Origin of the sequence: Bilifractor sp. HCP3S3_D3, from assembly GCF_052063915.1 — a bacterium.
Taxonomy (GTDB): domain Bacteria; phylum Bacillota; class Clostridia; order Lachnospirales; family Lachnospiraceae; genus Bilifractor.
Map to the genome: position 1 here is coordinate 115,343 of NZ_JBQHWP010000007.1, position 50,549 is coordinate 165,891.

38 protein-coding genes, 1 riboswitch and 1 other annotated feature (1 of these 40 cut by a window edge) are annotated in these 50,549 nt (G+C 50.6%); of the genes, 6 read left to right on the forward strand and 32 right to left on the reverse strand.

The features are described from left to right. From ACTNDI_RS06015 to ACTNDI_RS06025, 3 genes are all read right to left on the reverse strand, one after another. Nucleotides 1-422, reverse strand: the 5' portion of a protein-coding gene (locus tag ACTNDI_RS06015; protein WP_441099892.1) for a hypothetical protein. It extends 229 nt beyond the left edge of the window; 422 of the gene's 651 nt are visible here — the first part of the coding sequence; it begins with the start codon at nt 420-422; its stop codon lies beyond the left edge, outside the window. Nucleotides 423-629: 207 nt separating this feature from the next. Next, nucleotides 630-2,318, reverse strand: a complete 1,689-nt coding sequence (locus ACTNDI_RS06020; protein WP_441099893.1) for a glycosyl hydrolase family 18 protein — start codon at nt 2,316-2,318, stop codon at nt 630-632. 448 nt (nt 2,319-2,766) lie between these two features. Then, the gene (locus ACTNDI_RS06025; protein WP_441099895.1) at nt 2,767-3,012 is read right to left on the reverse strand and encodes a hypothetical protein; all 246 of its coding nucleotides are present in this window, start codon (nt 3,010-3,012) and stop codon (nt 2,767-2,769) included. A gap of 929 nt (nt 3,013-3,941) precedes the next feature. Here ACTNDI_RS06025 and ACTNDI_RS06030 point away from each other — a divergent pair. Further along, on the forward strand, nt 3,942-4,748 hold the full coding sequence (locus ACTNDI_RS06030) for an adaptor protein MecA (RefSeq protein ID WP_441099897.1): 807 nt from the start codon (nt 3,942-3,944) through the stop codon (nt 4,746-4,748). Between the two features lie 121 nt (nt 4,749-4,869). Here ACTNDI_RS06030 and ACTNDI_RS06035 read toward each other — a convergent pair whose 3' ends face one another. From ACTNDI_RS06035 to ACTNDI_RS06090, 12 genes are all read right to left on the reverse strand, one after another. Beyond that, a complete protein-coding gene (locus tag ACTNDI_RS06035) occupies nt 4,870-5,127 on the reverse strand; it encodes an HPr family phosphocarrier protein (RefSeq protein WP_441099898.1) in 258 nt (85 codons plus the stop codon). Next, nucleotides 5,120-6,091, reverse strand: a complete 972-nt coding sequence (whiA, locus tag ACTNDI_RS06040; protein ID WP_441099900.1) for a DNA-binding protein WhiA — start codon at nt 6,089-6,091, stop codon at nt 5,120-5,122. The genes ACTNDI_RS06035 and whiA overlap by 8 nt, the downstream gene beginning before the upstream one ends. Nucleotides 6,092-6,095: 4 nt before the next feature. Beyond that, complete coding sequence (gene rapZ, locus ACTNDI_RS06045) at nt 6,096-6,974, reverse strand: RNase adapter RapZ (RefSeq protein ID WP_441099952.1); 879 nt, start codon at nt 6,972-6,974, stop codon at nt 6,096-6,098. Between the two features lie 177 nt (nt 6,975-7,151). Continuing rightward, nucleotides 7,152-8,066, reverse strand: a complete 915-nt coding sequence (murB, locus tag ACTNDI_RS06050; RefSeq protein WP_441099901.1) for a UDP-N-acetylmuramate dehydrogenase — start codon at nt 8,064-8,066, stop codon at nt 7,152-7,154. 19 nt (nt 8,067-8,085) lie between these two features. Beyond that, nucleotides 8,086-9,735, reverse strand: a complete 1,650-nt coding sequence (locus ACTNDI_RS06055; RefSeq protein WP_441099902.1) for a tetratricopeptide repeat protein — start codon at nt 9,733-9,735, stop codon at nt 8,086-8,088. Beyond that, nucleotides 9,736-9,897 (reverse strand): hypothetical protein, encoded by a 162-nt coding sequence (locus tag ACTNDI_RS06060; RefSeq protein ID WP_441099903.1) that lies wholly within the window; start codon nt 9,895-9,897, stop codon nt 9,736-9,738. 73 nt (nt 9,898-9,970) lie between these two features. After that, nucleotides 9,971-11,269 carry a bifunctional folylpolyglutamate synthase/dihydrofolate synthase gene (locus ACTNDI_RS06065; RefSeq protein ID WP_441099905.1) on the reverse strand — a complete coding sequence of 433 codons (1,299 nt, stop codon included), beginning with the start codon at nt 11,267-11,269 and terminating at the stop codon, nt 9,971-9,973. Beyond that, entirely contained in the window at nt 11,266-13,374 is a 2,109-nt protein-coding gene (locus ACTNDI_RS06070) for an LTA synthase family protein (RefSeq protein WP_441099907.1), read from the reverse strand. Before ACTNDI_RS06070 ends, ACTNDI_RS06065 begins: the two co-directional genes overlap by 4 nt. Nucleotides 13,375-13,402: 28 nt before the next feature. Then, the gene (locus ACTNDI_RS06075) at nt 13,403-16,057 is read right to left on the reverse strand and encodes a valine--tRNA ligase (RefSeq protein ID WP_441099909.1); all 2,655 of its coding nucleotides are present in this window, start codon (nt 16,055-16,057) and stop codon (nt 13,403-13,405) included. Nucleotides 16,058-16,117: 60 nt separating this feature from the next. Continuing rightward, nucleotides 16,118-16,373: a binding site (T-box leader), on the reverse strand. 461 nt (nt 16,374-16,834) lie between these two features. After that, a riboswitch (cobalamin riboswitch) is annotated at nt 16,835-17,021 on the reverse strand. A gap of 216 nt (nt 17,022-17,237) precedes the next feature. After that, complete coding sequence (locus ACTNDI_RS06080) at nt 17,238-18,014, reverse strand: histidine phosphatase family protein (RefSeq protein WP_441099911.1); 777 nt, start codon at nt 18,012-18,014, stop codon at nt 17,238-17,240. Nucleotides 18,015-18,415: 401 nt separating this feature from the next. Then, nucleotides 18,416-19,660, reverse strand: coding sequence for a DUF4179 domain-containing protein (locus ACTNDI_RS06085; protein WP_441099912.1), 1,245 nt, complete (start codon nt 19,658-19,660; stop codon nt 18,416-18,418). After that, nucleotides 19,641-20,156: a sigma-70 family RNA polymerase sigma factor gene (locus tag ACTNDI_RS06090; protein WP_441099913.1), complete on the reverse strand. Its 516-nt coding sequence runs from the start codon at nt 20,154-20,156 to the stop codon at nt 19,641-19,643. The genes ACTNDI_RS06085 and ACTNDI_RS06090 overlap by 20 nt, the downstream gene beginning before the upstream one ends. A gap of 383 nt (nt 20,157-20,539) precedes the next feature. Between ACTNDI_RS06090 and ACTNDI_RS06095 the strand changes: the two genes are divergently transcribed. Both ACTNDI_RS06095 and ACTNDI_RS06100 read left to right on the forward strand, forming a co-directional pair. Next, nucleotides 20,540-21,067 (forward strand): RNA polymerase sigma factor, encoded by a 528-nt coding sequence (locus tag ACTNDI_RS06095; protein WP_441099915.1) that lies wholly within the window; start codon nt 20,540-20,542, stop codon nt 21,065-21,067. Then, nucleotides 21,045-22,463 carry a DUF4179 domain-containing protein gene (locus ACTNDI_RS06100; protein ID WP_441099916.1) on the forward strand — a complete coding sequence of 473 codons (1,419 nt, stop codon included), beginning with the start codon at nt 21,045-21,047 and terminating at the stop codon, nt 22,461-22,463. The genes ACTNDI_RS06095 and ACTNDI_RS06100 overlap by 23 nt, the downstream gene beginning before the upstream one ends. 223 nt (nt 22,464-22,686) lie before the next feature. On the opposite strand, the gene ACTNDI_RS06105 is transcribed toward ACTNDI_RS06100, so the two are convergent. The 11 genes from ACTNDI_RS06105 to ACTNDI_RS06155 form a co-directional block, all read right to left on the reverse strand. Continuing rightward, nucleotides 22,687-23,958: an L-rhamnose isomerase gene (locus ACTNDI_RS06105; protein WP_441099918.1), complete on the reverse strand. Its 1,272-nt coding sequence runs from the start codon at nt 23,956-23,958 to the stop codon at nt 22,687-22,689. Nucleotides 23,959-24,152: 194 nt separating this feature from the next. Next, nucleotides 24,153-25,574, reverse strand: a complete 1,422-nt coding sequence (rhaB, locus tag ACTNDI_RS06110; RefSeq protein ID WP_441099920.1) for a rhamnulokinase — start codon at nt 25,572-25,574, stop codon at nt 24,153-24,155. Between the two features lie 475 nt (nt 25,575-26,049). Beyond that, nucleotides 26,050-26,700, reverse strand: a complete 651-nt coding sequence (gene recO / locus ACTNDI_RS06115) for a DNA repair protein RecO (RefSeq protein WP_441099921.1) — start codon at nt 26,698-26,700, stop codon at nt 26,050-26,052. Nucleotides 26,701-26,770: 70 nt separating this feature from the next. Further along, nucleotides 26,771-27,703: a GTPase Era gene (gene era, locus ACTNDI_RS06120; protein WP_441099922.1), complete on the reverse strand. Its 933-nt coding sequence runs from the start codon at nt 27,701-27,703 to the stop codon at nt 26,771-26,773. Nucleotides 27,704-27,724: 21 nt separating this feature from the next. After that, on the reverse strand, nt 27,725-30,640 hold the full coding sequence (locus tag ACTNDI_RS06125; RefSeq protein ID WP_441099924.1) for an insulinase family protein: 2,916 nt from the start codon (nt 30,638-30,640) through the stop codon (nt 27,725-27,727). A 95-nt stretch (nt 30,641-30,735) separates the two neighbouring features. Next, nucleotides 30,736-31,566, reverse strand: coding sequence for an SseB family protein (locus tag ACTNDI_RS06130; protein WP_441099925.1), 831 nt, complete (start codon nt 31,564-31,566; stop codon nt 30,736-30,738). Nucleotides 31,567-32,099: 533 nt separating this feature from the next. Then, nucleotides 32,100-35,645 carry a pyruvate:ferredoxin (flavodoxin) oxidoreductase gene (nifJ, locus tag ACTNDI_RS06135; RefSeq protein WP_441099927.1) on the reverse strand — a complete coding sequence of 1,182 codons (3,546 nt, stop codon included), beginning with the start codon at nt 35,643-35,645 and terminating at the stop codon, nt 32,100-32,102. A gap of 269 nt (nt 35,646-35,914) precedes the next feature. Beyond that, the gene (locus tag ACTNDI_RS06140; protein WP_441099929.1) at nt 35,915-37,279 is read right to left on the reverse strand and encodes a chloride channel protein; all 1,365 of its coding nucleotides are present in this window, start codon (nt 37,277-37,279) and stop codon (nt 35,915-35,917) included. Between the two features lie 62 nt (nt 37,280-37,341). Beyond that, entirely contained in the window at nt 37,342-38,508 is a 1,167-nt protein-coding gene (locus ACTNDI_RS06145; protein ID WP_441099930.1) for a DUF362 domain-containing protein, read from the reverse strand. Nucleotides 38,509-38,938: 430 nt separating this feature from the next. Beyond that, nucleotides 38,939-39,997 (reverse strand): lactonase family protein, encoded by a 1,059-nt coding sequence (locus ACTNDI_RS06150; protein WP_441099931.1) that lies wholly within the window; start codon nt 39,995-39,997, stop codon nt 38,939-38,941. A gap of 447 nt (nt 39,998-40,444) precedes the next feature. Next, nucleotides 40,445-40,618 carry a hypothetical protein gene (locus tag ACTNDI_RS06155; RefSeq protein ID WP_441099932.1) on the reverse strand — a complete coding sequence of 58 codons (174 nt, stop codon included), beginning with the start codon at nt 40,616-40,618 and terminating at the stop codon, nt 40,445-40,447. Nucleotides 40,619-40,705: 87 nt separating this feature from the next. On the opposite strand from ACTNDI_RS06155, the gene ACTNDI_RS06160 reads away from it, so the two are divergent. Both ACTNDI_RS06160 and ACTNDI_RS06165 read left to right on the forward strand, forming a co-directional pair. Further along, entirely contained in the window at nt 40,706-41,749 is a 1,044-nt protein-coding gene (locus ACTNDI_RS06160) for an RluA family pseudouridine synthase (RefSeq protein WP_441099933.1), read from the forward strand. A gap of 142 nt (nt 41,750-41,891) precedes the next feature. Continuing rightward, complete coding sequence (locus ACTNDI_RS06165; RefSeq protein ID WP_441099934.1) at nt 41,892-42,380, forward strand: S-ribosylhomocysteine lyase; 489 nt, start codon at nt 41,892-41,894, stop codon at nt 42,378-42,380. Between the two features lie 334 nt (nt 42,381-42,714). Here ACTNDI_RS06165 and nudC read toward each other — a convergent pair whose 3' ends face one another. Both nudC and ACTNDI_RS06175 read right to left on the reverse strand, forming a co-directional pair. Further along, nucleotides 42,715-43,692 carry an NAD(+) diphosphatase gene (gene nudC / locus ACTNDI_RS06170; RefSeq protein WP_441099935.1) on the reverse strand — a complete coding sequence of 326 codons (978 nt, stop codon included), beginning with the start codon at nt 43,690-43,692 and terminating at the stop codon, nt 42,715-42,717. A gap of 57 nt (nt 43,693-43,749) precedes the next feature. Beyond that, complete coding sequence (locus ACTNDI_RS06175) at nt 43,750-45,123, reverse strand: MATE family efflux transporter (protein WP_441099937.1); 1,374 nt, start codon at nt 45,121-45,123, stop codon at nt 43,750-43,752. Nucleotides 45,124-45,671: 548 nt separating this feature from the next. On the opposite strand from ACTNDI_RS06175, the gene ACTNDI_RS06180 reads away from it, so the two are divergent. Beyond that, nucleotides 45,672-46,295, forward strand: a complete 624-nt coding sequence (locus tag ACTNDI_RS06180; RefSeq protein WP_441099938.1) for an HAD family hydrolase — start codon at nt 45,672-45,674, stop codon at nt 46,293-46,295. A gap of 245 nt (nt 46,296-46,540) precedes the next feature. On the opposite strand, the gene ACTNDI_RS06185 is transcribed toward ACTNDI_RS06180, so the two are convergent. The 4 genes from ACTNDI_RS06185 to ACTNDI_RS06200 form a co-directional block, all read right to left on the reverse strand. After that, complete coding sequence (locus tag ACTNDI_RS06185; protein ID WP_441099940.1) at nt 46,541-47,656, reverse strand: GGDEF domain-containing protein; 1,116 nt, start codon at nt 47,654-47,656, stop codon at nt 46,541-46,543. A 124-nt stretch (nt 47,657-47,780) separates the two neighbouring features. Next, entirely contained in the window at nt 47,781-48,452 is a 672-nt protein-coding gene (locus tag ACTNDI_RS06190) for an NUDIX hydrolase (RefSeq protein ID WP_441099942.1), read from the reverse strand. A gap of 99 nt (nt 48,453-48,551) precedes the next feature. Next, nucleotides 48,552-49,640, reverse strand: a complete 1,089-nt coding sequence (gene fliB, locus ACTNDI_RS06195) for a flagellin lysine-N-methylase (RefSeq protein WP_441099944.1) — start codon at nt 49,638-49,640, stop codon at nt 48,552-48,554. Between the two features lie 106 nt (nt 49,641-49,746). Continuing rightward, nucleotides 49,747-50,265 carry a hypothetical protein gene (locus tag ACTNDI_RS06200; RefSeq protein ID WP_441099945.1) on the reverse strand — a complete coding sequence of 173 codons (519 nt, stop codon included), beginning with the start codon at nt 50,263-50,265 and terminating at the stop codon, nt 49,747-49,749. Nucleotides 50,266-50,549 lie beyond the last annotated feature (284 nt).

The following is a 50,549-nucleotide window of genomic DNA, read 5'->3' on the forward strand; positions in this document are numbered from 1 at the left end:
ACCTGCGCTTCGTCACGAATTTTCCTTGCTTCCGTCTCTGCCTCTGAGATTCTTCTCTGCTTCTCAGCCTCAGTCTCACGGTCAATCTGCTTTGCGCGGATCTTTGCCTCATAGATCAGGCTTCCGATTGTCTCATAATTATCGACATACGACTGATACTTCTCGCGGATGGTTTTCTCCATCTTGAGGATCTCCTGATCCCGCGCCTCCAGTGTCTCCTGAAGCTCCGCAATCTTTGCGTCCTTTTCGCTGATCTCGTTATCCTTCGCTGCAAGGGCTTTCTTCGCATCCGCGAGATCCCGGATTATTTTGCTCTTTTCCTGATAGGCATTATCCTTTAATCGCTGAAGCTCAGCCAGCACATCGTCCTTGTCGTACCCTCCAAATGCGGTAGTCTTGAACAATTCTTCATTTTCGGCCATAGCGGTTACCCCCTTTGATCGTATACTCCCGTAATCGAAACGAGATAAAACGCGCTTCGCGGGTTTTATCTCGTCTTCGCAATACCCGCCAAAAGCGATGAGCGCCCGGCTCACCGTAAGCGTAAGTAAAGTATAGCACAGCATCCCCGGATTTTAAATCTCGGATTCCATACCGACTTTTCTCCCTGCCCGTCCGCGATGCTCTGCTCACTCGCTGTCCTTCAGATAACTGCTGATGATTTTCCAGACATCGGATCGCTCGTAGCCGAGCCTCCATTCCGCAACACCGGCAAGATCCGCCTTGCGGATCAGTTTCATCTTCTCTTCGATGGATTTTTCATCCTCCAGCCAGATGCTGTAGGTCTCATCACCCACGGTGACACTTCCCGTGTTCTGACCGCTTTCCGAATCCCATCTTGTCTGGATACCGAGAGACTTCACCCACTCGTCCGCCTCGTCCATACCAAGAGCCTCACTCGAAGGTGCCTCTCCGGACACCGTTGTCCAGCCCCTCGTGTAAAACGGAATCGCGTTGATCACCTGGTCGGCAGGAACCTCCGCAAGCGTATCCTCAATGCCCTGCTTTACAAACGAAAGAGAGGCAACTGACCCCGCTTCGTCAGATCCCGCTGTATGCTCGTCATATCCCATAATAACAAGGTAGTCCACAGTTTTCGCCTGTTCAGCACGGTTCAGATATGCAGTATATACCGGAACATAATTATCCACGGAGACGATCAGATTTTTCGCATGAGCGGCAACGGAGAGTTCCCGAAGAAACTGCAGATACTGCGGCGTGTTCTCTGCGGTAACCGTTTCAATGTCGACATTGATTCCGTCCATTCCCGTGTCCTCCGCAGCCTGAATCAGCTGAGTGATCACGAGAGAACGGCTGTCACCGTCCATCAGTATGGTGCCGATGTCGGCCTTGCTTCCGCCCACGTCCTGCAGACATCCCCATACCTCAAGTCCTGCGTTATGCGCCATGTTCACATATTCCGCATTGGCGTAGGAAGTCAGCTTCCCTTTGTCATCGGAAAAGCTGAACCACGTCGGAGAAATCGTATTCAATCCTTCCGCATCCTTGGTCAGCTCGGTGAAAGAGCCCGTTCCATCATCATTCTCACTGCAATACTGCCAGGCGAGATTAATCTTCTGATCCGCGAACTTATGGTCAAAGATGAAGCGGGAGTCCGTGGTATGCTTGATCGTACCCTCAGGAGCTGTCTTCAGCTCGGACTTCAGAATATATCCGATAAATCCGTCACTCGTGGACACCTGACACCATTCATCCGCATTCCCAGTCAGAACAACGACGTCTCCTTCCTTCACGCTGGTCAGAACATCGCTCTTCGGACCGCCGCGGAAGCGGATCACATCATCTTTTGTCACCGTCTCTGCCGTAAGGTTCGTCCATTTGGTTCTTGCAACCACTCTCCACGGATCCTGATACACTTCCAGATCGATATCCGAATTCTCCCCGATACAGTCCGCAGAGATATACACGGTGTCTCCGTCCTTCAAAACCGCATTGCTCCCGTCATCAGGCGTCCAGGTTTTTGTGCCGTCCGGAAGAGTGAGCAGAAGCTTTCCGCTGCCGCTTTCCCAGAAAAATCCCGGATTCAGATAGTTCTCCACGGTATCATAATCTACATACACCTGATTGTTCTTTACCAGCCCCTTGGTCTCCAGAACGGCGTCATCCACAACCAGTGCCGCCTCCTTCCCGGATGTAAGACCAAAGTAGGAATTCAGATCCATCTGATCATAGGTAAAGGAATGCCGGTTATAGATAAATGCCGCAGTTCCGATAATCAGTACTACAATGATACCAAAAATAACAGCAGGGAGAGCAGAACGCTTTCCCCTCCTGCTTCTCTTTCGCGAATTCGACATAACAGACCTCTTGCGCCTCAAACGGACGTCTTTTTTTACAATATATTTCCGTGCCAGGCGAAAGGACCCTGCTGCTCATTCATCCATGCCCGCCTGCTCAGGCGCTGCGGCCGAAATCCGCTCTGTCACAATCGGACTTATTTTAACATGTTAAATGAGGCATGGCAAGGAGAGCACCTTCCGTAAAAAAACAGGAAACTGCTCTTCATAAGCGTCAAACGAGATAAAACACGCTGCGCGAGTTTTATCTCGCTATCGCGACGCTCGCCGCACACGAATACTTCGCATTCGGCTGCGGCTCACTGTTCGCGTAAAAAAGAGCCCCTCCGGATGCGCGGATACGGTCGGGTATCTCTCATCGTCAGAAACGCAGCCGGTGAGGCTCTTGTGATGATCCGGCGCATTCCGGTCTTTCCAATCATCGAATTGCCATCTGCGCCATTCTGTATCATTTATCTGTCATTCTCTCTGATTCGCTTTGAATCAGATTATAATTGAGCATTTTCTCTCCAGTCACCGGATCATAATAAAAATCCGGCATGTAACATCCCCCTTCATGAACGGCATTTGCCCTCGCATTTTCAATCAGGATCGGGTTACTGGGATGATTGTCCAGATACAGCTTCCACCCCTTCTCCTCCCACTGGAAGAGCTCCGACTCCGATGAATTCATCATTGCTCCTTCATAATACATTCTGATTCCCCCTCCCAAAAAACGTCGAAATATTACTGTATAAGCTCTTCGAAAACGCAGACAGGATCGTCACGCGCGAAGCGTGTGTAAGAGACTGGATGCGATTTCGAAGGCAACAGGTATGAGCGTGAAGCCGTGTGAAACACGGCGAAAACGCGAATACCTATAGGATTGCGAGAGTGCGAAGCACGGAGCAATCCGTAGCTTATACGTATAAAGCCGTCGTCAAGCGGGCAGTTTTGGGCATGCGAAGCATGCACAGAAAACTGCATGCTTGATCGACGCTAACATGTATGAGCATGGAGCGATGCGAAGCAACACGAGAATGCGAATACATGTTGCAGCTGCGTGAGTTGCGAAGCAACGGAGCAGCTGGCTTTATACACATTGGCGCACCCCACCTGCGGCACAACAACCACATTGCCCTACTGCCATCAGTACAGATCTTTCCTTCCCACGCATGAAATCACCGGGAACGGTACTCTCAGAGATTCCGGAATCAGCGGAATCTGCCGGGATTCCGCGTTCCGGCTTCAGCAATCCATCACTGGAAGGAAAGAAACTTTAAGTGATAAACTGCTAAAAAAATGGGATTCTTCCGTGATAAAACTATATTGAATGAAAAATGGGATTCTTCCGGATAAGAACAGACCTCTGCCGGGAGGCAGTATTGGAAGAACAGAAAATATGGAAGAATAAGAAATATAGAAGAAAGACATTTCAGATTACAACCAGAAATATCCGCATAAGCTCTGACGAACTACATAACAGACCGGTACATAAGGATCACCTCTTTTCCTCACGCCGCCGATGCATTTCATGTATGAATATTATACATAATGCAGGTATATTGCACAAGCAGAAATATCCGAACCACTTTACAATTTTTCAGAGTGTGGTATATACTGTGGCTGAAAGGAAGTGATGAGATGAAAATCGAAAAAATTAGCGATAATAAAATACGCTGTATTTTGACGAGCGAAGATCTTTCCAGCCGAAATATCCGGCTGAGCGAGCTCGCATACGGTTCCGACAAATCGCGCAAACTCTTTCAGGACATGATGAGAGAGGCACACTATGAAGTCGGTTTCGATTCCGGGAACTCTCCTCTGATGATCGAAGCGATCCCCACCTCTTCCGAAAGTCTGACTCTGATAATTACAAAGGTGGAAGACCCGGAGGAACTGGATACCAGATTTTCAAAATTTACCCAGCCGACTGCCTCCCTGGGTGACGGCCTTTTCTCTGATTCGACAGGGGGCGACGCGGCCACCCTTGCGGAACTCTTTGATCGGCTGTTCGAGGCGAGAAGGAAGGACACCGGTGACACCGGAAAATCCGCTGCAGCCAAAGATGCGGCAGGGAACAAAACAGACGCCTCTTCTGCCACAGAAACCGCGGACTCCAGACGCTCAAAGCTGAATGATATGCTTCCAAAGAAGCTCATACAGGTATTCCAGTTCCGGAGCCTGGACGACGTCATTTCAGCGTCCAAAGCGGTTCACAATTTCTACAGAGGATCAAATTCGCTCTACAAAACCGAGGCGGAGCAGAACAATTACGAGCTGATCCTGCATCAGTCCGGGATGTCTCCGGTGGATTTTTACCGGACCTGCAACATTCTGAGTGAATACGGCACATGCAGCACAGTGGATGAAGCCGGTGAGGCCTTTCTGCGGGAGCACGGCACTTCCCTGATTTCGTCAAATGCGCTGTACAGGCTTTCACAGCTTTGACAATGAGATAAAGGGACAGCAAAAGAGCTTCTGATCTGAATTCAGATCAGAAGCTCTTTTGCTGTCTACATATCTTCACATTTTCAGAGGCGGCCGTCCCGCCCGTGTAAAAAGGCTCGTTTCACTTATCCTGTGTGAGATAGCTGCGGATGTTCTGAATTGCTTCCTGCTCATCTGCGCCGTCAGCGGTTACAATCACATTCTCACCGTTATCCAGTCCCAATGTCATCATTCCCATGATGCTTTTCGCATTTACCTTCTTTGTACCGCTCTCAAGATAAATGCTGCTCTCATACTGACTTGCCACCTGAACCAGCATAGCAATCGGCCTGGTCTCAAGTCCGTTGGAAATCTGAATTGTAACATTATCTTTAATCATCCTGAAAATTGCCTCCTTGTTTCTCCCTCAGGTCCTCAGCAATGATACTGATCTTCCTTAATCTGTGGTTGACCCCTGACTTACCCACCGGAGAGCTGAGATGCTTTCCAAGCTCAGATAAAGTCGCTGTCGGATATTGTAACCTAATGTTAGCCATTTCGTCAAGTGCTTCCGGTAAATTGGACAGACCGATCCGCTCCTCGATCAGCCGGATATCCGCTATCTGCTTTGCCGATGCCGTGGCCGTCTTGTGGATATTTGCTGTCTCACAGTTGACCTGACGGTTCACATTTCCCCGCACTCCGCGCACAATCCTGATATTCTCAAACTCAAGCAGAGAAGCGCTCGCGCCCATCATGCCGAGCAAATCAGAAATCTGCTGGCTGTCCTTTACATAGACAACCCTGTATTTTTTCCGCTGAACAACCCTTGCGTCAACTCCCAGCATCTCAAGGATATCACGCACTCCCTCGGCCTGCTCCTCCGTGCTGCATACAATTTCCAGGTGATAAGAGGTGTTCGGATCGCTGATCGAGCCGCCGGCCAGAAAAGCTCCCCGGATAAATGCCCGCTTGCAGCAGGTCCTCTGAAGAATGACCTGCCGGCTGATCGGCACACTGTCAGAGATACGTCCCCTCTCATCGAGAAAACGCACCGCCTGCAGAATACGAACAGCTGTCTCCCTGTCTTCCACGATGATCTGGTACAGATCCGTCTTTTTTCTCCTCTTATCTTCCACTCGGACAAGCTCCGGACGGATGCGGAAAATTTTCTTCAGCAGCGACAGATATTTATCCGCGACATCCATGTGCTCCGTGCGGAAAACGATCTGATAATCATCTTCTTCCGTCGTCCTGACCGTCGCGCAGAAAATCAGAATCGCAGCAAGCTCTGCAATCTGACAGTGTCTGGCCGGACCAGCCTGGCCGATAAGTTCTTTTTTTACCTCTCCGGAAAAAGACATGATTTCATGATTTCCTTCTCGCGGCATCCTTGTCGATGTCGCGGTGTTCTATCCGAAGTCCGTACTCACCGGAGTGGCCCAGGCGGTGATACAGTTCCTCGGCAAGGGTAACCGAGCGATGCTTGCCACCGGTGCATCCCACGGCGATTACAAGCTGCGTCTTCCCCTCCTCGATGTAATTCGGGATCAGAAACTGCACCATGTCCACCAGCTTTGCGATAAACTGTCTGGACACATCGTATTTCATGACAAAATCATGAACCTCGCGATCCTTTCCGGTCAGATGCTTCAACTCCGGAACATAGTATGGATTCGGCAAAAACCTTACATCAAAGACGAGATCTGAATCGGCCGGGATGCCGTACTTGAATCCAAAGGACAGGATCGTAACCATGAGACTCTTGAAATCTTCATCCTCAACAAAAATCTTCTCCAGTTCCGATCTCAGCTCTCTGGTGAGAAGCTGACTCGTGTCCAGAATATAATCTGCCGCCTTTTTCAGTTCTTCCAGCTGCTCCCTTTCCCTGGCGATCCCGGTCTCGACCCTGCCTCCCTTCGCGAGAGGATGGCTTCGCCTCGTCTCCTTATAGCGCTTGATCAATGTACTGTCATCTGCATCCAGGAACAGAATCTTGTAGCGAATTCCCTTCTCCCGGAGCCCGCGCAGCACATCGCGAACCTCCGTCAGGCTTCCGCTTCGGATATCGACTCCCATCGCCACCTTATGAATCCTGCCCTCTTCTCCGTCAACGGTAAGCTCGATCATTTTTCCGATCAGAAAGACGGGAAGATTATCAACACAGAAATATCCCATATCCTCGAGCATTTTCAGAGCGGTGGACTTCCCCGCCCCCGACATGCCGGTTACAAAAACAAGTTCCAGTTCATCCATCTGCCTGCATCCTTTCTGATCTGCCATTGTCCAGATCTGATACGGTTTTCATACTGACCTTCAGCTCATGAGCTCCGAAATACGGTTTCCTCACCGGTCAAAGGCTCATGAGCCCTGAAACGGAATTTTGCCCTTATCCAGAACTAATGTAAAAACGGCACGCTGTTCTCAGCCCCGGAATCCCAGGAAACGAACCTCCGGCTCCAGATGCACCTGAAATTTATCCCAGACGCGCCTCTGAACCTGACCAATCAGTTCCCTCACGTCCTCTGCCGTCGCGTGATCACAATTGATCACAAAACCGCAGTGCTTCTCCGAAACCTGTGCGCCTCCTACCCGGAAACCGCACAGTCCTGCGTCCATGATCAGTTTTCCGGCAAAATATCCCTCCGGCCTTTTGAAGGTGCTGCCGGCACTCGGATACTCCAGTGGCTGTTTCGTTACGCGCGCATCCCGAAGTTCGTTCATCCTTGCGGTGATTTGCTCTCTGTCACCCTCTGTAAGCGAGACCTCCGCCTCCAGAACGATCCATCTCCGGTCCATGATCCTGCTGTGACGATAACCGAGATCCAGATCCCCGGCCGCAACAACGCGGACCTCCAGATTCTCATCAAGAACGGTCACAGATTTCAGAACATTCTTCATCTCTCCCCCGTAGGCCCCCGCATTCATCGTGCAGGCTCCCCCGAGCGTTCCCGGTATGCCGGAGGCAAATTCAAGCCCGGCGAGCGAGTGATCTCTCGCCTCTGCCGCCAGTCTGGACAAAAGGATTCCCGCTTCCGCGTGGATTATGCTTCCCTCTGTGTGAACGTGCTGCAGATTCTGATCAATCCGGATGATCACGCCCCGGTATCCCTCATCGCTGACCAGAAGATTGCTTCCGTTGCCGATGATAAACCATGGAATCTCCTGACCCCGGCAGAATCTGACGGTTTCTGCCACCGCCTCGCCTGACGTCGGACAGACCATCAAATCCGCCGGGCCGCCGATCCGGAAGGTCGTATGCCGTGACATCGGTTCCTCGCGGAATGCGTTATCTGCGCCGACAATCCTCTGGATTTCAACTATTGCTTCATTATTCATGTGTGTGCGTATTCTCCCTTCAGCCTCCCCAGCCTGACTGATTGAGCCCGTTGGCTGCTCCTGCTGTTCCCACATCTGCTCCTGTATCTGTTCCGGCGGTATCACCATCTGCACCTGTACCCGTTCCGGCTGTTCCGGCGCCTGCTCCATTACCGGTTCCGTCTGTTCCCTCATCATCCGGTATACCGTCGCCGTCCGCGTCGGCGTATCCGTTGTTCTGCGTCCCTGCCGTGTCTGCCGCGCCGGCGGTGCCCGCAGTATTCTCTGCTGTACCTGCCGTATTCGCAGCCGCTCCGCTCTGTCCAGTGCCGGAACCGGGTGTCGTATAGGTTCCGCCAAGCTCGGTAATGGCATACTCCGCGTATTCCGCCCTCCGCGTGTCCGGATTCGCGTCGATGATCGCCTGATATTCAGCGATTGCCTTGTCCGTGTCCCCGTTTTTCGCGTAGGCCTGTGCAAGGAGATTCATTACCTCGTAGTTATCGGCAGCATCCGAGGAATCGGTCAGCGCCAGTGCCTTCTCAAGATACGAAACCGCATCTTTCCAGTTTTCCTGATAAAAAGCAGTCTGCCCCTGCGTCACATAGGAGCTGTATGCCTGGCTCTGAAGATCAGACTTAATTGAGTCATAGATCTCACTCGCCTCTGTTGAAAGCAGGGAATTGTCCACCTTTGCGAAAGCGTCTCCGGCAGACTCGTAATCCCCGTTCTGATAATCCACATACGCCTGAAGCAGATTGTCATAGGACTGCTCCGTCGACTGAAGATCGGCGACCTGATCCTTCGCTGAACTCACCGAGCTGGTTGAATCATCAACCTGCTGCTGAAGATCATTGATTTTGCTCTGCTGCGCGGCGATCGTCGTTGTATATTCCGTGATCCTGGAGTTCGTCGACTCGCTGAGGCTCTTCCGGACAGCCGGACCGACCACAAAAGCCGCTCCCGCGATGCCAATCAGAACACCAAACAGTACATTTACCAGCGTCAGATACGCCGGCCTCTCACGAAATGCAGCCTGCCTGACTGCGGCGTTCTGCTGCAGATCCTCGTCCGGATTCTCATTCTTCTTTCTGCCTCTTCTTCTGTCGCGGGTCCGAATGTCCATTGTCGTCGTTGTGCCCGTCGCCTCATCAATCTCCCTGAGGTAACGAAGCGCGGACGGATTGACCCTGTCGATGCGAAGCACCCGCTTCAGCATCCTTCGCGCGTGAGAATACTTTCCATCCTTGATCTCAATCAGTGCCAGAAGGAGATAAGCGCTGACGAGCTTCGGATTGCGGCTGACAATTTTTCGAAGCTCAACCGCAGCGATATCATCGTTTCCCTCACGACAGGATCTCAGCGCCTCATTGTACTGACGAATTGTCTGATTCAGCTGTTCCAGGTGCTTCGGATCCGACCGCAGATTCTGAATAAAGTAAGCAGCATCGTTTCCTGCAGGTCGGAGATTGGCGCTGATAACCCATTCACTCAGGGCGGAAACCGCCTCCCCTGTCTCATAATATACCAGCCCGAGAAGATTTCTGGCCTGGATATTATTCTTATTAAACTGCAGGCTGATACGAAGCTTATCAACCGCGCCGGAGAGGTCACGGATCTGGGCCATATCAAGTCCCTGGTTGTAATAGCTTCTCGACAGCTGCTCCGCTATATCTTGGCCGAAAACCATTCATGACTCCTTTTCTGTCTTCGAAGAATTCTTCTGGTTGAGTTCCAGTTCTCTGAGAAGATCGACAATGTCTGTCAGATCCTGATTTTTTATCGCATTCTCAACATTCTCCACATCAAGACTCGGCTTAAACTTTTTCAGTTCCTCGTCATAATCCAGCATACAGAACCTGCTCCTTTCGTGTGTGAACTCCGGCGTTTTCTCCTGTTTTGCTTCGTCCTATTCAAATAAACCCTCAGTTTCGCTTCGAGGCGTTCAGATAAGCCTTCAGTTCTCCCGCCAAATACAGCGAACCGACGCAGAACAGCATGCCATCCTCCTTCAGGGCAAGGGCCAGATCAAGAGCCCGCTCTGGTGAAGGCTCCGAGAAAACCGCCACCGCTCCATCATTCCGAAACAACTCCGCAAGTTCATCCTCGGAAACTTCACGGCTGCCGGAGATCCGGGTCGTAATGACGCGGTCAGGGTGAATTCCCTCCACCAGTTCCCGGATCATGTCCTGGTATCTCTTGTCCCGGACACAGGAAAACAGCAGTGTGATCTCCTGATCCTTATGAAAATGTTCCACCGTTCTGACAAATTCGGCAATTCCGTCCGCATTGTGTGCGCCGTCGATGATGACATCCGGAAGCACCGTCTCCATCCTGCAGGGCCATTTCATCCGCGAAAGGCCTGCCGCCAGTTTTACCTCCGGTATCCCATGTATCTTCTCCAGAAGTTTCATCGTGAAAAATGCGAGAGAAGCATTCATCATCTGATACTCCGCAATCTGCGGAATCCGGAGACGGACGGCAGCAGTGCCATCCGGCGTAAAGTCAAAAGTGACCCCTTCCTTCGTCGTACGCACCGCATGGTACATGGCAGGTGTCAGCTCATAGCAGGGCGCTCCAAGTTCCTCTGCTCGCTTCCGGATCACTTCGGAAGCTTCCCCATCATGTCCGTCAAAGATTACCGGTGCGCCCTCCTTGATAATCCCCGCCTTCTCAAAAGCGATCTCCGGGATTGTATCCCCGAGATACTCCGTGTGGTCCAGGCTGATCGATGTAATGATGGATGCGAGGGGATGCCGGATCACATTTGTCGCATCCAGCCTGCCTCCCATTCCGACCTCAAGGATCGTATAATCTACCTGTTTTTCCCGGAAAATCATAAGGCCCATCAGGAATAAGGTCTCAAAGTAGGTCGGATGAGTATCCCCCTCCTCCATGGTCAGCTTCACCGCTGCCATCACTTTGTCAAAAGCCTCTGTAAACAGATCATCACTCACCGTTTCTCCGTTGATCTGGTATCTCTCATTGATCCGGATCAGATGCGGAGAGGTGAAAAGTCCGACCTTATACCCACCCTCCATCAGCATAGAATTCAAATAGGCGCACACACTGCCCTTACCGTTTGTCCCGGCCACGTGTATAATCTTCATTCCCTCTTCTGGGTGTCCGAGCCTGTCCAGAATGCGTCGTGTGTGATCAAGAGACGTCTTGGTGGTAAATTTCGGGATGCTTTCAATATAATCTACTGTTTCATCGTATGTCAATTTTTGGTTGCCTCTCCCTTTTCAAGGTATAATGCGAGCGGTTTTTCATCCGTTTCCGACAGAATCTCGTTCGAGGTATCACTCTTCTGAACCACACTGATCTCATCCGTGCCCTTCAGCTCAAGTCCCTGCGCAAGAAGCAGACTGTTGCTGACACAGACCGTATCCTTCACCATCTCACCATTCACCGCCAGTCTGCTGGCCGCCGTAAAGTTCTGCCCATAAATGTAATAAAGCGGTTCCTCATCGGTTCCGGATTTCACGATCCGCTCCACTTGAATCGGCTCGATGCCCATCTTCATGTCGGTCGGCGCGAACGGACTCGTTCCGTTATAGACGTACTGCTCGCCATATAGCATATCATACTGCATAACCTCCAGATTGCTCTGGTAGAACCGGTCTCCCCGCTCCGACTCATGGTATCTGACCAGCGTCCCGTCGTACAGCCCGAGCCTCTTCAGAACCTCGGCTGCGATCTGATAGGCGGCCAAATTCTTGTCTTTCTTCTTCAGGCCCATGTTATCCCAGATGATATAGGGTGTCCGGTATAGATTCCATCCCTTCACATCACTTTCCTTCAGTCCCATCGTCGGCAGATGATCTCCGTACATCACCAGAACAACCGGCTCATCAAAATTCTGAAGCGTATCCGTAAGCTCATGGACGAACTGATCCATCTCATGAATCTGCTCACAGTAATATTCCCACGAATAATCGTTCTGCTCTTTCTTCTCCGCTCCGGTCACAGTGATCACCGGATCACTGACCACAGGCTCGGTCGGGTAATCCCCGTGCCCCTGCACGGACACAGTATACACATAGTCCGCCCCGTCCGTGGATTTCAGAGCTTTCATGATTTCCGATGTCAGAATATGATCCTTGACCCACCCGGTTTCCGTCACATCGGTGATATCCGGCATGTATTCTTCGGAGGTGAAGGTATCAAAACCGAGATTCGGATAAACCGTATTCCTCCCGTAGAAGGTTGCCTCATTATTATGAATGGCGTGCGTACTGTACCCGATTTCCCTGAGATCAAAGGGAATACTCTCCACGGTTTCCTTTTTCAGAACTGTCTTGTAAGGATACTCACCTGCACCAAAATATGACAGACTCATGCCGGTGATTGCCTCAAATTCCGTGTTTACGGTCCCGGCACCCACGACCGGAACCTTAAGCATGCCGGAAGAATACTTTTTCTGCAGCTTATGGAAATAAGGAATCGGATCCTCGGAAATCCTCAGGCTTGTCACTGTCTCCGGATCAAAAAAAGACTCCAGCTGAAGAAAAACGAGATTGGTGTCCGCCGCTCCCTTCGTATCAGAATCGGGAAGCTTTTCATCCTCATCCTTCTCGATATAGCTGATCAGCTTCTCGGAATATCCGTTCGGCCGGCTCATTCCGGTATCAAAAACAGTGACCGAGAAACAGTATGGAAATCCATAGTTCTGATACGACATGGCAAGGTTTCCGAAATAACTGGAAAGGATTCTTGTGTGGATACCCAACTCGGTAGCACCCGCAAAAAGGGCAATGCTTGCGCCGACGATGACAACATCCACAAACCAGTTGCGTTTTCCCTGGTATTTCGGTGCCTTAAAGAAATAGCGGATCAGGAAAAAGATCCCTGCCGCCAGTCCGGCCATCATCAGGCCGAACAGGACCGGCGGAATATACTCCGTCACGACCTTCTTCGCGTCTGCCAGGAGCTTCAAATCCTGTCCCGTAAAAGGCGTGACGCGATTTGACAGAATAATTCCGTTCGCCAGACTCAGTACAAACCAGAAGCCAGACACAAATACACGCACCCAGACGCGCCTGCGGAACAGAAATGCCACCGACATCGTCGTAAAGATCAGAAACGCGTTGTACAGAAAGACAAGAGGACTGTCTGTCATGTATTTCCACGCGCCAATAAACGAACGCCTGGAGATCAGCTCCATGATAAAATACAGGACGCAGCACCACAATGCCTGGAACGGCACCGAAAAACGGTTCATCAGACGGACCCAGTATTCCCGGTCCGCCCTCTTCTTCCTTCCGTTCAAACATTCTGTGTCATTCCCGTCGCAGTTATCCTTCTGTCCGAACACGATTCTCTTCATCTTTCTGTTTCTCCAGCTGCGTCTGCTCTCAGTTCTTCTCCAGCTGAGCCAGACGCTCTTCCACCTGAGCCATCATCTGTCTGTAATTTTCAAGCTTATCCCGCTCCTCCTGCACCTTCTTCTCAGGAGCCTTCTGAAGGAATTTTTCGTTTCCAAGCATTCCGTTCGAGCGGGCAATTTCCTTCGTCAGACGTTCTCTTTCCTTCGTCAGACGCTCTCTCTCCTTGTCGATATCGATCAGATCCGCGAACGGGATGTAAATCACCGCACCCGGTATGATCGCCGAAAAGGCATCATCATCGATATTCTCCTTCGTCTTCTGAAGAGAAACGCTCTCCGCATGCGCAAGTGTTCCGAAGAACGACTCAGCCTCTCTGAACTTCTTCAGCACATCCTCCTCACCGGAAACGATGAAGACATTCGCCTTCTTGCTCGGCGGCACGTTATGAGAGCTGCGCACGTCACGAATTCTGCGAACCGCCTCCTTCATCAGCTCTACAGCTGATTCTTCTTCTTCAAAATGGCGTTCTTCCCTATAGACCGGCCACGGAGAGATCATCACAGATTCCTCGTCCGGATTCAATGTACAGTAGATCTCCTCCGTAATGAACGGCATGAACGGATGCAGAAGCTTAAGCGCCTCCGACAGAACAGTCTTCAGCGTCCAGAGAACCGGAAGCTTCTCGTCTTCGTTCTCACTGTAGAGCACCGGCTTGGACATCTCAATGTACCAGTCGCAGAACTCCTCCCAGATAAAATCATAGACCTTCTGAACTGCAATTCCAAGCTCATACTTGTCCATGTTCTCCGTGACATCCTTTGCGAGGGTATTCGCCTTCGAGAGGATCCACCGGGAAGCGTAATCCAGCCTTGCAGGATCCATCTCCTTCGGAACCTCCGTATCACCGAGGTTCATCATGATAAATCTCGAAGCATTCCATACCTTGTTCGCGAAGTTCCGGCTCGCCTCAACCTTCTCCCAGTAGAAACGCATGTCATTACCCGGAGCGTTTCCGGTCATGAGCGTCAGCCGCAGCGCATCCGCGCCGTACTTGTCAATCACCTCGATAGGATCAATGCCGTTTCCAAGGGACTTGCTCATTTTTCTTCCCTGCGAATCACGGACAAGACCGTGAATCAGCACATGGTGGAAGGGAACCTTCCCGGTCTGCTCAATTGCGGAAAACACCATCCGGATAACCCAGAAGAAGATGATGTCATACCCGGTCACCAGCACATCTGTCGGATAGAAGTACTCCAGCTCCGGCGTCTTGTCCGGCCAGCCAAGTGTAGAGAACGGCCAAAGTGCGGACGAGAACCAGGTATCCAGCGTATCCTCCTCCTGACGGAAATGCGTTCCCCCGCACTTCGGGCATTTTGCAGGCGCTCCGCCGCGCTGTACAACCATTTCTCCGCAGTCCTCGCAGTAGTAGGCTGGAATTCTGTGTCCCCACCACAGCTGCCGGGAGATACACCAGTCCTTGATGTTCTCCAGCCAGTGCGTATAGGTCTTGCCATAGCTCTCCGGAACAAACTGCAGATCGCCGCTGTTCAGCGCATCCAGCGCAGCCTGTCCCATCTCCTTCATCCGGACAAACCACTGTGGCTTAACCATCGGCTCGACGGTTGTATGGCATCTGTCATGCGTACCTACAGAATGCGTGTGCGGAACGACCTTTACCAGAAGTCCCAGGTCCTCCAGATCCTTCACGATAGCCTTTCTCGCCTCATAACGATCCATACCCGCATATCTGCCGCACTTCTCATTCATGGTCGCGTCATCATTCAGAATGTTGATTTCCTCGAGATTATGGCGTTTTCCTACCTCGAAGTCATTCGGATCATGAGCCGGGGTAATCTTTACGCAGCCGGTTCCAAATTCCTTATCCACATATTCATCCGCAATCACCGGAATCTCCCGGTCGGTCAGAGGCAGCTTCAGCATCTTGCCGACCAGATCCTTATATCTCTCATCATCCGGATTTACGGCAACAGCGGTATCGCCCAGAAGCGTCTCCGGACGCGTGGTCGCGATTTCGACAAATCTTCCCTCTTCGCCCACGATCGGATAATTGATGTGCCAGAAGAATCCGTCCTGATCCACATGCTCTACTTCCGCGTCCGACAGAGAGGTCTGACATTTCGGGCACCAGTTAATGATACGGCTTCCCTTATAGATCCAGCCCTTCTCATAGAGGCGGCAGAAAACCTCCTCAACCGCCTTCGAGCAGCCCTCATCCATCGTAAAGCGTTCTCTCTCCCAGTCAGCGGAGGATCCGAGCTTACGCAGCTGTTTCATGATCCGGCTTCCATAGTTGTCCTTCCACTGCCAGCAGTATTTCAGAAATTCCTCGCGGCCGATCTCGCGTTTGTCGATGCCCTTATCCTTCAGCATATTTGTGACCTTTACCTCGGTCGCAATAGCCGCGTGGTCGGTACCCGGCTGCCAGAGCGCCTCGTATCCCTGCATTCTCTTGTAGCGGATCAAAATATCCTGCATCGTATTGTCCAGAGCATGTCCCATATGCAGCTGACCGGTAACATTTGGCGGCGGCATAACGATGGTGAACGGCTTTTTGTCCGGGTTCACCTTCGCGTGAAAATATCCCTTGTCCATCCAGTTCTGGTAAATACGGTCCTCAATGCCCTTCGGATCGTAGGTTTTGGCAAGTTCCTTACTCATGAAAAAATCCTCCTCTGCCTTTTGGAAAAGCGAAAAATAAAAGCCCCCTGCACACATCGTGCAAAGGGCGATCATATCGCGGTACCACCTTGCTTCACATATGTATCCGCGAAAAGCAGAATCATATATGCCTCATTCTATCCGTTAACGGGGATCAGGCGGGAATCCCTTGCGACATGCAGGAATACTTCTCCGACGCACTCAGGATTCCGACTCAGAAGCTACCTTCCGCACAGGTAAACCCGGACCTCTCTCAGCAGCTGAAGTCCTCTCTGTCGGCGCCGTTGTGCGTACTCCTCTTCGTCACAGTCATTTTCATATTTACCGTTAATCATAATAAGGAAGTTTTCTTTTGTCAAGCGGATCCTGACCACCTGTGAAAAGGTATCCTGGCCGCCTGTGAAGAGAATCCTGACCGCCTGCGAAGGCACAAAAAAAGCGCCCATCTGCAGGCGCACTGTCATCTTCTCTCTATATTCTCAATTTTTTCTTTTACAGGAGGCAAAGGCTCCGGAATGAAGCTGCGACCGGTATCTCTGATCTCATCTCCATGCTGTCTGTCACAAGAGGGGCGGGAACTCCAGAACAGCTTCTGTTCTGCGGAAAATCGTCAGCCATCTGTTGCGGAGGAAATGGTACGATAAAACATTGGCGTGCTCTGAAGAATCTCACCCTGCCGTAAAACCATGCATAAATCCTGCTCAAGGTCTCTGGCGGAGTGATTACTCGTTCAGACATTCCATATCTTCATAAAATGAAAGCTTTGCTCGGAAGCTTTAACCTATAACCTCTCAGGCAGGTTTCCTGACTCACGGATCAACGTTTCATGCGCCTTCTCATATGTGCGGACATACAATGGCATTCGCATCTCGCTCCCCGTATACAGTGACCGGATCGTCCAGGCCTTTCACCTGGTTCCCTCTCAGACCCCTTCTGAGGTCTCACCTGAAAAGCTGATATAGAATTTATACACGCCATTTATCATATGACAGATCATGCCGCTTGTCAAGGGCCTGCTAAAACGTTTCGCATTTGCCCGTCTGCATTTGCCTGGCTAAAATATTCCGCTTTTGCTCGCCTGGCTAAAACGTTTCGCATTTGCTATAAGCCTTCTTAAACAGCCCTCGCTTTTTGCTTTCTGAAAGAATTACGGATAAACGCCGTGCCATCAGCATCACATTCAATGTCTCTGTGACATGTCCGAATAAACCTCACAAAAGCGTCCCATGAAAGAAGGCTCCTCGTGACCCGCCTTCAGGTGTGAGATATCTCCGATCCTCAGCGCGCGGAAGATCGCCGTACAGGATTCTCTTTCCTCCGTCACGAGCTCCGTCACAGATGAAGGCTGCATGCAAAGGAAGTGCCAGGGAATGAACGGCGAACAGTTCCACAGATGTGACAGCAGTACGCAGCTGACCCCGAAGTGGCAGAAAAGCGCCACGGTCTTTCTCGATTCTTTGCTCACATGGTAGCAGCCGTTTTCTCTCCGGTATCCGTATCCTTCAAGCAGACGATCCAGCTCCCCGGTCACCCAGTCGTAGACCTCCGTCATATTGCTGTTCTGCGCCACAAGAGTCTCCCTCCATTTTTCGGGATCCAGATAAGCCGGATCCTGCATCAGTGACGAAGGAAGCATGTCCCACGGAATTCCACGCGCAAGAGTCCCGTCTTCCAGTTTCCGTGCGTCCGGATATGCTTTCCTGAGTACATCCGAATGGTTGATATCCATCCTGCACTCAAATTCATGCAGCCATTCCATTGTTTTTCCATTTTCCCCAAGCTTTTCCAGAGTATATGAGGCAGTTTTCTGTGCCCTGCCCATGGGGGACATATAAATATCATCAATCTCTTCTCCGGCAAGAAGATCGGCCAGAAGTTCCGCCTCCCGGTCTCCCTTTTCCGTCAGCGTATCATGTACATAATCCGGGTCACCATGTCTAATCAGTAATAATCTCATATGAAATTCCTATCTTCCTTCTCTAAAGGATAACGATTAAGCACCTCAATCTCTAGAACGTATTCTTCTCTCGATATCAGAAGTCCCGGGCTCTTCGGCTCCCGGGCTCCTCATAATGATTTTCCAAGCGAACGATGCTCATTTTGAAGGAAAAACAGCATCCTGTCAAGACCGGAAAGGCCGGATAAATGCACTGGCAAAACCACTCACGCATCCGAAAACAGCGGGACTGCATGCACAGCCCCGCCGCTCTACCTCTCAAGTTGTTTTTGCAGAATTCATTTTCTGCCTTAGATCTCTCTGGAAATTCTGATAATTCATCTCCGCCATAGATCTCTCCGGAAATCCTGACTACTTCTCCGGATACAGTCGGGGGACCCTGACACTTTCTTACAGGTTCATCAGAATTGATATTCCGCAAGCGTCGTCAATTCATCATTCTTCGCGCGCACAAGTATAGTAAAGTGTTCTCCGGATGGATTCACAAAACGCCATGCTTCTTCTCCGTAATGCACACCTGATTCCGCTGCATTCGGTCCATTCATACTCATTCCATCCTCAGGCTGTACTATCGTTCCGTCATCCAGAACAAGATTTACTGCGTAACCGCATCGAATATCAATGTCATTACACATCTCCGGAACAGTGATATCCACCCAAAGACTCGCCGGTGTTCTTACAACAGAATTGAGAACCACATCCCCCTTGGTTACGTTCTCCGCCAGCACCTGATTTCCGCCGGTACTGCAGATACCGGAAAATGACACCTTCCAGTTTCCTTCAATCCTCTTTGTCTGGCTGCTCATACCGTCGCTATTTACACCGTTACTGTCTGCATATCCTGCTTCCAGGGCCGGAAGATCAATTTGTACATTCAGCTTTTCCCCTTCTGAAAAAGAGCATCCATTCCAGACTTCATAGTATCTCAGATTCATTTCGCTCATGGTCACAAAATTACCATTCGAATCCTTCTGAAAATATAGCTGATCACCGAGAAGCTCAAGATCCCTGCCGTTGATGTAAAGAGACGGCAGACATCCTTCTTCTACTATAGGGTGAACATAATTATACGCTTCAAGGACTCCTTCCGGATCCTTCAAAGTCAATGTGACCACCAGTATTTTACCGTCACAGTAGTAATCATCTGCTTTAATCGATATTCCTTCTGCATCTGTTTCTGGCTTATTGCTGTAATTCTGTCCGAAAACAGAAACACTGGATGCAGACGCAATCTGTTTGGACATTGACGAACTTCCGGAATAGCTGCTGGCAGATTTCACTTCTTCCGCGTTCTCTGCAATGGTTTCTATTTTTCTCAGGTTGTAACCCTTATTCCCACTGGTGGCTTCTACGATTCGCGCAAAGGATCTGCTGAACAGATTATCCGCGCCGACGGCATAACTTGTTCCTGCAATAACAAACAGACCTAAGCAAAAACAGGCTGCCATGCCCGCAAAACGCCGCATCCATATTCCCGTGCGTTTTTTTCTTCCTCTGCGCCCTGACAAACGGATTTTGCGATAAACATCCTCTTTCTTTTCAATCACCTCTGCCGGTATCTCTACGTCCCTTTTCATAATGGAACGGATCAGTCGATCTTCTTCCCCGTCATTCGATGTTCTATATTCACTCCATCTTTTTTTCATCAGACAGCCTCCTTCTGATCAGCTCTCTACCTCTTACAAGCCGCGTCTTCACGGTATTCTCGTTCAGTCTGAGTACTTCCGCAATTTCACGAATCGTCAGTTCATCCGCATAATAAAGTGTAAGAATCATCCCATATTTCTCATCGACTCCCTGTATCAGTTCCCTAAACGAATCCCCTTCATTTTCCTCCCAGTTCTGCATTTCTGTTTTCTCGGGAATTTCTCCACTTCTGTCGTAGTGGGCCTGATCCCGGATAATCGCGTAACAATGATTCAGGAGGATTCGAATCATCCAGGTACGAAAAACCGCCGGATTCTTCAGCGTGTATATTTTTTCGAAGCACGTCAGAATGGTCTCCGCGACCGCATCCGATGCATCCTCATTATTCCGCAGAACCGACCAGGCTGTCTTATACATGATCTGCGTATTCTGATCCATCAGTTCAAGAAACGCATCTGTATCTCCATTTATTGCTCTTCTAACCAGTTGTTCCAAATGAAAGCTCCTTTACTTCCCGAAATCATATCGCCGTTTCCAAGGGCCTCTTTTCCGGCGTTGAACATTCCTCTTTCCTTTCGGTCTTCCTGAATGTCCATTCATATATTAGATGAAAAGAGAGCAGAAATAGTTTCAAAAAAGCCGCCTATTAATGCGTCAACAAATTTCTCATAGTTTAAACGAGCTGGAATTTATAATCGTCCACCTTGCTCTTCGTCCTGTGTTTTTCTTTTTCACTCCTGCAATTGCATGGGAAGAAATAGCAGATCATGTATAATAATTTCATAAGATAAAAACCAAACGCACATCCGCCCCGTCTAATAAGTGTAAGTACTTACGAGATATACTCTTTACGATCACAAACAAGAGGTAAACAAGAGATGACCAAAATTCGGAAAGCAATGCAGCAGGATAAGGCTGCCTTTTCTGAGCTCATCCAGGAAAATGCCGCAGATATGTATCGTATTGCCCGCGCGATCCTGGAGAATGACGAGGATACAGCAGACGCAATACAGGATGCTATTCTGAGCAGCTGGCTTCACATCCATCAGCTTCGGGATGAAAAATACTTCCGAACCTGGCTGATCCGCATTCTGATTCACAAATGCTACGATATCAGAAAAAAGGCACACAGCACCTCTGCCCTGCAGGAATATCAGGAGTTCACTTATATGGAAAATGGATATGAAAAAGTTGAGTGGAAGATTTTTCTGGAAAGTATGCCCGAGATATATCGCACACCGCTCCTCTTATATTATATGGAGGGCTTTAAGGTCCGGGAAATTGCACAGATTCTGGACTTGAATGAAAATACGGTAAAGACCAGGATCTCTGCCGGAAGAAAAAAGCTGAAAACTTCACTCAAAGAAGAAGGAGGTACTTTACATGTGGAAGGAAGATGCATTTAACCGAATACTTGCCGACGACAAGATTCCCTCTGCAGTGGACCAGAAAATAATGGATACACTGAAAACCCTGCCGGAACCCTCTAATACTTCCGAAACAGACAATGAGAGTTTTCCTGCGACAATCAGTACGAAAAGGATTCTGAATCCCGCGAGATCGGTTGCTGCCGCCTGTCTGGCATTCGGACTCACCTTCTCCGGTATCTGCATCACGCATCCGGTCATGGCCTCCGGCATCCCCATGGTCGGGAATGTTTTTGCAGACATCGGAAAATCTCTCGGGTTCGGGGGAGATTTTTCTTCCTATACAGACCCGGCTGCTGACGCTGCCTCTCCAGACCAGGTCATTGCCTCTTCCTCGTTGTCGCAGAAATCCGACGCCATCGATCCTTCTGTTGATACCCTGAGTGTGACGGCTGACGGAACCAATATTACGATTCAGGATACCTACTGCGGAGGAAATACTCTGTATATCAGTCTGATAATCCATTCACAGAAAGACCTTCCCGTATCTCAGACTCTGATGCAGGACGGAAAGCCGGATCTGAATTTGAATACCTCACTTGCAAAATTCAGTTTTGATTCCCCCTCGAACGGAGGAAGCACCATCGGCAACATAGACGGAAAATTTCTCGACAGCCATACGTACGAGGGCGTGATCCGTCTCACAAACACATACACGGATTTCCCGAAGCATTTTAACGTGACCCTCAACATTAACGATATCATCGGAATGAAAAAGGACGGTGCCTTCCCTGACATCCCGGAAGACCTTCAGCAAGCCTACCGGAAAAATCTCTCAGATGCCGGTTTGTCCGAAGATCTGTACCAGACCTACAGTACCGAACAGCAGCGTCAGATGGATCAATGGTATGCTGATATGATGAACGAATACTCCCGCCGCTACCCGGAAACTGACGACATCGCCAGTCCTTACCTTTACTGGAAAATTACCGGTCCATGGAATTTCTGTCTGGATATCACCCGCAATAACAGCGATGTTCTCCATAAAACCATCTCGGTGAAGAATCTGCCTTCCGTGGACACGATCTCCTTAATAAAAACACCTTTTGAACTGTCTCTGACTCCGAAGGCCACTGCAGACAGCCTCGTAGCCACCCCGGACGGCAGTATGGAGTATAAAGGCGAATCCTATTTCTACGTACTGACCGATGCCACAGGCGATTGGATGATGCCGCCCCTCTTTGCAACAGAATCAACGACATTTGCCGTAAAGGACTGGGATACCTCCTCTGTGACAATTTATGCCATGCCGTATATCCGGTACATGGATCAAATCAAAGGCGCGCATGTCCGTGAAGACGGTACCTATATTCATAAGGACTGGAGACCGTATCTTGAATCCTATGCTCTTTGGACAGAAACCGTAAATTTCTGATGAATCAGAAGAATCCTTGTCCCATACACTCGATAAATAATCCGTTCTGCCGGGTTTCATCCGCTAAAAAAAGGACCTCCACTCACAATGATTGGAAGTCCTTTTCATGATTTTATCATTTATCCGGCTCTATGGCCGGATTTCTCGCTCAATTTTACATCTTTTGTCATGTCCGAACAACAGTGCCGTGCATAGACATGCATTTCCTTGCTTCGCCTGCTTTTCAGCCGCGTTTGCTCTGAACCTCATCCCAGTATCTTGCGACCTCGGCGGAGTACTCCTTACCCTCCTGCGGGGCGCCGCATACCTCGTTGTAGTATGCCCAGATATCGCCGAACGGAAGCATCTTGTCCGCCTCCTGGTCGATCATCAGCTGTGTGAAGTTGCCCGCGTTCTGAAGTTCCTTCAGATGCTCATTCGGCAGGCACAGCGCATTCAGCAGGCACTTCTGCCAGGTACGGAAGCCGACTGCCCATGCGGATACACGGTTGATCGAAGCATCAAAATAGTCGAGTGCCATATGCACACGATCCAGCGCGTCATTGCGTACGATCTCCTTCGCCATCTCCTTCGGCTCATCATCAAAGAGAACGACGTGATCCGAATCCCAGCGAACCGGGCGGGTGATATGCAGAGCAATCTCCGGGAAGAAGGTGAGAAGCGCCGGAATCTTATCGGATACAACCTCCGTCGGATGATAATGGCCGTTATCCATCAGCGGAATCAGCTTGTCCTTATTGAATGCGGCATAGGTCAGCGCAAACTCAGAGGATCCGGAAGTGAATGACTCGACTCCGATTCCGAACACCTTGGACTCCAGGCACGGCTTTACCTTGTTGAAATCGTACGACTCAGAAAGGATCTGGTCAACGGAATCCTTGTACCGCATTCTCGGGCCCATCCGGTCTGCGGGAACATCCTTCAGTCCGTCTCCGGTCCAGATATTCATCACACACACCTCACCGGTCTGCTCCGCGAAATAGTTTGCGATCCGAATGCATGCTTTTCCGTGCTCAATCCAGAACTTGCGGACATCCTCATCCGCGCTGGACAGGTTCATTCCGTCCGCGCCGGCACACGGATGAGAGAAGAAGGTCGGATTGAAGTCAATTCCCATATGATGCTTCTTTGCGAAGTCCACCCATTTCTGGAAATGCTTCGGCTCGATCTTGTCGCGGTCCACCTTCTGACCCTTTTCAAAAATTGCGTAGCTGGCGTGAAGATTCAGCTTTACCTTACCGGGAACAAGCTTGATCACCTCTTCAATATCAGCCATCAGCTCCTCCGGTGTTCTGGCGATTCCCGGATAGTTGCCGGTCGTCTGGATTCCTCCGGTCAGCTGACCGTCTGAATCGAAGCCGTGGACATCATCTCCCTGCCAGCAATGCAGGGAAACCGGAATATCCTTCAGCTTCTCAATGGCAGCGTCTGTGTCAATTCCAAGCGCCGCATACTGTTCCTTCGCAATCTCGTAGCGTTCCTTTACGGTTGTCATCTCCGTTCCTCCCATTCATTCGTCATTACAAATATTCTATTTTCACGGATCGATTCTTGCCGTGAGTCTTCGATCATCGTGAATCATTAATTACCATGTGTCATTTATTATCACCGGTCATTTCCCGGTGATGTGCTATGCGGCCGGCGGCTGTGGCGCAATTCAGAACCGGTACTGCGGCATACCGCTGAAATTCAGCCGGAAATCAGTTCTCCCTCCGGGCTGTATACCTTGATGCCGAAGGACTCGTGGATGTTCTCGCGTGCTTCCTCTACCGAATGGAAAACTCCGGTCGCGAGCATCTGCGCCGTGATATTGCCGATAGCGGTTCCTTCATTCGGACCTGCATGTACCTCTTTGCCGGTTGCCTTTGCGGTCAGACGGTTCAGATAGTCAACATTGCAGCCTCCTCCGACAATATGAATTCTCGAGTAGCTTCGGCCGTTCGCTTCCTCCAGCTCCCTCTCCGTCTTCGCGTAGCACTCCGCGAGAGATGTATAGATCAGCGTCGCGAGCTGTCCGAAATTCTCCGGTACCTTCTGTCCGCTCTCCTCACAGGCTTTCTTGATCTCGCCGATCATGCTGTCCGGGGAAAGGAATCTCTCGTCATTCGCGTCCACCCGCGACGGAAAGTCCTTCTCCGCCTCCGCCATCTCTACAATCTGCGGGAAACTGTATTTGTCATTCACCTCATGCCGAGCCGAATTGATCATCCACAGACCCATGATGTTCTTCAGATAACGGAATCTGTGATCATAGCCGCCCTCGTTTGTAAAGTTCAGTGCACAGCTCTTTGCCGAGGTATCGGCGGTTTTGCGCTCCACGCCCATAAGCGACCAGGTTCCGGAGCTGATGTACACAAAATCATCGTCATTTGCCGGCACTGAGAGAACCGCAGAACCCGTGTCATGCGTACAGGGCACAACGACCTCGAAGTCGTAACCGATCTCCTCCGCGAGCTCCGGACGGATATGCCCCAGCTTTGTGCCGGGCATCACAAGTTTCTGGAAGATCCGGCGCGGATATCCGAGCCTGTCAATCAGCTCCCAGTCGTACTCACAGGAAGCCGCGTTGATCAGCTGTCCCGTGGTAGCCTCCGTGTACTCATTCACCTTCTGTCCGGTAAGAAGGAAATGGAAATAGTCGGGCACATACAGGAGCGTCTCCGCCTTATCCAGGTACTCCGGATGCTTCGTCTTCACCGCCATGAGCTGATAAATCGTATTGAAAATCGCCTTCTGAATACCGGTGCGGGCATACAGATCCTCAAGCGAGATGATCTTATATACCTCGTCATCCATGCCGTCTGTCCGGTGGTCGCGGTATCCGACCGTGTTGCCCACAACGTTGTCATCCTTGTCCAAAAGGACAAAATCAACGCCCCAGGTATCCACACCCACGTAGCTTGGCATCTTTCCGATCTCTTTACACTTCTTCAGTGCAATCTTGACTTCACGGAAAATCCGGTCAAATTCCCAGCAGAGTTCCCCGTCCTTCTTTACCATGCCATTCTCAAAACGGTGAACCTCCTGCAGCTGAAACTTTCCGTCCTCGATCCATCCGAGCATCATGCGTCCGCTGGATGCTCCGAAGTCCAATGCCCCATAATACGTCATAAAAAACCCTCCTTACACGCGCGTGATAAAATTACCCGATGTTTATCTTATTTATCTCGAGATTTTCCTTACATCCGGCACCCCTGTGTCTTGCTGTCCCTCATTATAGCAAAAGCGAAACGTTTTGAGTAGAACCAGGTTTGACAAAAAAAGGGTCTTCTTTTGCAACATAATCACAACAAATCGGTACGAATCCCTCGCAATCATACATCTGGTTCCTGTGAAGTTCACAGACATATTGCGGAAAAAGCCCTTCAGAAAACAATGCCGCGTAACGAGATAAAACACGCTGCGCGAGTTTTATCTCGCTATCGCGACGCTCGCGTAAAAAAACCTGTGAAAAGTCCCGGGTATCCTGAAATCTTTCACAGGTTCTTTCAGCTATTCTTCTTTTGTGAGGTGGGAACATACTCCCGTTTACCACTTCGACTCCAGTGCCGGAATCCCAACTCCGGCTTCAGCATTCCGGGACCGGTCAGGTCCGGATCATTTCATTCAATACTCTCCTGCTCCTCAGCGGACGGTCAAGAATCCTGTCTGTCTGGCGGTTCAGCGCATTTTCCAGTTCCTTCAGCACCTCCGGCTTCACCTCAAAGGTATACAGCTTTGTCAGAGGAGCGCTCATGACATAGCGGACCACATACAGCGCGGACGGACTCATCAGAGCAGGATCCGGCGCATACTCACCATTTATCGTCATGATCCGGATCTCAAAGATCCGTCTTACCAGCCGGTTGTCCAGGTGCGGATTCAGGATCGCCTTCATGGTCAGATACAGAAGATTCAGCATGTCAGTACCGTCGATGCCCTCCCGGCCGTAGTAATCCGCAAAATCCAGGAAGTAATACCCGTAATAGACTCCCGGCTGTTCAAAGGCCAGCTCGGTGAAGTATTCCCGGATCGAAGCGGAAATCAGGCTGTAGGAATTTCTTCCTTCGACCAGCGTGAAGCTCCCGAAGGCAAAGGGATTTGACAGTGCCATGAGCGTGCTTCCCGGCCGGCGGGCGCCTCTCGCAAAACAGCTGATTCTGCCAAGCTCTCTCGTCAAAATCACAAGCCTTTTATCGTTCTCACCGATCGGCATCGCCGACAAAACCATTCCCGACACATTGATCTGTTCGTTCATATCTCTCAGCTCAGAATACTAAATCTGTTCACATCTAACGAGAGGCCAAAATTTCAATGGGCGTCGCAGCCTACTCTCTGAGTTCCTTCTTGTCGTAGCCGTAGTTTTTGACGAGGATATCGCTTTCCCTCCAGTCCTTCCGCACCTTGACCCAGAGCTTCAGATTAACCTTGCCGCCGAGCATTGTCTCGATTTCTTTCCGTGCCTCAGTTCCGATCTTTTTCAGCATAGCGCCGTTTTTTCCGATAATGATCCCCTTGTGAGATTCTCTCTCACAGATGATCGTCGCCTCAATATCCGTGATCGAACCATCCGGACGCTCCCGCATCTTGTCAATGACCACAGCAATCCCGTGCGGTATCTCCTCTCCCAGAGACCGGAGTGCCTTCTCGCGGATCATCTCCGAAGCGATCTGCCGCATCGGCTGATCTGTAATGGTTTCCTCCGAAAAGAAACGCGGCCCGTAAGGGAGCACCCGAAACAGACTGTCGATCAGCGCCTCCAGATTTCTGCTGTGAAGCGCGGACACACAGACAATGTCCTCGAACCGGGTAATATTCCGGTATGCTTCCATCGTGCTCTGTACGACTTCCTTTTTGACCTTGTCAATCTTATTGATAACAAGGATAATCGGAAGACCGCAGCGGTCGAGCATCTTTGCTATGTGCTGTTCCGCCGCGCCGATGTAATCCCCGGGTTCAATGAGCCACATCACAGCGTCCACATCCTTCAGAGAGCTCTCCGCCGCGTAAACCATGTATTCCCCCAGCTTGTTTTTCGCCTTGTGAATCCCAGGCGTGTCGAGAAACACAATCTGCCCGCGCTCACTGTTGTAGATTGTCTGAATCCGGTTCCGGGTTGTCTGCGGCTTCCGTGAAGTAATCGCAATCTTCTGTCCGATCAGATGGTTCATCAGCGTAGATTTTCCCACATTCGGTCTTCCGATTAATGCGACAAACCCCGATTTGATCGCCCCGGTTCCAGTCTCCATTCCTGCTTCCATACCTTTTCTCCCTGTCCTGTCTCAGGTAAGGCTTTCAATCTTCCTGAAGAGGTCTGCGTGTTTATCCACGGAGCTTTCACTTCCGATCACACAGATATTGCGCGCGGCAAGAACCGATGCGACCGGATCTGCAAGAGCCCGGATATTCTCTGCTTCCGCGTCCAGAACCTCATCTCTTTCCTGCTGAAAATCTTTCTCTGTCAGGCCTGCGAACCAGCAGTTCAGCGCAAAGCTTCCCCTGGAAGAAGCTGTCATCGGTGTATCCATCTCACTGATTGTACCGATGATGTACTTCGTCATTGCCTTTTCATCCGCGTCAAACTTTCTGAGATACTCCGGCAGACCGGCATATACGTCCAGTGTGTTCTTCAGATGAGGATCCCTGTACGATACCAGATAACTGTCGCCGGAACGTTTGAAGCTGCTCATGCAGCCGTAAGCTCCGCCGAGTACCCTCAGATTCATCCACAGATAATCGTAATTCAGAATCATTCGAAGAATCCGGAAGGCTCCGGTATATTCATATCCGTCTTTCCGGTAATTGCCTGCCTGGGCCACAAACTGCACCTGTCCGGAGGTCTTAAATCCCTCATTCTTCTGCTCTGGCTTCCAGTCAAAGCTTCCCTCCTCGAAGGGATCTGTGCAGAGATTCTCCTCAAGCGACAGAATTTCCTCTTCGATACCGTCAAATCCTTCTTCCTCGGCTGTCACGCTGACCGTCAGATTCTCAGGACGGAATACGATATTCATGAGCTTCTGAAGGTTTTCGATCAGGTTATCCGCTTTCTCTTCAAAATGCTCATCCAGATCCTTTACCAAACGGAGCTGGTCAATTCCCGTTGTTTTCTCTGTCCATGCGGAAAGAAGAGACTGATAGGACAGTGCACGCTTCGCCGCGGAAGTATGACCTGCGGCAGGGATTGCCTGCTCCATTCCTGCTCTTGTACTTGCAAGAATCTCATGAAGTCTCTTTTTGTCATTGAATTTCGATGTCTTCAGGATCTCCTGAATCATCTCGAAGACAAAGTCTTTCTCACGGTAGAGATATTTTGCCTTTACCCCGAACATGCGATAGCCCTTGGAATCATCCAGCCCCTTCTCCGTCGGAAGAACCTGCAGACCGAAGTTGATTCCGCCGGTCCTTGCGTTGATTTCATGGAACAGCCTGCCGTAGGTATAGTGCTCCGTATCCACGACTCCGAGCATATTCTTCAAAATTCCGAGATAAGGAACCAGTTCATCCGGAACCTTCGCGGTATCAAACAGCAGCGTCAGATACGCGATTCCGTTTGTAAAATAATGATGTCTCAGATATGTGGTGTCGTTGACACGAATTTGTTCCGTGTCCGGATGAAGCGGTGTCTTCCGGTCGATATCCTTTCTGGAAAGCATCGGGAGCGAATTCAAAGCCTCCTCGGAATCCTCTGATTCCTGATATTCCTTTAACGCCTTCGTCCCGACAACCATCGCATCCAGCTCCTCATCTGAGAGCGATGCCTTATATGCTGCGAGCTTCTCCGCCGCAGCCTTCTCTCTGCGGGCAGCCAGACCTTTCTCCGGCTTCAGCGTCACAACCGCGGCGTGATTGTTTGACAGGAGATACCTGCGAATCAGATTCTCAAAATAGCCCGTGCCATTCCGTTTCTTGAGTTCTTCAAAAGCATCCAGCTCCTTCAGGTATTCAAAAGGCTTCCCCTCGTCATAGAGCCAGCTGTCAAAAAGATCCATACCGTAGATCAGACCCTTCGGGAACTGCGCATAATCCGCCTCCCGGAAACGGAACTCGAAATAATTGATTCCCGAGGCAATAGCGAGTGTGTCCAGCCCCTCCTCCGCCAGCTTCTCCAGCGTGTCATGCACAACAGACAGAAATCTGTCCTTATCCTCCGCATTTGCGTTCTTCGCAATCACGGAAAAGAACGGCTGAAGAATTCCGTCGTTGTAGGCACCTTCCACATCTCTTCCGATTCCCGCGTCCAGCAGCGCCTGCTTGACCGGAGCTCCCGGTGCGTCCAGAAGTACATACTCCAGGACCGAGAAGGCAATATTCAGCGTAACATCCGAATAATCCCCGACCACAGTATTGACAGACAGATACGTATTGTCCCTCTCAGGCTCACTGTCCAGAACCGGGTAACTCATCGTGACATCCTTTACCTCAGAGAACGGTTTCTGCATCGGAATCTCCGACTCAACCGGAATACGATCAAAACGGCTCAGATACTCCCGGTCCAGCCACTCCAGCTTCTCCTCCATGTCCATGTTTCCATAAAGATAAATATAGCAATTGGAAGGATGATAATACTTTCTGTGGAAATCCAGAAACTCCTCATACGTCAGATCCGGAATTACCTCCGGATCTCCGCCGGATTCCACGCCATAGGGAGTATCCGGAAACAGAGCATTGAAGACGGCGCGGTCAAGCACCTCATCCGCCGATGAAAAGACGCCCTTCATCTCGTTGTAAACGACACCGTTGTAGGTCAGAGGATCCTCTCGGTTCTCGAGCTGATAATGCCAGCCCTCCTGACGGAAAATCTTCTCGTTCTTATAAATATTCGGAAAGAACACAGCATCCAGATATACATCCATCAGATTTTGAAAATCCGTGTCATTACAGCTGGCCACCGGAAACATCGTCTTGTCCGGATAGGTCAGTGCATTCAGGAATGTATTCAGAGATCCCTTTACCAGTTCTACAAAAGGATCCTTCAGAGGAAACTTTCTGGATCCGCATAATACGGTATGTTCAATAATGTGCGCGACTCCCGTCGAATTTTTCGGCGGAGTCCGGAAGGCGATGTTGAACACCTTATTCTCATCATCGTTGGAAAGGAGCGCAATCCTGGCGCCGCTCTTCCGGTGACGGAGAAGCTTTCCCTCAGCGTGCACGTCTTTGATATATTCTTCACTGATTAATTCATACTTATCTGTCATACGCAGCTTCACTCTCCTGACTTCTCATTTCTATAATTTTTCCTCCGTGACCGGATGCAAACAAACGCTGTCCGCTCTCCGTTGCCGGACGTCTGTCAGCGGTCGTTTCCTTCCCCGTAGCGCTCCGCCATCTGTCTCAGCTGGTCCGCAGTGAGTACAAGGTTAAAGCCGGCCGGGTTAAAGACAAATCCCTCGGATTCCTTTACCAGGAAATTATGAATCCGGTCATAGGTGATCGGTGTCAGTTCAAGCTTCACGCCCTTGTTTCTCTGATTGAACTTCTGCACCTCGCCGAAATCCGTGTAAACCGGCTGAAAGGTCTTCCCCGCCTTCGTTTTGACAAGCGGAACCTTCACCTTCTGGTTCTTGTCCTTCGGGTCCCATTTTCCCTCAATCTCGCTGACATCAAACGAGATGATAAACCGGGAACGAAACAGATTGTGCGCCATCTCCTCTTCAAGGTCGTGCAGATGCTTCTTCTCCTCCTGATTACGTTCAACAGGTCTGGTAAGCTCCTGCATGAAATACAGTGCCGTCAGCTGAAGTTCCGGATTCGCCCTCGGAATCTTATCATTCCGCAGCGCATCAATATCCGGTTTCTCCACCAGATCCGTGAGCTGAATCCGGATCGGCGCGCCCTCCTCCTGATACATCACGGCATTGATGCCGTACAGATAAAGTGTCCTCAGGAACGGAAGAATCATCCCCCGTTCAACCTTCACCGCCTGCAGCAGATATTTATCAAGCGTATATGGATGCGCAAAGGTCTGCGTCATTTCCTTCGTGGTAAAAATATAAATCTGATCATCGAATGTCTCCGGATCGCACTCTACAAAAGGGCAATGCGTAAGTGCCGAATACAGGACATAGATGCTCTCATTCTTCTCGATTTTTTTCAACATAAAACTCTTATCAATTATTGCCATGTCAGTTCCTTACCGCACAGCTTTCCTGTGCCTGAATGATGAATAAATATAGTAACGTCCCCCTCGGGACCGGGATTTTTGTCACCGCAAACCACGCATGCAAAGCGCGTACTTATGCACTCTGCGACGTGAGTCATCGCTTTTGACGCTGTAATATACTATATCATATTGTAAATCCACGCGCAACGAACCGAAATTGTTAAAGGTTTGACCCGTAAATTCTTCGCTTTGTCTGTCCTGACCGATTAAGAAAAAGATACTGTGATCGAGACCTTTTCCCTGCTCAATTATATAATTGGTGAAGGATCCTGCAGAAAGGAGCATGAAACCCAATGAGTGTGAGCAGATGTGATCTTTTTCCGCTTCAACTAATGATATGCGGAGCATCTGGAAATTATACAAAAAAAGAAACCCGGGGCAGATTTCTCTGCGCCGGGCGTATTACACGTTTGAACTCTATATATCCGACCGGATCTGGGATCCGGGAGCAGGGCCGCGGCATAGCCGGGTCCTGCATTTATTTTATCAAAATTTTACTGCTCTGCCGGTCCGTACAGCTTGATGAGCTTGTTGAGGTATGTATATCTCTCAGCAGACTCCTCTTTCTGTTTGCTCTGCAGTCTCTCAGCCTTCGCCGGGTTCGCACGCTTCAGAGAATTGTAACGTACCTCACCATCCAGGAAGTCCTGATAGATATCTGCCTGCGGAGCCTTGGAATCCAGAGTAAATGCAGGCTTATCTGTTCCAAGCAGTGCCGGGTTGTAACGGAACAGATGCCAGTATCCGGACTTAACCGCAAGCTCTTCCTCGGTCATTACCTTGCCCATACCCTTGCGGATACCGTGGTTGATACACGGAGCGTAAGCAATGATCAGAGAAGGTCCGTCATAAGCCTCAGCCTCGCTGATTGCCTTAACCGCCTGGTTGTAATCAGCGCCCATAGCGATCTGCGCTACATATACGTAGCCGTAGGACATAGCGATGGAAGCAAGGTCCTTCTTCTTGGTCTCCTTACCGCCTGCAGCGAACTGAGCAACTGCTCCGGTAGGTGTAGCCTTGGAGGACTGTCCGCCGGTGTTGGAGTATACCTCAGTATCAATAACCAGAACATTGATATCCTTATCGGAAGCGATAACATGATCCAGTCCGCCGAATCCGATATCATAGCCCCAGCCGTCACCACCGAATACCCAGTTGGACTTCTTCGCCAGGAACTGTTTGTTGTCCTTGATGAACGCAGCCTCTTCGGTTGTATTGTCAGCGATTGCAGCCAGCAGCTTATCTGTTGCGACTCTGTTCTCAGCGCCCTTTGTCATGGTGTCAAGCCATGCCTGTCCGGCTTCCTTGACAGATGCATCCTTCTCAATAAGAGCTTCAACCTTTGTCTTCAGCTCATCACGGATAGCCTTCTGTCCAAGCAGCATACCATAGCCAAACTCTGCGGCATCCTCAAACAGGGAGTTGGACCATGCCGGTCCTCTGCCGTTCTGATCTACCGTATAAGGTGTAGACGGTGAAGAGTTCGCCCAGATAGAAGAACATCCGGTAGCGTTTCCGATCTGCATTCTGCTTCCGAACAGCTGAGTGATCAGCTTTACGTAAGGAGTCTCGCCGCAGCCTGCGCATGCGCCGGAGAACTCGAGCAGAGGTTTCTTGAACTGGCTTCCCTTTACGGAAGTGATCTTGAATTTGTCGATAACATCCTGCTTCTCCGGAAGCTTAACCGCATAATCGAAGCCCTTCTGCTGATCCATGGCGTCGGCAATCGGAGTCATGGTCAGGGCCTTCTCACCCTTCTTGCCCGGACATACATTCGCGCAAGATCCGCAGCCTGTGCAGTCCATGGTGGAAATCTGAATGCCGAACTTGTAGGACGGCATACCGGTCATCGGAATGTTCTTGAAGCCTTCCGGTGCCGCAGCAACCTCAGCCTCTGTCAGAGCGAACGGACGGATAACCGCGTGCGGGCAGACATAAGAACATCTGTTACACTGGATACAGTTGTCGCTGTTCCAAACCGGAACATTTACAGCGATGCCACGCTTCTCATAAGCAGCAGTACCGGACGGAGTCTCGCCGTTTGAATATTTCAGAACGTCGGAAACCTTCAGGTTGTTGCCCTCCTGAGAGGAAACAGCCAGCTGAATGTTGTTGACGAAATCAACGGCATCCTTGCGGCCCTCGGAAACCTTCTTGAACTCAAGGCCTTCATCCTCACAATCAGCCCAGCTTGCAGGTACCTCTACCTGAACAGCTCTGTCTGCGCCGGCGTCGATAGCAGCCCAGTTCTTCTTGACGATATCATCACCCTTGCGGCCATAAGTAGCCTTTGCCGCTGCCTTCATCAGCTCGATTGCCTTCTCCTCCGGAATGATACCCGTCAGCTTGAAGAACGCGGACTGAAGAATGGTGTTGATACGGGTCGGTCCCATGCCTACCTCGATACCTGTCTTTACACCATCGATGACATAGAACTTAATGTGATGCTTTGCGATATATGCTTTAACCTGTCCCGGAAGATGCTTCTCCAGCTCTTCTCCGGTCCACGGGCAGTTCAGCAGGAATGTTCCGCCGTCTACCAGCTCCTGAACCATGTTGAACTTGGTGATGTAGGACGGATTGTGGCATGCAACAAAGTTTGCTCTGTGAATCAGGTAAGTGGATTTGATCGGTTTCTTACCAAAACGCAGATGAGACATTGTTACACCGCCGGACTTCTTGGAATCATAATCGAAGTAAGCCTGTGCGTACATGTCTGTGTTGTCGCCGATGATCTTGATGGAGTTCTTGTTTGCTCCTACGGTACCATCAGCTCCAAGTCCCCAGAACTTGCAGTTTACCGTTCCTTCCGGTGTGGTAACAAGCGGCTCGCCTACCGGCAGAGACAGATTGGTTACATCATCGACGATATCGATGGTGAATCTCTCCTTTGTCTCGTTGTCGTATACAGCAACGATCTGCTCCGGAGTGGTATCCTTGGATCCAAGTCCGTAACGTCCGCCAAAGATCTTGATTCCGTCGAACTTGCTTCCGCGGAGTGCTTCAACAACATCCAGGAACAGAGGCTCGCCAATGGAACCCGGCTCCTTTGTACGGTCAAGTACGGAAACCTTCTTTACCGTATCCGGGATTGCGTCAATCAGTGCCTGTCTGGAGAACGGTCTGTACAGACGTACCTTTACAACACCAACCTTGCGGCCCTGAGCCATCAGGTAATCGATGGTCTCCTCGATACAGTCGCATACAGAACCCATAGCTACGATAACCTGATCTGCATCCGGAGCGCCATAGTAGTTGAACAGCTTGTAGTCTGTTCCGATCTTGGCATTTACCATATCCATGTACTTCTGAACGATTCCGGGCATTTCATCATAGAGGCTGTTGCATGCCTCACGGGTCTGGAAGAAGATATCCGGATTCTGGGCGGATCCCATTTCCTTCGGGTTCTCCGGGTTCAGAGCGTTTGCCTTGAACTCCTTCAGAGCCTTGATATCGATCATGTCTCTCAGATCCTCATAATCCCAGGTCTCAATCTTCTGAAGCTCGTGGGATGTACGGAATCCATCAAAGAAGTTGATGAATGGAAGATGTCCGGAGATAGCTGCTGCATGAGCGACAGGCGTCAGATCCATAACCTCCTGTACAGAAGATTCGCAGAGCATAGCAGCGCCGGTCTGGCGGCATGCATATACGTCTGAATGATCACCGAAGATGTTCAGTGCATGTGTAGCAACGCAGCGCGCAGATACATCAAATACTGCAGGCAGCTGCTCACCGGCGATCTTGTAGATGTTCGGGATCATCAGAAGAAGACCCTGGGATGCGGTATATGTGGTTGTCAGAGCACCGGCTGCTACAGAGCCGTGAACGGCACCAGCTGCACCTGCCTCAGACTGCATCTCTGTGATCTGAACTTCCTGTCCGAACAGATTCTTTCTTCCCTGAGTTGCCCACTCATCAGTGTGTTCAGCCATCGGTGAAGAAGGTGTGATCGGATAGATCGCTGCCACTTCGGTAAAAGCATACGAAGCATGAGCTGCTGCTGTGTTACCATCCATGGTTTTCATTTTTCTTGCCATCGTAACTATTCCTCCTTATATAACTTAAGATGTATAATTGATTTTATACACATACAAGGTTATTATAGCACCCGTATTTTTCTTTGTCACCAGTTCGGCAAATGTATTTTATTAAATACACTATGTCTGTAACATACACCTCTTCTTTGAATACGCCGTTTCCGTTACATACGCCTCTTCTTTGAATACACCGTTTCCGTTACATACGCCTCTTCTTTGAATACACCGTTTCCGTTACATAAGCCTCTTCTTTGAATACACCGTTTCCGTTACATGTCGCCACGTTTCGGATCGTATTCCTCGTTGTTTTTCCCTGTCTCCGGTTCCCGACCATCCCCAGTGACTGCCCTGCAATCCTTGTCGAGATCCACCCGGTGATCCACCTTCTTCATGACACGTCTGGGGCGCAGCTTGGAGAAGATAATGACCTGACTCGAGAAAAGCCCGTTGTAGCCGGAGAAGACAAAACTCAGCATACAGGCCACACCGAAATAGGGAAGCCCGGCTCCTCCGAAAACCTCTGCCGCAAGCAGTATCGATGTAATCATGGTATTCGTGACGCCGGCAAACATGGCGGTGAAACCGACGGCCGCCGCGAATCCCGCCGGAATACCCAGTAGCTGGCCGAATACACAGCCGAAGGTCGCGCCGATATAGAAGGTCGGAACGATTTCTCCTCCCTTGAATCCGGCTTCCAGTGTAAGCGCCGTGAACAGAATCTTCATCGCGAAATCCCACGGCCTCGCCTGCCCCTGTCCGATCGCTCTTGCGATCACATCCACGCCGGCTCCGTTATAGTCCTGATTTCCCACCAGAAACGTCAGTCCGACAATAACCGCTCCGCCCGCAAGAACGCGCAGATACGGATTTTTCAGGAACCGTTCATAGAACCCCTTTGCATAATGTAGTGCCATGACAAAAAACGCGGAGACAAGGCCGCAGGCTGCCGCAAGAATCATGACCTTTCCCATCATCAGCGGACTAACATCAGGTGCCTCAATCTGAAAGCGCACCGGTGCCGCCCCCATGAGGGATGCCACCTCAGCGGCAAAAACAGACGCGATCATTCCCGGGACAAGCGCCGCATGCTTTACCATCCCGACACTGATGACTGTGGCCACAAAAACCGCCGCCGTAACCGGCGTTCCGAACAATGCCGCAAAAAAAGCTGCCATTCCGGTCATCGTTGCGATCTTCTTATCCTCCTCATCGAAGCGGAACACCTGCCCGATGTGGTTCCCGATATCTCCGCCGATCTGCAGTGCGGCACCCTCTCGGCCGGCAGAACCGCCGAACAGATGGGTGAGAACTGTTCCGACAAAAATCGCAGGTATCAGCCGGAATTTGAGAGAATCTCCCTCAACAGCAGAGTCAAAGACAGCGTTGGTTCCGACGCCGGATAATTTCAGCTTCTGGTACATAAGGACAATCAGAAGTCCTGCCGCCGGAAGGAATAAGATCATCCATCCGTTCACTGACCGGAACTGTGTCGCCCACGACACGCACCGCGCGAATGCACCTCCGGTCACACCGCATACGGCTCCCGTTACAAGAGAAAGGATGATCCATTTTACGAAATAGGCAAAATAATCTTTCGCCCATCGTCTGCCCTGTTCATTATTCTGATCTGTCATATATTCAAATTCCTCTTCCTTTCCTGACTGCGGCAGCTCTGCCTCAATACTGCCGGCTGCTCTTATCTGCGTCCTCGAACGTAGATTGCCTTGTGCGGGCACATCTCCTGGCAGCAGAAACAGCGGATACATTTTCTGTAATTGTATACCGGAGGATAATCACGACCCTTTGAAAAATGCAATGCCTTTCCCTCTACCGGGCAGCTTTCTACACAGACGCCACACCTCCGGCATTTATCTGCGTCGATTCTGGGAGCCGGTTTCAGGAATCGCAGAAACGTCACCGTGTTCATGATTCCCTCCGCCTTACCCTTCTTCCGGTTCACCCGGAAATCCGGTTTGCCATATTTTTTCACGGCAGACAGCATGGAAAGAGGTCCGTCCGGCGTCACAAGATCTATTTCTTCTTCCCGCCAGGTGCCAAGGCCCATCTGCGCTCCCGCGACTTCCGTCGGAACCGATTCCGGATCCAGATATACGAGCCTTGCGAACACGCTGTCCAGCGCCACAGGGTCCGTCGAAAACAGCAGCACATTCATCGGCACCGGATCTCCCGACGTCGGGCCATTTCCCTCCATTGCCACGATCCCATCCATCACATAAAGGCGTGGCCGGACGAGAAGATTCAGATCCACGATCATTCTTGCCATGCTCTCTGCGCTCGGATATCTGGTGTGTCCTGCTGCCTTGTGCTTTCCCTGGACGCAACCGTACTGATTCTTTACAGCCCCTGTGATGTGTTCCAGCGCATGCGTCTTCATCTTGCAGACGCTGATCAATGCATCTGCCTCCGTGACATCCCGGGCAAGCATAAACTCCTTTGCGTGAATACCCTGCGGATATTCCGTCCGGACGGCCTCGTCAAACGCAGCCATACGGCAGCCGTATTTTTTCAGCTCCTCCCGCATCCCCAGACGCTCCATAGACCTGACGGAGGACCCGAAACCGCCGGAATCTCCGGCCGATACATCGATATAATGCCCCTCCGCCAGAATTCTCGCCAGCATCTCAACGACCACCGGATGTGTCGTAACCGCGCGTTCCGCGTCTGCTTCCCGCACAATATTCATCTTCAGCAGCACCTTTTCCTCCCTGCGGACATATTTTTCAATGCCTCCGATCAGGCTCAGGCCCTGCTTTAAAGCCTGATACACTCTCTCCGGATCATAACTGCCGCACGGAACAAGCGCAACTGTACTCTTCAAGCCTTTATCCTTCCCTCTGGCCATTTTCCTTCCTTCTGATCACTTCTCTTCGTTCTGATCATTTTACTTTCTTCTGATATTTCTCTTCGTTCTGATCATTTCTCAGCCGCAGTATGTGTCACATGATATCACCAGGTAATTGCCGCACCAGAACCGGATGAAGCTTTTTGTCTGCACAAAGCAAAAACTGCCACGCTGTTTTCCTTCTTTATAAACATAAGGATCGAAAAACGCGCGGCAGCTGGCTTTATACAGTATGTGGCGCCCCGCTTCCGGGGCATGAGAGTTTATACGGGAACGAATCACCGCTCTCCTGCTTCTCTCCGTCGCCTGATTACCCCGTTGCTTAAACAAGGGATCATTTGGCAAACCTGGTGACATCCGGTTATTACTCCGAGATTTTTGATTTGTCCCAGATGTTAATCTGTCCCGGATTTTAACCGAAAAGGAGAAGTCAATCCTTCGTGCCCATCTTTGTGATCAGAATACAGTTCGGTGTGTCAACCTTCATCGGCCTGCCCTTCATGACAAGAATATTTTTCTCATAGTCAACGGCAAATGTCGTGATGCTGTTGGATTCATGATTGACGCAGGCGATATGCTTCCCATCCGGGAACATTGCGATATCCTTCGGATACTCTCCACTGATCGGAAGTGCAAACTTCTTCGTCAGAAGGCCGGTCTTCTGATCCACCTTAAACATAGCAACCGTATCATCACCGGCCGTCGAAGTGAAGAGATATTTTCCATCCGGAGAAAAAGTCATCCCCGATGCGGCATCATGGAGCTGATCCACATTGTCAGAGGTCGTGCTCACGCTTTGGATGTAATCAAACCTGGGAACATCATCCTCTACGGAATAGGCGAACACATCCACCCTGTTGGCCAGCTCATAGATCACATAAGCAAATCTTCCATCCTGACTGAACTCAATCAGCCTTGGACCGGATTCGCGCTCGCAGCGGAGAATATCCACCAGCTTAAGCTTACTCTTGGAGCTGATGCGATAGATCTTCACCTGATCGATTCCGTTATCTACCGCACAGATAAAACGGTTGTCAGGCGTCATCTTCACGCAGCTGACATGCGGACGGAAGTTTCTCTCCGCCACACTGCCGAGGCCCTTGTGGAACACGCCGTCCATCACAGAGCCGAGGCGTCCGTCATGATGCGTATGAACCAGTGTCACCTTGCCGTCGTGGTAGCCCGCGACCAGAAGATACTGACCCGTCGCGTCAACAGATAAATAGCAGCCACGCATACCATCGATGCCGATCTTATTGATCATCTCAAGATCACCGTCGGACTTGATGTCAAATACCGCTACACCCTCGTCCGCAATGGAGTACAAAAACTTTCCGTTCGCCGAGCGGCAGATATAAGATGAATTATTTACTGGGATCACCTTACGCAGTGAAAGAGTCCCCTCCTTCACGTCAACGTCATACAGGTGGATGCCGATACTGCTTCCGTGGGTATACGTTCCAACATACGCAACATACTTTTCTGCCATAATCTCTTCCTCTTTTCTATTGTTGACTGCATTCTGAAAAATTACTGTATAAGCTCTTCGAAAACGCAGACAGGATCGTCGCACGCGAAGCGCGCGTAAGAGACTGTATGCGATTTCGAAGGCAACAGGTATGAGCACGAAGTGACGCTTAAACGGCACGGAAGTGCTCATACCTGTAGGATTGCGAGAGTGCGAAGCACGGAGCAATCCGCAGCTTATACAGTTTGTGGCGCTGTTTACAGCATGTGGTTTGCTGTATAAGCTCTTCGAAAACGCCGCGACAGACCGACGAAGTCGTTCACCTGCAGGATTGCGGAGCATGGAGCAATCCATAGCTTATACAGTATGTGATGCCCCGCCTGCGGGGCATATGGTTCAGTCAGAAAACAAGTGTGCCCTCTGCATTTCAGTCTTATCTGCAGTTCCCGGCAACACGCTAAAAGTATATCACGAATCATAAACCGGCACAAGGATTTCGCAGTTCTCTCGTCCTCCAGCAAACGGGCTCTGAACCGGCTGCTCAACGACAACTCTGCCGCGCAGCGAATCCGGCTTATACCCCGGCTGCTCATTGACAACCCCGGCCGTGCAGCGAATCCGGCTTGTACCCCGGCTGCTCATTGACAACCCCGGCCGTGCAGCGAATCCGGCTTGTACCCCGGCTGCTCATTGACAACCCCGGCCGTGCGGCGTTACGATATCAGAACCATGGAAAGAACTTTTACTTATATTATTAGAGAAGAAGACGACGGAAAGGACATTCACGCCTTCCTGCGCGAGAAAGGATACTCCAGGCACATTCTCGCCTCTATGAAGCCGATCCCGGACGCCGTTCTGGTCAACGGAGTTCATCAGTACATGCGCTATATTCTCCGCCGTTCTGATGTCCTCACAACCAAGGTTCGGGATGATGTCTCTTCAGAGACAATCATCCCTGCCCCTGTTCCCTTCCGGATCATTTATGAGGATCCGGATCTGCTTGTCATCGATAAGCCTGCCAATGAAGCGATCCACCCTGCCGTCGGCCATCCGGCCAATACGCTCGGAAACGGCGTCGTCTGGTATTTTCAGCAGAAGAATATTCCCTTTGTGTTCCGCTGCATCAACCGCCTGGACAGAGACACCACGGGTCTGCTGATCGTGGCGAAAAATCTCGTCAGTGCCTCTGTTCTGGAGCAGCAGCTTGTGAGAAGGGAGATTCACCGGACGTATCTGGCAGTCGTCGACGGACATACCCCTGCCGAAGGCACCATCGACCTGCCGATTGCCCGGAAGGAGGGCTCTCTCATTGAACGCTGTGTGGATTTTGACCGGGGTGACCGGGCGGTCACTCACTTTCAGACACTTGCTTATTTTCCCGCGCCCGGCAGAACCGATTTCCTGAATTCCCGGAAAACAATATCTGCATCCGGCACAGATAAAACAGACTTCACACCCGGTTACTCCGCTGTCTGTCTGAAGCTTGAGACCGGCCGCACTCACCAGATCAGGGTCCACATGGCATACCGGGAACATCCCCTTCTCGGAGACACCCTGTATAACCTTCACTACCTGCGGAAGCCCGACGAACTTTCCGAGCCCGGAACCGTAAGGTCTTCCGGCGGAGACCCTCTTGCCATCACACGTCAGGCTCTCCACTCATGGAAGCTTGATTTCATTCATCCCATCACCGGAGAGGCAATGCATTTCACGGCACCGGTGCCGGAGGATATGAGGGCGCTGCTGTATCAGACACCGAAGGACAGCTTCTGACAGCACTGCTGTATCAGACATCATAAGGCAGATTATGACGTTGCTGCCTTATCAGAGGCCAAAGGCATCTGATGAAAACAGAATATTCTACGTCCTGTACAGATAACAGAAAAAAAAGAAAAGGAAAAGAAAGGAAAAAGAAATGGAAAAAATTGCAAGCTTTACCGTAAATCATCTGACTCTTATGCCCGGCATCTATGTCTCCCGAAAGGATCATATCGGCTCCGAGTGCCTCACAACCTTTGATCTGCGCATGACCGCCCCGAACCGCGAGCCCGTCATGAACACTGCGGAATGCCACACCATCGAACACCTCGGCGCGACATTCTTGCGTAACGACCCTGAATGGAAAGACCGCGTGATTTACTTCGGACCAATGGGCTGCCGCACCGGCTTCTACCTCATCCTCGCCGGCGACCTGTCATCCTCCGATATCACTGATCTTGTGATCCGTACCTTCACCTTCATACGCGACTACAAGGGAGAAATTCCCGGCGCGGCAGCCAGAGACTGCGGAAACTATCTCGACCAGAACCTCAGCATGGCGAACTGGCTTGCCCGGAGATATCTGGAACGGGATTTGTCTCAGATTCACGAGGGGAGCACCGAACGGCTTGTATATCCCGACTGAACCGCGGCTCCGACGTTCCCCACACTGACACCGCGGTGATCCTGGCTGCCTTCCCAGCCGAGGGAATATACACAACTGAGAGAATTGTTCCCGTCAATTTCTGATATTCGTATAGCTTCTCTGCCCGGGCTCGCACACAGCTCTCAGAACTGTTCCTGTCAATCTCAAATATTCGCATAGCTTCTCTGCCGGGGCTCGCACAGCCGGCAAGGTCAGCATAAATCTGTGCTATGTATTTGTTAAGTTAAGGAAAAGCGGCATTCATCCCACACGCAAGCATGTGGGATGAATGCCGCAATTGATAACCGTACCTCTGTCAGTGCATCCCCGGCGGTTACTTTCTCTGAATCACATCCAGTATACGCTGAAAATCTCCTCCGTTCTCCCGGAACACGGTCATCATCTCGCTGGTCAGGGAGATGTGTTCCCGGTCCTCCGGCACTTCCGCAGGCCCATACCAGCCGGCCATGGACAATTCATCCTCCTCCAGGGTGATCTGATCCTTGTCGCCGTCCAGCTCGCAGAAAAATCCCATTAGCAGTGTGTCAGAAAACGGCCAGGGCTGACTCTTGTAAAAGTGAAGATTACGGACCGCAAGCCCCGTCTCCTCCATCACCTCCCGGTGAACCGTATCCTCGATGCTCTCTCCACTCTCATTGAACCCCGCGATCAGCGCAAACCTCTTATATTCTCTCCCGGCGTACTTGCTCATCAGAAGCTTCCCGTCATGAACCACCGCAACGATAACACCGGGGCAGATGACCGGATAAAAGGTTCTGCCACATCTCGGGCACTTCATCATCCTTTCTTTTTCATCCGCCACGAGCTCTGCCCCGCAGCCTCCGCAGTACCTGTGACTCGAGTACCACAGAGAGAGCTGTTTTCCGGTCACGCCGGCAAACGCCCGATCTCCTGGTTTTGCGCTCCGGAAGGTCCAGTCCTTCTCAAAGTGAAATCCCTCCTCAAGTAAAACCTCCGGAATCTCTTCAGGATCGATCACCGCAAGGTAATACTCCTCCTCATCAATCCGGAAGAGATAGGTGAACTCTGCGTTCGTCCCATCAAAATCTCTCGTTTTCGGATACGTAAGAACTCCGTCTTCATCCATCCGGAGCAATGTCAGCGGTCCATTGTACACCAGCGCCGTTTCATAACCGGCAGGCTGCTTGTTCTGATACTCGATGTGAAATTTTCTGGGTGCAATATCCTGAATCATTTTTCCCTGTCCTTTTCCTGCTTTCATCGGATCCGATGTGAAACGTCTTTTCGGATTCTCTCCGTGCGTTTTCTCTGTCTTCATTGGTTCCGGCACGAAGCATCCCTCTATATTCTTTCTCTGGCCTCATCGGCTCCGACACGAAGCATCCCTCTATTTTCTTTCTCTGTCTTCATTGCTTCCGACGTGAAACGTCTTTTCAATATCTTTTATCACAAAGCGGTAGCAGATCCCGGTAAAAATACCCGCCGTAAGCCAGGCTGCCGGGTCACAGAAGCAGGCTGCCAGATAGCTCATCATATGAATGGATATAAATGCCGTAATTCCCCTGGCGACAAATTCGACAATTCCGCCGAACATCGGAAGCAGTCCGTAGCCACAACCCTGCATTGCGTTCCGGAATACAAAAATATAACTCAGCGGAATGAAAAAGCAGACCGCGACATTCACGTAGGTTTTTGCCCAGGGCATCAGCGCGCCGATATCCTCATTTCCCGAGAAGAAAATTCCCAGCGTCAGCGGCAGTATAACCACACAGATCACTGCAGCTCCGACCGCATATATCGTGTCGATCAGAACAGCGGCATTGACTCCCTTCTTCACGCGGCCGATCTGGCGGTTGCCGTAATTTTGCCCGCAGTAGGTCGAGATCGCCGATCCCATCGATGGCATCTCCTGTGACAACAACGTAACCACCTTATTTGCCGCGGTATATCCGGCCACTGCCGTTGAACCGAACAGATTCACGGCAGACTGCATGATCATAGTTCCGGATGATGTGATCGCGAACTGAAGCGTCATCGGGATGCTGATTCCGAGCTGTGCCTTCGTCATTTCCTTTGACAGACGCCACTCTCCCCGGCGCGGTCTCAGAATCTCCGCTTTCCGGTAAATGTAGATAAAGCACAGCACCGCAGCCATCGCCTGCGAAAGTACCGTGGCAAGCGCCGCGCCCGCCACTCCCATACGGATGCCCATTGTCAGCAGAAGATCCAGAAAAATATTTGACACAACAGCGAAAATCAGAAAGTAGAGAGGTGCCTTGCTGTTCCCGATTGCCCGAAGCAGAGCCGCACTCATGTTGTACATGATCATAGCGATCAAACCGACGGTAATAATCATGATATAGGTATGCGCGTCCCTGTAAATATCGTCCGGTGTATTCATCAGGCGAAGCAACGGTCCCATCAAAAGTGCGCCCGCCACCGTGAAAGCCGCCGTAAGAATCAGGCTGAGAAGCAGAGCATTCGCAACACTCCTGCGCACACCCTTCTCGTCTTTTGCGCCGTAATACTGCGACGTCAGTACCGTAAACCCGGTAGACATACCCTGCGCAATTCCGCTCAGCAGAAACATGATCGTCCCGGTCGATCCAACCGCCGCCAGCGCGCCGGCACCTACCACTCTTCCGACAATCACCGTATCCACCACATTGTAAAATTGCTGAAAAAGATTTCCAAAGAAAATCGGAATCAGGAAACGAAGCAGAATAGACGACGGCCTGCCCTTTGTCATATCTGTTTCCATTCAAAATACCCCCAGTATATCCGGAATTATTTAGCCTATCACAGTTCAGAATGCCCAGGTTCATCCGGAACTATTTATCCAATCACAGTTCAGAATGCCCGGATTCATCCGGAATTATTCATTCCGTCACAAATCTGTATTTTATCCCAGAAAAGGCAGAGATTCAATATCAATCCGAGAGAAAGACATCCCACCGCGTCTCAACTCCCTGAATCTGATCCGTACCAGCCTTATTCACTCCGGACTTTTCCGGCAAAAACGAAAAGCCGCAGCTCCGGCAGGACATCTCAGGGCATCTCTGCAATCCCTGGATATGGATTTTTTCTCTCTCCTTCGCTATAATACCTGTGAGAGCCGGTCCGCTTTCAACGAGTAACCGGCTCTCAGTAACAGAGAATCACAGTTAATTTCTTCAATTACCAGGGGTCAGAGCTAACTTCTTCAATTACCGGAAATCAAAGCCAGCTTCTTCAATTACCGGGAATCAGAGTTAGCTTCTTTGATTACCAGGATTCAGAGTTAATACTACAATTCGGAGGAATGCAGCAATGACAGGATACAAAAACATCGTATTTGACATGGGAAGGGTTCTGGCCGATTACAACGCCGATAATGCCACACGGGAATACACATCGGATCCCGACGTAATCCGGGAGGTCAACCTCCTCGTCTATCACTCCGGAGAATGGATCATGCTTGACGCAGGTCTGATCCGGGAGGACGACGCGCTGGAGAAGATGCTGTCCCGCGCATCCTCCGATGAGGTCCGCAGCGCAGTCCGCTTCAGCTTTCAGAACTGGGACAGATACAACCTCACCCCGCATCCCGGTATGGGCGCACTGGTAAGGGATCTGCGGGAAGCAGGAAAAAAGACATACATCCTGTCCAACGTCAGTGTCCGTCTGGACCACGGCAAGTGGAAAAGCCATCTCGAGACGCCCGATCTTTTCGACGGGGTCTTTCTCTCTGCTCCTCATAAGGTTCTGAAGCCCCAGCGGCAGATCTATGAAATGTTTCTTGAGGAATTTCATCTGAATCCACAGGACTGTCTCTTCATCGATGATCTTCAGCGAAATGTAGACGCTGCCCGCTCCTGCGGTCTGGGCGGATACGTCTTCGATGGAGATGTCCGGAAGCTCCGGGATTTTCTCGGCATGGCGGATTCTGTATAAGCTCTTTGAAAGCGCCGACAGGCCGCCTGCCGCAAACCGCGCGTAAGTGAAGTGACTTGTGTTGCCCCCAGCCCTTCTGATTTGTCTGTAAGCCGCCTGCTGCGAAGCGCGCGTAAGTGACTGTATGCGGTTTCGAAGACAACCGGTATGAGCACGGAACAATCCGCAGCTGATACAGTTGTTGACACGATCCTGACAGCTCCGCCCGCATGCCCGAAATGCTCCCTTCGGGTGTGCGGTACCGTCTATGCTTCTGCGGGCGTCTGCCTGTCCTCGCGGGAATGCATCTCCCTCTTATTCATATACATCTCGTGATCTGCCCGCGACACGGTCTCAGATCCCTCCTCCCCCGGAAGCTGCTGCGCGATGCCGTATGCAAAATCCAGAGGGTGATCTCCAAACTCCGGATCACATTTTTCCCTCGACTGAAGCTCACGAAGAGCTGGAAGCAGTTTCTCCGGTCCGGTTTTCCAGGAAAGCAGGCAGAATTCATCTCCACCGATCCGGAAGATCTCTCCAAAGGAAGAAAGTGCTTTCCGGGTTGTCTGACCAAAGGCAAGCAGATAAGCATCACCCGCATCGTGCCCGTATCTGTCATTCACAAGCTTCAGGTGGTTCAGGTCGAACATAACGGCGGTAAGTGTTCTTTTTTTACCGGAATATTTCTGAAGAGTCTTGTCATAAACTCCGCGGTTATGCAGCTTTGTCACCGGATCTATTTTCGCGTACATCTGCTCCAGTGCGAGATACATGAAGAGATAGCAGATGCTGATGCAGTTCCAGCTCGCTGCGAGATCTCCGTAGACAATCTGCGCAATCACACCTATCCCGACGATTACCTGTGCAAACAAAAGCATGATCCGGTCGCTTCTGTCGAACAGATAATTACGAGAGTAGTACATGCGCACCATCACCATATACATCACATATTCGGCGATTATATAATAAATATATTTATTGGTATAATACATATATCCGCCGCTGTGATAGAAAATAACCGGCTTCCAGATGTTTACAATCGGAATCACGCCGAAACAGATTAATATGATTACATTTAGAACCCTGTTGACAAGCGATATCTTTTTCAATCGCTGCATAGGTATAATCAGGATCAGAAACGCGACCAGAAAATAAATGACACAAGTCAGCACATTAAGTATGTAGTCAATCCGGGCAGTAATCCTGCATATCGTAAAAATCGCCTGCCAGATCTGATCCAGAACAAGTATCGCCGCAATCACGCCTCCGGCACACGCAAAATATCTTTTGATTCTCTGATCGATATTTATATTGTCATAGAGCCGGAACCAGGCGAATATCACCAGAATAAAGCTTATGACATCTTCAAAAAGAACTAACATATTTCTCCTAAAATCAAACGAGATAAAACACGCTGCGCGAGTTTTATCTCGCTATCGCGACGCTCGCGTAAATCAAAATCACAGATGTTCCTGGTGCCAATGTTGACAGCTGCAGCAGCGATATTCACCTCTTCTGATTCGTATAAGCGAGAATACCCGCAACTGTTTTGGAATCCTGTATTCTTCCGCTGTAAATATCCTGAAGCAGTACCTCAGGCTCAACGGCACGCAGACGGATCTCCTCCGCTTCATCCAGCGCCTGGCCATGGGAGTCCTTCAGGTCAGAGGCAAGATAGACATCCGTGTATTCATTACAGTAGGCAGCCGCCGTCTTCAGCCGCAGCAGCAGCTTCCATTTCCCGGCAGTGTATCCGGTTTCCTCCCTCAATTCTCTTCTTGCGGTATCCTCTGTCGTTGTATCCTCCGCATCAACCGCTCCGGCCGGAAGTTCCAGAGTCTCCCGGTCAATTGCCGGTCTGTACTGACGCACCATAAGAATTCTTCCGTCCGCGAGAACCGGAACGATACAGGCGCCGCCTCCCTTTTTGTGACAGACAAAATCCCACTTCTGAATGCAGCCGTCCGGAAGCTCCATTGTGTCCTGATACACATCAACCACGGAGCCGCTGTAGGCCAGAGACCGCGACAATCTTCTCAGATGGCCGGTCCCTCTCTGATTTTCCGGGACCCGGCTCTCTGAAATCTGATTTTCCAGGCTCCGATTACTCTGACTCCGGTTTCCCGGGCTCCGGCATTCCGGGCTCTGATTTTCCAGATTCTGATCCTCGTCCTTCATATATTCAATCCTTTCGTCTGCTGTGGGCAGAAACTCCACGGCGGTAAGATTTTCGGCAGGTGAACGAACTCTCTTCTTTTTCCGAAATGAATCTGTCCATCACCCGTCTTCTCCGTCTTCCTTCAGAATGGCGACGTTTTCCTCGCAGTGCTCAACCTGCCTGGAATAAAGGTGGGCGAGATCAATCATATCTTCAATGGTCAGCTTTCGCCCCGCCGCGTTCCATTCAGCCAGACACATCATCCACAGAAAACGAAGGCTTCTGTCAATGTAGCGGAAGACACCTGCCGGATCCCCGTCAGAATAGATGTCAAGCGTATAACGAAAAACGAAGTACACGCAAAGCTTTGTGAACCATCCGGGAAGACAGTCCTCATGGAGCCTCTCAAATTCCGCGCGCAGCCGCGCCGGAATGTTGTCCGTCTCACCGCGGACAGACACCCTTGCATCGCCAGCCTCACCGCTGACAGCCGTCCCTGCAACGCCGGCCTCGATACCTGTAGTTCTTACCAGTTCCAGCATTTCGGTCCAGCGGTGATCGATAACCTCGAGGCTCTCCATACGCCGCATCAAACTCCGCCGGCTCTCCTGTGTCGGAACGATGCCGATCTGCCGCTCAATGTCATTCATTTTCTCCCTCCAGGAAAGCTTATGATCCTCATCCTGGAGATAACGAACCGCATCATCGCGGATCGTCAGTATTCCGCGAAGCCGTTCGCGGTCCGTGTCGCCCCATCCCCGGTCTGTATCATCCTCCATGCGCTGCAGCTGCACCGGTCCCGAAGAAAAAAATATTCTTCCGAACTCCATACAGGAAAGGCTCATATCCATCTGCTGATAATTCCCGATCTGCTCAAAATACCTCGGATACTCATCACAGACGACACTGATCGCCTCCGGTCCCAGGTGAGTGATGATCTCGCACAAATTGTCATCGTTAAGGAAAGGGCAGCGATTCTGATCCGTAAGCGGAAAGAAACAGGTACGGACCTCTTCTCCGTCCGCGTTTTCTTCTGTTTCTGTTTTCATGGCACGCCGCAGGCGCTTCCCGAAAGGCCCCTCGACATACCGGTAGTATTCCTCCGTTTCCCGGTCCAGATCCACTTCCCAGCCTGCGCAGCAGGTATCCGGGCACTTTCCTGCAATGCAGGAAAACTTCAGAACCGTATCCGGATATTCATAAATCATATCTTCTCGTCCCCTTATGTGAATTCTCAGCCGCCTGAAATCCTCCGTCCATCAGAACTTTATTCTACGAAGCCATTCAGCCGTCAAAGGCACCTGTTATTCATGATCACCTGATCTCCCCCGGATTCACGCGGATCTCCCGGCTTCTCTTTATATCCCAGAAATTGCAGTCAATCACCCCGCCCTTATGATTCAGAAGCTGAATGAACGGATCGCAGTCCGCGCTGTGCAGAAAATCCTTCGTCTGCCGGAAGAGACGAGCCTTACTGACATCATTCTCATGAATCGTAAGGGAACAGATCCATTCCTTTCCAGAATACACAACAGCCAGATACATGCGGTTTGCCAGAAAATCCTCCACATCTTTCCGCATGTATTCGAAATCACGGTCTGTCGCCTCATAGTGCGCGTTCCAGTCACCGTAAGTTAGTGTGAAGCCATCTTCAAGATCGATATAAAGATCGTCGCTTCCCTTCGGGTTTAACACCGATACACAGAAATATCCATTTTTCAGATATTCATAACCCTCATCCTCATTCGTGTAGGTTGCGATCTTTTGTCCTCCCAGAAAATCAAGAACCGCTCCGAGCATCGCCGCAGGTCTGATCTTAACAGGTTTTGCCATTCTATTATCCTTTCTTTTCTAACCGAATGATTTCCCACTTCATCTTGCTTCTGACTTTCTTTGTCAAGAGCGTATAACAATCATACCACATCAAAAACGCTTCGAATACATATACGCGACTCCTTTATCAAAAAAGGATCAAAAAAAAGATCTCCCTTGCCTGACGCAAAGGCAATCGAGTAGGAGGCGGTGACTAACCGCCGTCCTCTCACAACACCGTACGTACCGTTCGGTATACGGCGCTTTCAATAGTTGAGATAACGTGCACAGACTGATAGGCCGTG

What these genes read in the sequence shown, in the direction of transcription:
- ACTNDI_RS06175 (WP_441099937.1), bottom strand. Translation starts at nt 45,123, where the DNA reads ATGGAAACAGATATGACAAAGGGCAGGCCGTCGTCTATTCTGCTTCGT.
- ACTNDI_RS06155 (WP_441099932.1), bottom strand. Translation starts at nt 40,618, where the DNA reads ATGAGCAGCCGGGGTACAAGCCGGATTCGCTGCACGGCCGGGGTTGTC.
- rhaB (WP_441099920.1), bottom strand. Translation starts at nt 25,574, where the DNA reads ATGACGTATTATGGGGCATTGGACTTCGGAGCATCCAGCGGACGCATG.
- ACTNDI_RS06055 (WP_441099902.1), bottom strand. Translation starts at nt 9,735, where the DNA reads ATGGTTTTCGGCCAAGATATAGCGGAGCAGCTGTCGAGAAGCTATTAC.
- ACTNDI_RS06025 (WP_441099895.1), bottom strand. Translation starts at nt 3,012, where the DNA reads ATGTATTATGAAGGAGCAATGATGAATTCATCGGAGTCGGAGCTCTTC.
- ACTNDI_RS06140 (WP_441099929.1), bottom strand. Translation starts at nt 37,279, where the DNA reads ATGACAGATCAGAATAATGAACAGGGCAGACGATGGGCGAAAGATTAT.
- murB (WP_441099901.1), bottom strand. Translation starts at nt 8,066, where the DNA reads ATGAATAATGAAGCAATAGTTGAAATCCAGAGGATTGTCGGCGCAGAT.
- era (WP_441099922.1), bottom strand. Translation starts at nt 27,703, where the DNA reads ATGGAAGCAGGAATGGAGACTGGAACCGGGGCGATCAAATCGGGGTTT.
- ACTNDI_RS06020 (WP_441099893.1), bottom strand. Translation starts at nt 2,318, where the DNA reads ATGTCGAATTCGCGAAAGAGAAGCAGGAGGGGAAAGCGTTCTGCTCTC.
- ACTNDI_RS06035 (WP_441099898.1), bottom strand. Translation starts at nt 5,127, where the DNA reads ATGATTAAAGATAATGTTACAATTCAGATTTCCAACGGACTTGAGACC.
- ACTNDI_RS06130 (WP_441099925.1), bottom strand. Translation starts at nt 31,566, where the DNA reads ATGGCAATAATTGATAAGAGTTTTATGTTGAAAAAAATCGAGAAGAAT.
- ACTNDI_RS06165 (WP_441099934.1), top strand. Translation starts at nt 41,892, where the DNA reads ATGGAAAAAATTGCAAGCTTTACCGTAAATCATCTGACTCTTATGCCC.
- ACTNDI_RS06200 (WP_441099945.1), bottom strand. Translation starts at nt 50,265, where the DNA reads ATGGCAAAACCTGTTAAGATCAGACCTGCGGCGATGCTCGGAGCGGTT.
- ACTNDI_RS06080 (WP_441099911.1), bottom strand. Translation starts at nt 18,014, where the DNA reads ATGAGATTATTACTGATTAGACATGGTGACCCGGATTATGTACATGAT.
- whiA (WP_441099900.1), bottom strand. Translation starts at nt 6,091, where the DNA reads ATGTCTTTTTCCGGAGAGGTAAAAAAAGAACTTATCGGCCAGGCTGGT.
- ACTNDI_RS06145 (WP_441099930.1), bottom strand. Translation starts at nt 38,508, where the DNA reads ATGGCCAGAGGGAAGGATAAAGGCTTGAAGAGTACAGTTGCGCTTGTT.
- ACTNDI_RS06125 (WP_441099924.1), bottom strand. Translation starts at nt 30,640, where the DNA reads ATGACAGATAAGTATGAATTAATCAGTGAAGAATATATCAAAGACGTG.
- ACTNDI_RS06185 (WP_441099940.1), bottom strand. Translation starts at nt 47,656, where the DNA reads ATGTTAGTTCTTTTTGAAGATGTCATAAGCTTTATTCTGGTGATATTC.
- recO (WP_441099921.1), bottom strand. Translation starts at nt 26,700, where the DNA reads ATGAACGAACAGATCAATGTGTCGGGAATGGTTTTGTCGGCGATGCCG.
- ACTNDI_RS06105 (WP_441099918.1), bottom strand. Translation starts at nt 23,958, where the DNA reads ATGACAACCGTAAAGGAACGCTACGAGATTGCGAAGGAACAGTATGCG.
- nifJ (WP_441099927.1), bottom strand. Translation starts at nt 35,645, where the DNA reads ATGGCAAGAAAAATGAAAACCATGGATGGTAACACAGCAGCAGCTCAT.
- ACTNDI_RS06100 (WP_441099916.1), top strand. Translation starts at nt 21,045, where the DNA reads ATGTGGAAGGAAGATGCATTTAACCGAATACTTGCCGACGACAAGATT.
- ACTNDI_RS06190 (WP_441099942.1), bottom strand. Translation starts at nt 48,452, where the DNA reads ATGAAGGACGAGGATCAGAATCTGGAAAATCAGAGCCCGGAATGCCGG.
- ACTNDI_RS06095 (WP_441099915.1), top strand. Translation starts at nt 20,540, where the DNA reads ATGACCAAAATTCGGAAAGCAATGCAGCAGGATAAGGCTGCCTTTTCT.
- ACTNDI_RS06150 (WP_441099931.1), bottom strand. Translation starts at nt 39,997, where the DNA reads ATGGCAGAAAAGTATGTTGCGTATGTTGGAACGTATACCCACGGAAGC.
- ACTNDI_RS06070 (WP_441099907.1), bottom strand. Translation starts at nt 13,374, where the DNA reads ATGAAGAGAATCGTGTTCGGACAGAAGGATAACTGCGACGGGAATGAC.
- ACTNDI_RS06075 (WP_441099909.1), bottom strand. Translation starts at nt 16,057, where the DNA reads ATGAGTAAGGAACTTGCCAAAACCTACGATCCGAAGGGCATTGAGGAC.
- ACTNDI_RS06085 (WP_441099912.1), bottom strand. Translation starts at nt 19,660, where the DNA reads ATGAAAAAAAGATGGAGTGAATATAGAACATCGAATGACGGGGAAGAA.
- fliB (WP_441099944.1), bottom strand. Translation starts at nt 49,640, where the DNA reads ATGATTTATGAATATCCGGATACGGTTCTGAAGTTTTCCTGCATTGCA.
- ACTNDI_RS06030 (WP_441099897.1), top strand. Translation starts at nt 3,942, where the DNA reads ATGAAAATCGAAAAAATTAGCGATAATAAAATACGCTGTATTTTGACG.
- ACTNDI_RS06180 (WP_441099938.1), top strand. Translation starts at nt 45,672, where the DNA reads ATGACAGGATACAAAAACATCGTATTTGACATGGGAAGGGTTCTGGCC.
- ACTNDI_RS06160 (WP_441099933.1), top strand. Translation starts at nt 40,706, where the DNA reads ATGGAAAGAACTTTTACTTATATTATTAGAGAAGAAGACGACGGAAAG.
- ACTNDI_RS06060 (WP_441099903.1), bottom strand. Translation starts at nt 9,897, where the DNA reads ATGCTGGATTATGACGAGGAACTGAAAAAGTTTAAGCCGAGTCTTGAT.